The organism is Paraburkholderia bryophila (genome assembly GCF_003269035.1).
GTDB lineage: Bacteria > Pseudomonadota > Gammaproteobacteria > Burkholderiales > Burkholderiaceae > Paraburkholderia > Paraburkholderia bryophila.
The window spans coordinates 225930-283600 of the sequence record NZ_QLTK01000003.1 but is presented as its reverse complement, the minus strand read 5'-3'; the positions used below and the strand labels follow the sequence as shown (position 1 = coordinate 283600).

Genomic DNA, 57671 nt, shown 5'->3' with positions numbered 1-57671 from the left:
GTGAATATCAGAAGGTGGCCGGCAGCTCGACCAGCTCGATTCTCGACGACGCATTCATTCCGGGCGTGCAGGCGCCGTCGTCGACGGGCACCCAGGTGGCCGTGCGGGTCGCGTTACGGCATAAGTTCTAACGCGATGTGAGCCGGCGGGGCGCTGCAATGCCCCGCCGTGTTCAGGTTTTTTCGATGTTCACGTTCCGTATACATCGACTTTTTTTGAACACGACGGCAACGCGGCACGCACGTTCAACTTTTGCAAGCTGTTCACGTTACGTATACACTCGCAAAAATTGAACAGAGGTGGACCATGCCACGCCCATCCGCGCAGCCGTTCGTGCCCGACCCGACAGTCCAGGCCGCCGCCGAGGCCTTCACCGCCGCGAGCGGCGTGACCGCCAGAATCCTGCGGCCGCCGGCTCGCACGCATTACTCGGCGAAAATCGAATTCCGCATCACGCCGGGCAAGAGCTGGTCCCGGCCGGTGCTGCTGGCCGAGAACGTCGACCGTTTCGCCACGCTGGCCGCCATCAGGGCCACCGCGCACCTTCGCGCGGACCAGCCCTTCGTGGTGGTGGCGCCGCATCTGTCGTCGGCCATGCTTCGGCATTGCCGCGAATTGGGACTGGACGCGCTGGACACATCCGGCAACGCCGTCCTGCACGCCGACGGCAACCTGATCATGATTTCCGGCGAAAAACGCACCGGACTCGCGAGCCGCACCAAAGACCGCGCGTGGACCGCCAAGGGCATGAAGGTCGTGCTCGCCCTGCTGTGCGAGCGCGAACTCGTCAATGCGGGCCAACGCGTCATCGCGCAACGGGCGGGGGTCAGCCTCGGCACCGCGCAGTCCACCTTTCGCGACCTGTTCGAGCGGGGCGATATCGTCCAGCGCAAAGACAGTCACGTGCTGGCCGATAGCGGCCGCCTGCTCGACGAATGGGCCGCCCTGTACCCCTCCCGGCTGCGCAATCAACTGCTGGTGAACCGTTACCGGGCCGAAGACCCGGCATGGTGGCGCGGCATCGATCCGCGCAGCGAGCAGTGCCGGTTCGGCGGCGAAGTGGCCGCCGCACTGCTCACCGGCTACCTCAAACCGGCCACCGTGACGCTGTATTGTCAGCACGACATGCCGCGCAAATGGCTGATCGACGCCCGCCTGCGACTCGATCCGAACGGCGACGTGGAACTGCTGAGCGCCCCGCTCCCGCTGTCCGGCGCGATCGATGCATGGCAAGCGGCCAGCCTGCCGAAGGTGGCGCCGTCGGTCGTGCATCCCGCGCTGATTTACGCCGATCTGGTCGCCACCGGCGACTCCCGCAACCTCGACACCGCCCGGATGCTCCGTGAGCAATACCTTGCCGCTTGATCCGCGCGGCGACCGGCCGCTACCCGCGATCGCGGTCGACCTGTTGCGGCATGTCGCGGCCACGGCACACGCAACACAGATCGATTGGTTCGTGGGCGGCGCGAGTGCCCGCGACATCGTGCTGACCCACGTGCACGGCATCGCCGCGACGCGCGCCACCGCCGACATCGATATCGGCGTCGACGTGGAAAGTTGGACCGGTCATGCCGAGCTCAAGGCCGCCTTGATCGCAAGCGGCGCGTTCGAGCAGCGCAACGAGGCGCATCGGCTCTATTACCGGGCGCCCGGCAGCGGCGAGTTGATGTGGCTGGATATCGTGCCGTTCGGCGGCATAGCGAGTCAGGCGGCTCATGCGGGCCCGGCAGCGAAAGCGACAGCGGCGGCGGCGGCGAGCGAAATCGCGTGGCCGCCCGATCACGCGGTACGAATGAACGTGGCCGGTTTCGCGGAGGCGCTGGGCGACGCCGTCGCCGTGCGGCTCGCCGCGGACCTCGTGGTTCCCGTAGCCTCGCTGCCGGGTCAGGCCATGCTGAAAATCGTCGCGTGGCACGACCGTCACGCCACCGACAGAAAAGATGCGGCGGACCTGCTGTTCCTGCTCGGCAACTACGCCGCGGCAGGCAATCAGGCACGGCTGTACGACGAGCAGTACGAACTCGTCGAGCGTTATGGACATCAACTGGAACTGGCGGGCGCGGCGCTGCTCGGGCGCGACACCGCGGCGCTCGCCTCGGCGCAGACCCACGAGTTAATCGCGCGGGTGCTGGCGTTCGGCACCGACTATCCGCGCATCCTCGACCATATGATGGCGCTCAGCGCCAGGCTTTTCGAACCCACGCCTGAGCTGAGCGAGTCTTTATTCAACGCGTTTCGGGACGGTTTTCGCGGCGCTGGCTAAACAGCCGGAACAGCCGGCACCGCGAGCATCCGCGCGCGACGACGCGGCGCGAACGCTTTCAACCGCGCACCCACCACCCCGGCCTCAATCGCCGACTTTCACCACTACTTTCCCGAACGCGCCCCGCTCGAGATGCGCGAGCGCCGCCGGCAACTGGTCGAACGCGTAGACCGTATCGACCACCGGCTTGAGTTCGAGCGTATCGACCGCGCGCACCAGATCTTCAAGCGCGCGCCGATGACCGACGCCGATGCCCTGGATCGTCGGCCGTCCGAGGAAACTCGGAATGCTCGGCAGCGACATGCTGTAGCCGTCCAGCGTGCCGATCAGCGAAATACGGCCGCCTTGCCGCAACGCGCGCAACGACGCGCCGAGGTTGTCGCCGCCCGCCAGTTCGAACACATGATCGACGCCGCGCCCGCCGGTCAGCTCACGCGCGACGTGCGCCCAGTCGGGCGTCGCGTTACGGTCGATGCCATGCGTCACGCCCAGCGCCAGCACGCGCTGCAGCTTGGCGGCGCTACTCGTGGTGGCGATCACCTGCGCGCCGTGCGCACGCGCCAGTTGCACGCCGAACAACGCGACCCCGCCGGTGCCTTGCATCACCACCGTCTGCCCCGCGTGGAGCGCGCCCTTCTCCACCAGCGCGAACCACGCAGTCAGGCCGGCGCACGGCAGCGTGCTGGCTTCGAGCGCGCTCAACGTGCGCGGCGCACGCACGGCCCAGGATTCGTGCAACACCACGTAGTGCGCCAGCACGCCCGGCAACGAGCCACCGAGCACACCCGCATCGGGCGGACATTCACCGTCGATCCACCCGGCCCAGAACGTGCCTAGCACGTCGTCGCCCTCGCTGAAGCGCGTCACGCCCGCCCCGGTCGCGACCACCGTGCCGGCCATGTCGGAACCGGGCGTGGCCGGCAGCGTAGTCGACGTGTCCGTCTGCTCGTCGGCGATAAACCACAAGTCGCGATAGTTCAGCGACACCGCCGCGACCCGCACCACGATTTCGCCGGCGCCGGGCGTCGGCATCGGCTTGTCTTCCAGACGCAGATTGTGCGCACCGGCTTCCCGTAAAACCCATTGACCCATCGTTTGCATTTCGGCTCCTGCCTTGGCTGTTTTCGATGAGAAGAGTCTAAATCGCCGGGAAACGCTACAGTGACGGCATCTGATCGCCAGTTTGTAGCGTTTTTGGCACCAGTTAGTCCGCTATTGTCGGGCATCGAGCCAAGGGAGCGTGTTCCATGAGAGACCGTCTGAGCGGCATCGCCGCGTTCGTCAACGCCGCCGAAGCCGGCAGCTTCGCGCTCGCCGCCGAGCGCATGCATCTGTCGCGTTCGGCGGTGGGCAAGACCATCGCGCGTCTCGAAGAGCAACTCGGCACGCGGCTGTTTCACCGCACCACGCGCAGTCAAAGCCTCACCGAAGACGGTCACGCGTTTTACGAACGCTGCGTGCGCGCGCTCGCCGAACTCGACGCCGGCGAAGCGACTTTGACCGCGGGCCGCCAGGACCCGCAAGGACGGTTGCATGTCAGCATGCCGGTGCTGTTCGGGCGACGTTGCGTCGCGCCGATTCTGCTCGAACTGGCGCAGCGATATCCGAAGCTCGAGTTGCAGATCAGTTTCACCGACCGCGTGATGGATCTGGTCGAGGAAGGTATCGACCTGGTGGTGCGCGGCGGTCCGTTGAACCGTGCGCCGGCGGGACTGGTGGCGCGCCGGCTCGGCGAACAGATCATGGCGCTCTGCGCGGCGCCCGCCTATCTGGCGCAACACGGCACGCCGCATACGGTCGCGGACCTGCAGCGCCATCAAGGCATTTTCTATGCGCGTGGGCGGCGTGAAGCGGCATGGCAGTTGCCGGATAACGACGCGGTCTTGCAGAACATCGTGATTCCGCACCGGCTACGTTTCGACGATCTCGAAACGATTCTTGCCGCGACCGTGGCGGGCGCGGGCATCGCCTGTCTGCCGTGCTGGCTGATCGCCGGCGCCATGGCGAGCGGCGCGCTGGTGAAAGTGCTGCCGGCGTTGCCCGGACAGCGTATCGATCTGCATCTGGCGTGGCAGCAGACGCGCCATTTGCCGTCGCGAATGCGCGTCGTGATCGACGAACTTGCGGCGCGCGTGCCCGCCGTGCTCGCGGAAGGCATTGCCGATAAGAATTGAAGAGTCGCGCGGGACGTCATGCGCCAAGCTGGCGAAGCGGCCCACACGGGGTGGATTTCACGCGCTACGGCAAGACCTCAACCGCCCGAGGTCTTCTTCACGAACGCGCTAACCACCGCTTCCAGTTCCTTCGTAATCGACGTCATCACACCGGCCACGACCGCGAATTCGCGTCCCGTCACATCCGTGCGGCTCGCGACGATCTGACCATTGAAAGAGACGATATGCGCCTCTTTCGCGATCGCCTTGATCCGCTCGATCAGATTCTGCTGTTCCTTCTTCTGCGCTCGCGCAATCCGCCGGCTCTCTTCTTCGTACACCGCCGTGACGCCATGCAGTTGCGCGAGCAACGGATCGACCGAGCCGATCAGGGCGGCGAGCGCGTCCGCCGAGTGCGGCGCGGCGCGTCCGATCGCGTCGAGCGCCGCCGTGGCCAGCGCAATAAAGTCGGCGATCTTCCGCGCCACCTGGCCGTTGCCGTGAAACGCGTCGCGCAGTGCCGGCGAGAATAATCCGGGCAGGCCGTCGCGACCTTGCACCAGCGCCGCGTGACTGTCCGCGAACGTGCGCAAGGTGTCGCGCGCAATCGCGAGCGCGCCGTCGAATTGCTGGCACGCCAGCATCGCCTTCAACACAATGCGCTGCGACAGCATCCGCTGACGTCCGGCCATGTTGATCAGCGAACTCATCACCTCGCTGGAGACGTCCGTGTCGGCGGGTGCTGCGATTGCGTGAAGCCTGTGTGCGGTAATGCTCATGTTCGCTTCTTAACGATGTCGAGAGTCCCCGCCGCCTGCGCGTTCGTTGCGTATCACCGCCGCGACGAACGCGCAGATATGGCCGGGTCGATGCGTCACTCGGTGGCGTGCGCGTGCAAGACGCCGGTTCCCATCGACCACGCCAGCCACGGACGGCGCAGCGCGACGATCGCGACGAACGCGCAGGCCGCCAGCGCGCCGAAGGTCGCGAAGCCCATCTGATAGCTGCCGGTGCTTTCTTTCGCGATGCCCATCACGACCGGCAGATAGAAGCCGCCGATCCCGCCCGCCGCGCCGACAATGCCCGACATCAAACCCGTGCGTCCCGCCCAGCGATGCGGCACCAGTTGAAAGGTCGCGCCGTTGCCGAGACCGAAGGCCACGTACAGACACAACAGCAAGGCGATGCCGCCCACCATTGCAGGCATCGCGGCGGCGAACACGAAGTCGCACAGCGAGATGATCGCCAGCAGGAAAGTCAGCGCGCGCACGCCGGACACCTTGTCGGCGATCAGGCCGCCGAGCGGGCGCACCATCGCGCCGGTCGCGGCGAGCAGCGCCATGAACAGGCCGGCGTCGATTTTCGACAGTTGATAGAGGTTGGTCAGCAGCAGCGACACATACGAGGACATACCGACGAAACCGCCGAACGTGATGCTGTACACCAGCATGATCGCCCACGTATCCCGTTCGGCGAGCACCGCGCGATAACGCTTCGGCAGCACCGCGATGGCCAGCAATGCGCCGATCACCGGCAACAGCAGCACGCCGGTCTTGCCCGCGCCGAACAATCCGGCTTCGACGAGCAGCACCAGCACGATCAGCCCCACCAGCGTGACCGCGAAACTCGTGAAGGCGCGCAGCACGCTGCCGGTCTTGATGCCCGCGTCGTTAGCCCAGAAGTACAACGTGATCGCGGCAATCGCCAGCAAGGGCAGCGCGCCGCCGGCAGCCATCTGCCAGCCGTAGTGCGTGGCCAGTTGCGGGAACAGGAAGCCGTCGAGCACCGCGCCGATATTGCCGGCGGCGGCCAGACCCAACACCAGCCCCTGCACTTTCGGCGGATAGTTGCTGCCCGCCATCGGCAGCGCCACCGCGAAACTCGCACCGCCGACCCCGAGGAACACGCCGAGCACCAGCAGCAGCGTGTACGACGGCACCGACGCCATGAGCGGCAGCACGATCGTCGGCACCGCCGACAACAACACCCCCATCAGGGCGATGCGTTTGCCGTGCGCGGACTGATACAGATTGCCGAGCGTCACGCGCAGAATCGCCGCCGACAACACCGGCACGGCCACCAGGAACCCTTGCTGCGCAGGCGTCATCGCAATGCTTTTGCTGATGAACGGCGCGAGCGGCCCATACAGCACCCAGACCGTGAAGCCGGTGTCGAAATAGAGGAAGCACGCCACCAGCGCGCGCCAGTCCCCGCTCTTGAGGGAGCTCATCACGTTTTTCATCAGACATCCTCATAAAACTGATTGTTCGTCTATCCGGCCGTAGCGTGCGACGCAAAGTTTTTCGTCATGCACCGGAATGATCGACAAGGTTGAAAACCGGCCTGAACATGCAACCTCCATGCCATCCGGGTGCGTCGTTCGAAGCTCGCTTGCGTACTCCTTGAAACCTGAAACCGCGACCTCGTCGGGTCGCTATCTACGCGCCTGGCACACCGTCTCGATCTTTAGTAAACGTCGCGTGCATAGCGTTTTTCGCGTGCGAGACGGCTCACGTAGTCGAGCGCCTGTTCGTCGCTCATGGCGCCGTGTCGTGCGACGATGTCCTTCAACGCCGCGTCCACATCTTTCGCCATGCGATTGGCGTCACCACAGACGTAGAAATGCGCACCTTCCTCGAGCCACGACCACAGTTGCGCACCCTGCTCGCGCATGCGGTCCTGCACATAGATCTTGTCCGCCTGGTCGCGCGAGAACGCGAGGTCCAGCCGGTTGAGCAGACCGTCGTCGCGCATGGCTTCGAGCTCGTCGCGATAGTAAAAATCGGAGGCCGCGTGTTGCTCGCCGAAGAACAGCCAGTTGCGCCCGGTGTCGCCCCGTGCCCGCCGCTCGTGCAGAAAGCCGCGAAACGGTGCGACGCCGGTGCCGGGACCGACCATGATCATGGGGGTGTCAGCGCCGTGCGGCGGCCGGAAGTGCGCGGACTTCTGCACGAACACCGGCACCTCGACGTCGCCGGCGCGATCGGCGAGAAACGTCGACGACACGCCTTTGCGATGACGCCGGCCATTGCTGTAACGCACGGCCGACACCGTCAGATGCACTTCACCGGCATGCGCTTTCGGACTCGACGCGATCGAATACAGGCGCGGTTGCAGGCGTTTGAGCATGCCGGTCAATTCGGCGGCGCCAAGCTTCACCGGAAACTCGTGCAGCACGTCGGCCAGTTGTTGCCCCCACAACCACTGCTTGAGGTCGGCCTTGCGCTCGGGCGCCAGCAGATCGCGCAATGCGCCCCTGCCGTTGCCGCTGCGCGCGGCGATCAGCGCGAGCGCATCCAGATTCGGCCGCGCAATCTCGTAGTGCCGGCCGAGTGCGTCGGCCAGTCGCATCTCGCCCGCGCCCGCCACCTGCACCAACGCATCGGCGTGCGCGCCGCTGAGGCCGATCAATTCGTCGACCAGTTCCGGGCAATTGCTCGGCCAGACGCCCAGGGCGTCGCCCGCTTCGTATTCGAGGCCGGACTCGTTCGTGCTGAGCGAGAAGTAGCGCGTGTCTTTCGCCGCACCCTGCCTGTTCAGACGCAGATTCGTCACGAGCCGCGAAGCGGCCGGCCGGGTTTTACTCGGCACCGCGCCCGGGATCACCGCGTTGATCATGCCGCCCGGCGGCACCGCGTGCAGGGCGGCATCTTCTTCCTTGATGCGCACGATGATGCGTTCGAGCCACGCGTCGGCGCCCGGCTGATAGTCGCTATCGCAATCGACCCGGTCCATCAATCGCCGTGCGCCTTTGTCCGCGAGTTGCTCGTCGAGACGGCGACCGTGGCCGCAGAACTGATCGTAGTTGCGGTCGCCGAGCGCGAGCACCGCGAAGCGCACGCCGTCCAGACGAGGCGCGGCGGGCGCACTCAATTGCGCCCACAGACCTTGCGCGTTGTCGGGTGGATCGCCGTCGCCGAACGTGCTGGTCATCAGCAGCACGTATTGCGCTTTGGCCAGCGCCGACACGTCGTAATCCGCCATGCACGAGGTACGGATTTCGAACCCCGACTCCATCAGACGCGTGGCGTAGCGCTCGGTGAGCGATTCGGTATTGCCGGTTTGCGAGGCCCACAGCAGCGTGACCTTGGGCCGTGCGCGCGCGATCCGCACGCCGGACGATTGCGCCGCTTCTTGCGGCAGATGAACGGGCGAGGTGGGCGCGGCCGCCGGCGAGGTCGGCACCGCGCTGCGGCTAAATAGCCCCGCGAGCAAACCGTCCACGTACAGACGCTTCGTTGCATCGAACGGCGCGCTAAACGGCAAGACCGGCACAGCGCCGCTGTCACCACTCATGCCCTGCTCGCGCGCCGAGTGCAGGCCGCTCACGAAACCCGCCAGATAAGTCCGCTCGGCATCGGTGAACGACGGCGCAGGCGTTGGCGGCAATTGCAACGCACGGGTGAGTGCTTCGATAGACGGCATGGAGAGATCCTCGGCACTGGCCGTTGCAACATCCATTGACGTGGCGGTCGAGCCAATCGCCAGCGCGGACGCAGACGCAGGCGCTGACGTAGACGCGTCGACTAACTCGAGCGCGTCGTCATTCACCAGCGACTCGACAGGCGCCACGCGCACCGGACTCAGCGCGACTGCACAAAACTTGAGTTCGGGTTGCTGCGAAACCGGATCGATGGCGTCGCTCGTTACGGCGTTGATGCACAGGTCATCGCCGAACACGTCGTTCCAGTGCATCGGCGCGAAACAGTGGCCCGCGCTGACGCGCTCGGTCACGACCGCCGGCAACACCGTACGGCCGCGCCGCGAACGAATCTCCACCGGGTCTTTCGCCTTGATGCCGAGCGTGGCGGCATCTTCGGGATGAATCTCGACGAACGGCCCCGGGTTCAGCTTGTTGAGCATCGCGACCTTGCCGGTCTTGGTCATGGTGTGCCATTGATGCTGCAAACGGCCGGTGTTCAGCACGATCGGAAATTCACGGTCAGGCAATTCCGCCGGCGCCGCATAGCCGCGCGCGAAAAACATCGCGCGTCCACTCGCGGTCGGGAACACCAACCGGGGATGGCTGCCGTCCGGCCACGCCTTCAACGGCTGGCTGACGCCGTCGTTGAGGTAACGCACGGGATTGCGCCCGCTCGACTCGTGCGCCGCCAGCGGCCATTGCAACGGCGTGTCCTTCAGGCGCCGATGGCTCGCGCCGCGCAGGTCGTAACCGGTTTTCGGATTCGACGCCCGCGTGATCTCCGCGAAGACCTGTTCGGCGCTCTCGTAGCTGAACGCCTCGGCAAAACCCATTTCACACGCCACCCGCGCGATGATCTGCCAGTCCGGCAACGCCGCGCCCGGCGGCTCGATGCCCTTCTGCATCAGCGTGAGATTGCGCTCCGAGTTGATCATCACGCCTTCCGCTTCGGCCCATAACGCGCCGGGCAGCAGCACGTCGGCGTAGCGATTCGTCTCGGTGTCGAGAAACGCGTCCTGCGAAATCACCAGTTCCGCGGCGCGCAAACCGGCAATCGCGTTCTGCCGGTTCGCGACGCTCGCCACCGGATTGGTGCAGATGATCCAGCAGGCCTTGATCTCGCCCGTGGCCATGCGCGCGAACATGTCGATCGTGCCGTTGCCGACTTCGGTCTTCAAGGTGCCCGGCGGAATTGCCCAAAGCGCTTCGATGAACGCGCGGTCCTGGTCCACCAGCACCGACCGCTGTCCCGGCAAACCCGGGCCCATGTAGCCCATTTCGCGGCCGCCCATCGCATTCGGCTGGCCGGTCAGCGAAAACGGCCCGCTGCCGCGGCGGCAGATCTTGCCGGTCGCCAGATGCAGGTTGCAGATCGCGTTGGTATGCCACGTGCCGTGCGTGCTCTGATTGAGGCCCATGGTCCAGCAACTGATCCACTCTTTTGCCGTGCCGATCATCTGCGCCGCGCGGCGAATGTCTTCGGCAGGCAAGCCGGTGATTCGCGCGACGTTGTCAGGCGTGTAATCCGCCAGAAACGCGGGCATTGCGTCCCAGCCCTCGGTGGCCTCGGCGATAAAGGCGGCATCCGTCTGGCCGTTTTCGTGCAGCAGATGCAGCAGACCGTTGAGCAGCGCGAGGTCGGTGCCCGGCTTGATCTGCATGAACAGATCGGCTTTGTCGGCGGTCGTGTTGCGGCGCGGATCGACCACGATCAGTCTGGCGCCGGCCTTCACTCGGTCCATCATCCGCAGGAACAGAATCGGGTGACAGTCGGCCATATTCGCGCCGATCACGAAGAATACGTCGGCGTGATCGAAGTCGTCGTACGAGCCCGGCGGGCCGTCCGCGCCGAGCGACAATTTGTAGCCGCTGCCCGCGCTCGCCATGCACAGGCGCGAGTTCGATTCGATATTGTTGGTGCCGACGAAACCCTTGGCGAGTTTATTGACGAGGTACTGCGCTTCGATCGACATCTGCCCGGACACGTAGAACGACAGCGCGTCCGGTCCATGCTGGTCGAGCAGGCCGCGCAGGCGCGCCGCCGTGCTGCTGATTGCCTGTGCCATCGGCAGCGGCACGGGGTCCTGGTCGCGTGCGTGACGCACGAATGCGCCTTCCAGACGCCCCGATTTGCGCAGCGCGACGTGCGCCGATTGCCCCTTCGTGCAGAGCCGGCCGAAGTTGGCCGGATGTTCCTTGTCGCCGGAAATCTTCACGACCTGCCCGTCCTCGACGTGCAGCACCATGCCGCAGCCGACGCCGCAGTAGGGGCACACCGTTTTGACGTTAGCGGAGGACATGGCGGGCTACGTAGTTGGAAAGAGTTGGCGGACGCTTAAACGGCAACCCACACCTGACCGTTTTCCACCCGCGCATCGAACGCGCTGACGGAATACGCCGGCGTCTCCAGGCACTCGCCGGTACGCAGATCGAAGTGATGCTTGTAAATCGGCGAAGCGACCACCACGCGTTCGCCGAGACTGCCGATCAGCCCGCGCGACAGCACCGCCGCCTGCGAGCCCGGATCGAAGTTCCCGATCGCGTAGACGGCGGCGTGCTCGCGGCCGTCGTGCACGTGAAATACGGCCACCTGCTCGCCGTTGACGAGCGCGCAGACGCCCGTGTTGGGGACGATTTCATCGAGCGGGCAAACGGGCTGCCAGGCACGCGGCACACGGTCTTGATTCATGGCGAAGTCCTCGGTAAATAGCGCAACCCGGGTGGGGGAAATCAGACGGTTTCGACGACGACCGGAATCGCCGCCAGCCGGATGTGCCGTTCGGCGGGTGTGGCCGGCCGGATCTGGCCGCGCTCTTCGACGAACGTCACATTGCGGTCCGGCTCGCTGCTGTTGACGAAATGACGGAAGCGCTTACGCGTTTCGGGATCGGTCACGGCCTTCTTCCACTCGCATTCGTACGTGTCGACCACGTGCTGCAGGTCCGCTTCGAGCTCGGCGGCCACGCCGAGGCGATCGTTGACGACCACGTCGATCAGATACGCCAGTCCGCCTTCGAGGTTCTCGCGCCACACGCTGGTGCGTTGCAGACGGTCCGCCGTGCGCACGTAGAACATCAGAAAGCGGTCGATGTAGCGCACCAGCGTGTCTTTATCCAGATCGGACGCCAGCAGCTCGGCATGGCGCGGCTTCATGCCGCCGTTGCCGCACACGTAGAGATTCCAGCCTTTCTCGGTGGCGATGATGCCGACGTCCTTGCCCTGCGCTTCGGCGCATTCGCGCGTACAGCCCGACACGCCGAACTTGATCTTGTGCGGTGTACGCAAGCCCTTGTAGCGGTTCTCGATCTCGACCGCGAGCCCGACCGAATCGCCGACGCCGTAGCGGCACCACGTCGAGCCGACGCACGACTTCACCGTGCGCAGCGACTTGCCGTACGCATGACCGGATTCGAAACCGGCGGCGATCAGCTCTTCCCAGATGAACGGCAGTTGCTCGACGCGCGCGCCGAACAGATCGACCCGCTGACCACCGGTGATCTTCGTGTACAGCCCGTATTTTTTCGCGACCTGGCCGACGGCGATCAGACCGTCCGGCGTCACTTCGCCGCCCGCCATGCGCGGCACGACCGAGTAAGTGCCGTCGCGCTGGATATTGGCGAGGTAGTAATCGTTGGTGTCCTGCAGCGACGCGTGCTCTTTCTTCAGCACGAATTCGTTCCAGCACGACGCGAGAATGCTCGCCACCGCCGGCTTGCAGATATCGCAGCCCAAGCCATGACCGTGCCGTGCGAGCAATTCGCCGAAGCTGCGCACTTCGCCCACGCGCACGAGGTGATACAACTCCTGGCGGGAAAACGGGAAGTGTTCGCACAGATGGTTGTTGACCGCGAGCCCCTGCTTTTTCATCTCGGCTTTCATCACCTGCGTGACGAGCGGCACGCAACCGCCGCACGAGGTGCCTGCGCCGGTCGCACACTTGAGTGCGCCGATGTCGGTTGCGCCGGCAACCACCGCCGCGCACAAGGCGCCCTTCGACACGTTGTTGCACGAGCAGATCTGCGCGGCGTCGGGCAACGCGTCGACGCCGAGCGCCGGTTTCGCGTCGCCGTCGGCCTGCGGCAGGATCAGGAATTCGGGCGCTTCCGGCAGTTCGACGCGGTTCAGCATCATCTGCAGCAGCGTGCCGTAATCGCTCGCGTCGCCGACCATCACGCCGCCCAGCAGATACTTGCCGCACCCGGAGACCACCAGCTTCTTGTAGACCTGCTTGCGTTCGTCGCTGAACTGATAGGCGCGGCTGCCCGGCGTGTTGCCGTGCGCATCGCCGATACTCGCCACGTCGACGCCCATCAGCTTCAGTTTGGTGCTCATGTCGGCGCCGGCGAATTCGGCCCCGGTCGCGTCGCCGAGCAACTGCTTCGCCACCGCGCGCGCCATCTCGTAGCCCGGCGCGACGAGCCCGAACAACTGGCCGTTCCACAGCGCGCACTCGCCGATCGCGTAGATGTGCGGGTCGCTGGTGCGGCACGCGTTGTCGATCACGATGCCGCCGCGCGCGCCGAGCGTCAGGCCGCTTGCGCGCGCCAGGTCGTCGCGCGGACGGATGCCCGCGGAGAACACGATCATGTCGGTGTCGAGATGGCTGCCGTCCGCGAACTGCATGCGGTGCGTGCCGGTTTCGCCATCCACGATCGCCGTGGTGTTCTTCTGCGTGTGCACGGTCACGCCGAGTTCTTCGATCCGGGTGCGCAGCACGCGGCCGCCGCCGTCGTCGACCTGCACCGCCATCAGACGCGGCGCGAATTCGACCACATGCGTTTGCAGGCCCATATCGCGCAGCGCCTTCGCGCACTCGAGACCGAGCAGCCCGCCGCCCACCACCGTCCCCGTGGTCGAGCGCGCGCCGCATTCCTGCATTGCCTCGAGATCGTCGATGGTGCGATACACGAAGCAGTCGGCGCGCTCCCGACCCGGCACCGGCGGCACGAACGGATAGGAGCCGGTGGCGAACACGAGCTTGTCGTAGGGCAAGGTCTCGCCCGTCGAAACCGTCACGCTGCGCGCGTCGCGATCGATCGCGACCGCCTTCGCGTTCAGTTTGAGCAGCACGTTCTGCCGTTCGAAGAAACCCGGTTCGACCAGCGACAGATCGTCCGCGCTCCGGCCCGAGAAGAACGCCGACAGATGCACGCGGTCGTAGGCCGGCCGCGACTCTTCGCAAAGCACGGTGATGTCGAGCCCGTGCGCGGCATCTTGCGCGAGGCATTCCACCAGTTTGTGGCCGACCATGCCGTGACCGATAACGATGATTTTCATGACCGCGGTGTCCTCAATGTGCTGGGCTTGCTGGGTTTCGTGCGCCGCCGCGCGAGAGCCGCGAAAACGCTTCGGCAAACAAAAACGGCGTCCCGCGAATCCAGTCGATGACTGAATCCGGGGGACGCCGTTGTCCTGATCGGTACTGCGGCGGGCGCTTTGTGTTGCGCTCGCGACGGACCCACGTTGGTCCGATGGCAAGGCTCTACGCAAAGGCCGTGCCAATGGCGGCAAATAAGCGTGGTGAGGCGGTGGCGCGGGGCTTGAGGGGGAATCGCACGCGCGTGCGGCACGTCACCGGCGCGACGCGTTTTGATGCAGCAAGGCACAGGGATGGTGCGACGCAGCACTGTACGCGTGCGGCGCCTGCTTACGGGAATGGACCGTCAGCGCGGCCCGATAGATGCAGTTAGACGTCGGTTAAACACCGGTCGGCAGGCGCGCCACGAAACACGTCCCCTCTTGCGCGGACGACCTAACCTCCAGCGTGCCGCCATGCGCCGCGACGATCTGCTTGCAGATATACAAACCCAGCCCCAAGCCGCCGCCGGGCTTACTGGTAGCCGGCCGCCAATAAGGCTCGAACACCTTGCTCAGGACGTCGGGCGCGATTTCGTTGCCGCCGTTGATCACCGTCAGCACCAGTTCGGCGTGCTCGATGCGCGCCTGCACCCGCACCGGAAACGCCGCGTCGCCGTGCGTCACGGCATTGCCGAGCAGATTCGACAGCAACTGCTGCACGCGCGTGCGGTCGCAGCGCACCGGCGTGGCGATCGCGATGTCGTCGGCGAGCAGACGCTGCGGATTGGCCTCGCGCACTTCCGCGACCACCGCCCGCAGCGCGGCGGTCAGATCGCCGACCTCGTCGATCGAGACGCCGATGCCCGAGCCGAGCCGGCCACGCGCGAAGTCCATCACGTCGTCGATCAAACGCGCCATGCGCAGGGTGGAGGATTTCAGGCGCTGACCGATTCTCACGAGATCGGGTTCGTTCTTGCGCAGCGACAGCAGCTCGGCAGTCGCGCTGACCGCCGACAGCGGATTGCGCAGATCGTGACCGAGCACGGCGATGAACTGCTCACGCAGGCTGGCGGTTTCCCGCTCGCGAAGCAGGGCCGTTTGAGCGGCCTCGTGACGCCCTTCGGTCACGAGTTGCATCGCGATCAGGTCCGCGAATCCTTCGAACATGCTCAGCGTGCGCGGATTCGAGACCTCGGCCGGACTCGGGTCGATCGCGCAGAGATTACCGAAATAGCCGCCGTCGGGAAGAATGATCGGCACGGAAATATAACTGCCGAGCTTGTAGATTCGCGCCGTGTGATGGCCCTGATAGACCTGGTCCGTGCCGAAATTGTCGATCACGATGGCGGCCCGCGCCGCGCGCGACTCGAAACACAGCGTGGTGTGCAGTTCGAGCTGGCCGCCCGCCAACAGGCCGAAGTTCACTTCGTCCTGCACCGCGCAGGCGGTCCAGCTACGCTCGGAGACCCGGGCTACGGCGGCAAAGCCCATCCCCGTGTTTTTGCAGATCAGGCGCAGGATCGCCGGCACAGCGCCGATCCGCTGGACCGCCTCGATATCGCGCGCGATCTGGGCGTCTTCGCTGGGGTCGAGCCGTAAATTCGTCATAAACAAGCCGCGCGGGCGGGTGTGCGTGGAGGGCCTGAAAGCTGGGCGGGAAGCGAAACGTCGCGCAACGATTCTAGCGGGACTTCAAATTGCTCAATACCAGGCATACACATACCAGGAATACTCATAGGGGAAGCCGATGTTCACTCAGCACATGGCCCGCCTGCTGATCGCCGACGACGACCCCGATCTGCTGGCTGCCTACACGCTTTATTTCAGCGCCCAGGGTTTCGACATCCGCACCGCCCGCAACGGGCTCGACGCGCTGGCGCAGTATTGCGCCTGGCATCCGGGCGCCGCGCTGCTCGACGTCGAAATGCCGCGCCTCGACGGGCGCGCGGTGGCGCGCCGCATCCGCTCCGTAGGCGATGTGCCGGCGCCCACGCTGGTCGCGGTCAGCGGACTCGAACGCGCGGAAGAACGCAGCGAGTCGCTGCGTTCGGGCTTCAATCACCACTTCGTCAAACCCGTGCCGATGCCGCTGATCCTCGCCGCGTTGACCGGATCGGCCCGGCATTGAACGGGATTTGAGCGAGGCTTCAATCGCCGAAGCCCAGCTCCGCCTCGACCGTTTGCCCCACCCGCAACCATGCCCCGGCGCCGCTCGCCACGAGCGCGTTATTGCCGAACGTCAGCGCGCCGTCGCGCTGCGGATTCGCCCGGTACGTGCTCATCGTGTCGGTCGGCTCGTGCGGCCAGTCCGGATCGGGTGCGCCGGTCGCCTGGTCGACAGTGGGCATCGGACAGCGCGCGCAGGTCTTGACCAACTGCAACTGCACCGGGGATATCCCGTGAGCCGCTTCCCCGGCGGCCACGCTCAACGTCTCCACGAAGTCTTCCTCGTACGCGTCGAGCCCCGTCAGCACGACATTCGGGCGGAACCGGTCGATCGCGATGGACGGCGCGCCCTTGCGTTGCAGACGCGTGTTCAGATCGTCGAGCGACGCCTGGCCCACCACCAGCAGCGGAAAACCGTCGGCGAAAAAGGTGGTGGCGCCGCCGGTGCTCGCGGTGTAATCCGGATCGACCGTGCGCTCCTGCTCGGGATCGAAACGCAGGAGCCGCACCGGCACGCCGAGAAACGTGGAGAACCAGGCCGCGCTGGCGTCGCCGGCGTCGAGACCGTACGCGGTGTCGCGCCAGACCTGGGTCTGCACCTTGCGCGGCGCGTCGAGCCGCGCGGCGTCGAGCGGCGTGCGCAATTCGTTCATGCCGGGCGCGCGAATCACCAGCTCCGTCTCGCCGAGTTCGACCTTGATCAGCGCCATGCGCGGATACGTACGCTGCGTGAGCATCGCGCCGGCCGGGTCGGTGACGATCCAGCAGCGATCGTATTCGAGCCCGGTGGCAAGCAGGCGCGCTTCGCTCAACGCGATGCCCGCGCAGGATTTGATCGGATAGACGAACAGCTCGCTAATGGTCGGCATGATGTGGGTCGGCGCGTGGGGCCGCGCTCGAATGGCTGGTTTTGAAGTTCGATTGTAAGGCCCGGCGGCCTTGCGTGCCGGATCGCGCGGCCACGGGCCGACGCTCGACCCGCGCATGCGCCGCGAGAATAATCGCGGCGCGCCCGTCCGCTGCGGACCGCAGTCCGCCAGATTACCGATAACCGGCATGCGTCGTGCAGCGGTTTGTTCGAACCGCGCTTGGACGTAAAATCACCGGGCTGCGCGACGGCCCTCGCTTAGCGTCAAAGCGTCACTGGATTGAATTTATAGAAGCATCCTTACCATAACCCGAGACAGGAAATTCATTATGCTGAGCAAACCCGTGTTGACCGTCGCCGAAACGACCCGCATCCTCGAGGCCGCGCGCGCCGAGGCCGAGAAGCACCAATGGGCCGTCGCGATCGTGGTGGTGGACGATGGCGGCCACCAGTTGGGCATGCTGCGGCTGGACGGCAGCGCGCCGGCCAGTTCGTACATCGCGACGGAAAAGGCCCGCACTTCGGCGATCGGCCGTCGTGAAACCAAGGTATACGAAGACATGATCAACAACGGCCGCACCGCGTTCCTGAGCGCGCCGTTGCTGGGCACGCTGGAAGGCGGCGTACCGGTGATCGTCGACGGCCACGTGATCGGCGCGGTCGGCGTGTCGGGCGTCAAGTCGGATCAGGATGCACAGATCGCCAAAGCCGGCATTCAGGCGCTGGCCGTTTAAACCGCAGTTGTAGCTCAACGCGGGCCGATGCCCCCTCATCGGCCCCATTCAGACAGATGGAGCAGTCGATGACTCAGATGAACCCGCGCGGCGGACTGCAGGTCGCCGCCAACCTCGACCAGTTCGTCGAAACCGAAGCCCTGCCCGGCACCGGAATCGACAGCGCAGCTTTCTGGTCGGGTTTCGACGCCCTCGTGCACGAGCTGGCGCCCAAAAACCGTGCGCTGCTGGCCGAGCGCGACCGCCTGCAAACCGAACTCGACGGCTGGCATCGCGCGCATCCGGGCCCGGTGCGCGACCTGCGTGCGTACCGCGCGTTTCTCGAAAGCATCGGCTATATCGTGCCGGTGCCCGCCAGCGTCAAAGCCACGACCGACCACGTGGATACCGAAATCGCCGAACAGGCCGGCCCGCAACTGGTGGTGCCGCTGTCGAATCAGCGCTATGCGCTGAACGCGGCGAACGCGCGCTGGGGCAGCCTGTACGACGCGCTGTACGGCACCGACGCGATTCCCGAAACCGACGGCGCGGAAAAACAGCAGGCCTTCAACCCGGTGCGCGGCGCCGCAGTGATCGCCTATGCACGCCGGTTCCTCGACCAGGCCGCGCCGCTCGCGAACGGCTCGCATGCCGACGCGACCCGCTATAGCGTCGAAGGCGGCAAGCTGGTCGTCGCGCTGAAGAACGGCACCGGCGAGCTGAAAACGCCGGCGCAGTTTATCGGCTATCAGGGCGAAGAGAGCGCGCCGTCGGCGGTGCTGCTCAAGCACAACGGCCTGCACTTCGAGATCCAGATCGACGCCAACGACCCGATCGGCAAGACCGATTCCGCGCATGTGAAGGACGTGGTGGTCGAAGCGGCGGTGAGCACGATCATCGACTGCGAAGACTCGGTCGCGGCCGTGGATGCAGACGACAAGGTCCTGCTCTATCGCAACTGGCTCGGCCTGATGAACGGCGAGTTGACCGAAGAGGTTACGAAGAACGGCAAGACCTTCATCCGCCGTCTGAACGCGGATCGCGTGTACGTTGCCGCGAACGGCACCGCGCCGGTGGTGCTGCATGGCCGCTCGCTGCTGTTCATCCGCAACGTCGGTCATTTGATGACCAATCCGGCGGTGCTGACGAAAGACGGCGCGGAGATTCCCGAAGGCATTCTCGACGCCGTCATCACCACGCTGTGCGCGTTGCACGACCGCAAGCATCAACTGAATTCGCGCACCGGCTCGATCTACATCGTCAAGCCGAAAATGCACGGCCCGGCCGAAGTCGCTTTCGCGAGCGAACTGTTCGCGCGCGTGGAAGACCTGCTGAAGCTGCCGCGCAATACGATCAAGATGGGCATCATGGACGAGGAGCGCCGCACCAGCGTGAACCTGCTCGCCTGTATCGCCGAAGCGTCGGAGCGGGTCGCGTTCATCAACACGGGCTTCCTCGACCGGACCGGCGACGAGATGCATAGCGCCATGGAAGCGGGCCCGATGATGCGCAAGGGCGACATGAAGTCGAGCGCATGGATCGCCGCGTACGAGCGCAGCAACGTGCTGGTCGGTCTGAGCGCGGGCCTGCGTGGCCGCTCGCAGATCGGCAAGGGCATGTGGGCCATGCCCGATCTGATGCACGCCATGCTCGAACAGAAAATCGCCCATCCGAAAGCCGGCGCCAACACCGCGTGGGTGCCCTCGCCGACCGCCGCCACGCTGCATGCGCTGCACTATCACCAGGTCGACGTGCAGGCGGTCCAGCAGCAACTGGAGCGCACGGCGTACGCACAGGTGCGCGACGAACTGCTCGACGGTCTGCTGACGATTCCGGTGGTCGAAACGGCGCAGTGGAGCGACGACGAAATCCGCAGCGAGATCGACAACAACGCGCAAGGCATTCTCGGTTACGTGGTGCGCTGGATCGATCAGGGCGTGGGCTGCTCGAAGGTGCCGGACATTCACGACGTCGGCCTGATGGAAGACCGCGCGACGCTGCGCATTTCGAGCCAGCATATCGCCAACTGGCTGTATCACGGCGTGGTGAAGCGTGAGCTGGTCGAAGAGACGTTCAGGCGCATGGCGAAGGTGGTCGACGAGCAGAATGCCGGCGACCCGCATTACCAGCCGATGGCGCCGGGTTTCGACACGATCGCGTTCAAGGCCGCGCAGGCGCTGGTGTTCGAAGGACGTCAGCAACCGAGCGGCTATACGGAACCGTTGCTGCATAAGTTCCGGCTGGAAGTAAAGGAACAGGGCTGAGCGGGTTTCGGCCTTCGGCGCGGCTTGAACGGGTTTAGAGGTTGACGTTCGCGTTTGACGTCGCCTTTGACCTTCAAGCCGCGCAAAAAAGACGGGCGCCACGCAAAAAGTGCGGCGCCCGTTTCAACATGCGCGGTGCTGCTGCGCGTTGCTTCTGCGTGATACGTTTGTAGCGGGCGCCGTGGCGCGATTGACACGAGTCGCTGGCGGTTCGACGTTCAACTCGCGCAAATCGCCGGCGCCGCCTTCGGGCTCATCCGGGCCCTCAGCCGTTCAAATCCTCAAGCCGCCTCGGCGGTGTACTGCGTCGCCACGCCGGCCGCGCCATTGACCTGCCCCTTCCCCTGCATATAAGCCTGCAGATACGCCTCGAATTCCGCTTTCACTTCCGGATGGCGCAGCGCGAACTCTACCGTCGCCTTCAGATAACCGAGCTTGCTGCCGCAATCGAAACGCGTGCCGAAGTAGCGATACGCGAGCACCTGCTCTTCGGTCAGCAGCGACTGCACCGCATCGGTCAATTGCAGTTCGCCGCCCGCGCCCGGCTTCAGCGCGCGGATATGCTTGAAGATGGTCGGCATCAGCACATAGCGCCCCACCACGCCGAGGTTCGACGGCGCCTTGTCCGGCGCCGGCTTTTCGACGATGCCCGACATCTTGATCACGTTGTCTTCCCACTCGCGACCGTCCACCACCCCGTACGAGCGGCTGTCTTCGCGCGCGATGGTTTCGACGCCGATCACCGAGCTGTGATAGTGATTGAAGGTGTCGACCAGTTGGCTCATGACCGGCTTCGAGCTGTGCAGCAGATCGTCGGCCAGAATCACGGCGAACGGACTCTCGCCGACGAGTTTCTCGGCGCACAGCACCGCGTGGCCCAGACCGAGCGCTTCGGCCTGACGCACATAGAAACAGTCCACATTGGCCGGTTTGATGCTGCGCACGAGATCCAGCAGTTTCTGCTTGTTGCGCGCTTCGAGTTCGGCTTCGATCTCGTACGACTTGTCGAAATGGTCTTCGATCGCGCGCTTGCTGCGACCGGTCACGAAGATCATCTCGGTGATACCGGCGGCAACCGCCTCTTCCACCGCGTACTGAATCAGCGGCTTGTCGACGACCGGCAGCATTTCCTTCGGACTTGCCTTGGTAGCCGGCAGGAATCGTGTCCCGAGGCCCGCTACGGGAAACACGGCTTTGGTGACTTTCAGCATGGTGGGCATTCCATCGGTTAGAAATTAGAGTGTTCGCGGGCCAGGCGGCCAATCGATGTCGCCGGCAAGACTAGCAAAAAACGCGCAAAAAAATCAAACGGGCTCATAGGCGAAAATTTTGTCGCCCTGAATAAATAATTGGATTGCATTTCGATATGTCGCATGGTGATAAATAGCCAGCAACAATTACGGATATCAATCGAATTATTTTTCAGAAACGCTGAAAATCTTACTTGACCGGAGCAGTTGCGCGGCACGGCGGCGTGCGCGGGATCACAACACGCCGAGCACCAGCGGATGCCTGCCGGATCGGTCGGCTCATTCGTTTTCGTCGAGTTGGGGCAGCTTGGCCGGGTTCATCCGGTTACGGCGGATCGGCTCGTTGCGCAACGCTTCCCGGTAGGCGGAGGCGGCGACAAGGAGCAACAGCACGGCAATGCCGGCGAGTAAATGCAGGTTCATGACTTCACCTCGGGTCAAGAGAATCCGTCACTTAAATTAGCATGACAAAAGCAGTAAATAATTCAACTCTGCTTCGGCTTATACGCAATTACAATTCGTCACAAAATCGCCGTCCAATTCAATTCATCCCGCAATTTTTTAACGATTTTTTTGCCGCCGCGCTGCACTACGATGTAACGCACCGCGGGCGTGCACGGCATGCGCTCATCCGTCCGCTTCTGGCCGCCGTTGCCCTCTATCACTTATCTCCTTCAGACCAAGGACCGCGCATGAGCGACCCAGCACTGGATGCCGCCGGCTCATCCCTGCCCCATCTTCCGGCTTCCTCGCCGCGCGCCGCGCGCGTGGCGCAGGTGCGCAACGAAGCGCGCGCCGCAAGCGCCGGCAAGGAGCATGTCATCGACGCAATGCGCGGCTTCGCCGCGTTGCTGGTCGCGTATTTTCATTGCCGGCAGATCGAATGGGTCGGCATGCAGGCGTTTCACCAGAACGTGGGCCATGCGTTCAGCCTGAACAAGCTCGCCGCGTATCTGACCTTTCCGATTGCGTGGGGCTCGGCGGGGGTCCCGATTTTCTTCGTGATCAGCGGTTACTGCATTCATCGCGGCGGTGCGTTGCGGCTCGCCGCCAATCCGGCTTACCAGCTCGACACGGGCAATTTCTGGGTGCGCCGGTTCGCGCGTATTTATCCGGTGCTGCTCGCGGCGCTGCTGCTGACCTTCGCGCTCGACTGGTTCAGCCTGCAGTTGCCGCCCGTCAGCCACAAGATCCGCGAGATCGGCGTGCAGGCGTTTCTCGTCAATCTGTTCTCGCTGCAAGGCGTGGCCGGCAAGACGTATGGCTCGAACGGCGCACTCTGGACGCTGTCGCTCGAGGTGCAGTTCTATGCGATCTATCCGCTGCTGTTCGCGCTGCGCCGGCGGATCGGCATGACCCGCGTGCTGGCGCTGGTCGCGCTCGTCAATGTGGTGTCGGCCTATGTGCTCGAACGTCACGACATCCAGTTCTTCACGTCGTACTGGTTTTCGTGGACGCTCGGCGCGTGGATCGCCGACGCCAAAGCCACCGGCATGCAGCAGCAGAAGCGCTCGCCGGTATGGCTCTACGCGCTGGCCGGCGGGTTTATCGCGTTGGGCTGCGCCGCGTTCCATTTCGGTCAGTACGGCGCGTTCCAGTTCTGGGCGATCGGCTTCGCGTTCTATCTGTACCAGGCGCTGGAGCGCGGCAAGACGGCTCGAACTCAGGCGTGGGGCTCGCGCATGCTGTCGCGCCTCGGCGATTTCAGCTTCTCGCTGTATCTGATTCATCTGCCGATCTTCGTGCTGCTGTCGTCGCTGCTGTTCCGCTCGTCGCTGCAAATGACGATCTGGCCGTCGTTCGGCTACATGCTGGTGGCCATTCCGGTCGCGTACGTGTTCTATCGGCTGGTCGAACTGCCGGCCATGAAATGGTCGGCGAGTTTCAAACCGAAAAAGGCCGCCGCCGGGTCGACCTGAATGCCGACCTGAATGCCGACCTGAATCGCACGCGCATCCACGCGATTCCACGCGAAAAAAACGGAGCGAAAGTCCCGAGACTTTCGCTCCGCTGCGCCAACGACAGGAACCGGCCAAGCTCCTGCCTACACCCCCGCGTCGAAACCGCTTTAAAGCCCGCTTTAAAAACTTGCTCCCGGAATCGTCACTGCCGCCGGCGGCATCAAAGTCCCAAGCCCCAGGGAACCCTGAGACCAGAACTTCAAGCCGCCGCCAGACCGTTTACCGCCCCGCCACGCCCTTCAGAATCCGCGCGACACCTTCCACATACGTCGTCGTGCCGAAGCGGCTCAGCGCCGTCTGATAGCCGTTCCTGACCAGCCGGTTGCGCAGTTCGTCGTTCGAGCGCAGTTCGGCGAGCGTATCGGCGAGACCGTGCGCGTCGCCGGGCGTGCACAGCACGCCGTTCTCGTAGTCGTCGACGATCTCCAGCACGCCGCCCGCCCGCGCCGCCACCACCGGCCGCTGCGCGAGCATGCCTTCGACGATCACGCGGCCGAACGGCTCCGGCGTGATCGACGTATGAACGACCGCGTCCACCGCGCACATGCAGGCCGCGATATCGTGCTGGAAGCCGAGGAAATGCACCCGCTCGCCCAGCTTGTGGGCCGCCACGAACGCATGCAATTCGATCTCGTACTGGTCTTCGCCGAACAGCGGCGCGCCGACCAGCACGGCGTGCATCTGCGGATTCAGGACCATGGCCTCGAGCAGCACATGCTGCCCTTTCCAGCGCGCGAGGCGGCTGAACGAACCGACCAGAAACGCGTCCTGCGGCAGATTCAGCCGCTCGCGCAGCGTGGCCTGCGGCACCGTGCGCAGAGCGTCGAAGGGCGCGGCAGAAATGCCGTTGAACACCACGTCGACGCGTTTTTCGTCGAATTGCGTGAGTTCGGTGAACGCGCGCGCCGACGCGGCCGAATTGGCGATCACGTGCGCGAGACCGAAGCGGGCGCACCACTTGATGATGGCCAACTGCTTGCCGCCGAAATGCTCGGGGCTGACGATATCGCGCAGATGCCACACCACCGGGCGCCGCGCGAGCTTGCCGGCGAGCGCGCCGATCACCATCGCGCGCTGGGTGTTCGCGTAGATCAAGTCGGCCTTGCGCGCACGTTTCGCGGTGGCGCGCACGAGCGAGACCAGACCCTTCAGCGCCTGGCCCTTCGGCAGCGAACCGCCCTGTTTGCGCACATTGCGCAACGCGCCCGCCTCCAGCACCTCGACGCTCGCGCCGGTTTTGGCAAGCGCCGTGCGAAACGGGCCGTCGTCGAACAGCACGACCTCGATCCGCGAGCGCAGCGCCTTGACGATTTCCAGCAACGACAACTCGGCGCCACCGAGCACGCCGCTTTGATCCACCGCCAGAATGCGCGGCGCGCCGGCCGCGGCTTCCGCCTTGTACGGCACGTAAGGCGGCAGCGTCGCGGTGCGCAACGCCGGCACTGCGGCGCGCACGTGCAAAAAGAAGCGCTCGCGGAAGTGCGCCGCGGAAAACTGCTCGGCGTTATGGCGGCAGTCCTCGGGCGAAAAACGCTTCGCCTGCTGGTCGAAACGCTCGAGCGCCGCGATGATCGACTCGACGTTCTGCTCGTCGAAGAACATGCCGGTCGGCCGGGACTCGGACACGTCGCGTACGGTTTCGAGCGCACCGCCCTTGCCGTAGGCAATCACCGGCGTGCCGCACGCCTGCGCTTCGACCACGGAGATACCGAAGTCCTCCTCGGCGGCGAACACGAACGCCTTGGCGCGGCTCATCCGGTCCTTCAGCACCTTGAAGGGCTGGTAGCCCATGATCTCCACGTTCGGCCCTGCTTTCGCGCGGATTTTCTGCATGTCGGGGCCGTCGCCGATCACGACCAGCTTGCGCTCCGGCATCCGCGCGAACGCCTCGACGATCAGGTCGATCTTCTTGTACGGCACCATCCGCGAGGCGGTCAGATAAAAATCTTCCTTGTCGGCGCAGAGCGAAAAAGCGTCCACGTCCACCGGCGGAAAGATCACCTGCGCGTCGCGCTGATACACCTTCCTGATGCGCCGGGCGATGAAATCCGAGTTGGCGACGAAGCCGTCCACCGAGTTCGACGTGCGGATATCCCAGTTGCGGATGTAATGCAGAATCAGCCGCGCCATGGCCGACTTCGGCCCGTTGGTCAGCTTCGACTGCTGCAGATACTGGTGCTGCAAATCCCACGCGTAGCGGATCGGCGAATGCACGTAGCTGATATGCACCTGATCGGGCCCGGTCAGAATGCCCTTGGCCACCGCGTGGCTGCTCGAAATCACCACGTCGTACGCGGACACGTCGAGCTGTTCGATCGCGAGCGGCATCAGCGGCAGATAGGTGCGGTATCGGGTGCGCGCGAGCGGCAGTTTCTGGATGAACGAGGTCGTGACCCGCTTGCCGCGCAGAAAGCTGCGGTCGTCGAGAAAATCGACCAGACTGAAGAGATCCGCATCCGGAAAGCACGCGACGATCTGTTCCAGCACCTTCTCGGCGCCCGCATAGGTGACGAGCCAGTCGTGCACGATCGCCACGCGCACGGATTTATCGGCGCGCAACGCGGCGCGGCGCGGCGGCGCCTGCACGCTGGGCACGCTGGTGAGTTCGGCCAGTGCGCTACGCGTCGCGGGTCGCAACACGGCTTCTTCTTCAAGGACTTCGTGGTTCATGCGCTTTTCCTCGGATTCAGTCGCAACAGCAGTGAACGCGCAAGATCGCGCAAAGCGGGGGTCATCGTGATCGACCAGGCGAGATTCGCGCCGACCATCAGCAGGCCGGCCACGATCGCCAGCGCGAGACCCGGCAGAAAGCTGGCGAGCCACAGGCTGGCCAGCAGAAACGCGAGGTGGGCGAGCATGTCGAGCGCGATCTGGCGCGCGCGAATCGCGGCGAAATGCAGCAGCACCGCGTAGTCGAACAACGCGCGCCCGGCGACGGCCACCGCCGCGCCGGTCAGACCGAAGTGCGAGATGCCGAACCACAACGCCCCCGCAAACAGGGGCAATTCGAACAAACCGACCCGCGCGGCGGTCGCCGGATGGACCTGCGACTGGATCAGAATCCGCGTCACGTTCGCCTGCCCGACGAGCCACACGGCGATGATCATGATCCGGCCCACCGGCGCGGCCACCGTGGCGATTTCATTGCCGACCCACAGATGCAGGAACGGTTCGAGCACCAGCATCGCGACCAGCGCGACCGGCGTGAACACCCCATTGAGAAATTCGAGCGACTGCTGCGTGATGGTGTCGGCGTCGGCGCGACCCACGGCGGACAAACGCGGAAACAGCGTGCGCACCAGCGCGGTCGGCACGATGTTCAGGCGCGTCACGAGGTTCTGCGGCACCGTGTAATACGTGACGAAGCGCGCACCGAGACTCGTGCCGAGCATCACGCGGTCGAGCGAGTCGGCGATCATCGTGGTAACGCTCGCAATCAACATCCAGCCGCCGAAGTTGAACAGCCCCTTCGCGACGCCGAATTGCGGCGCCCGGATGCGGCGAATCTCCAGCACCTTCAGCGCGGAACGGCCCAGCATCAGTGCCGCCAGAATCCGCGCGAAGACGGCGGCGGCCAGCACGTTCTGCAGGGTTGCGCCGAGCCACAGCGCGGCGCCCAGCGGCAGCAACTGGAACAGGAAGGTGCCGATGGTCTGATTGGTGTTGTACACACCGAAGCGCTCCGCGCCGTTGATCGCGCCGGCGAACACCCACGAGACATTGGCGATCGGAATCGCCACCGCGAGCCACGGCAGCGCCATATACACCTCATGCTGCAACTCGGGCGATACCTTGGTGAAATACGCGGTGTACAGAAACGCGCCGAAATAAATGATCAGCCCGCCGATCACGCCGGTCGCGAAATTGAGCCACGTCGCGCTCCAGAACACCCGTTCGCTCTCGCTCCTGTCACCGGAGGCCAGCGCCTTCGAGATGTGATTCTGCGCGGCCATGCTCATGCCGAGATCGAGAATGCTGAAATAGCCGATCAGCGTCCACACGAGACTGATCACGCCGTAGCGCTCGACGCCGAGCAGCTTGATATACGACGGCACGGTCACGAGCGAGACGAAAGTCGGCAGGACCAGCCCGAAGAAATTGATCGCTACGTTCTTGAGAATGCCTTTGTCCATCGGATGCCCTGGGTTTGACTGCGGTTGCTGAAGCGCGCCTGAAGCGCAGTGGGCTTCAAGGTTTCCAGCGGTACATCATCACTTTGCCGCGCGCGTCTTCCTCGACGAACACGAGGTATTCGCCATCGGCGCGCTTCGCCGCGCTGATGCCGTTGGGCACGTCGACCCAACCCGACGCGCGCCCCACTTCGGGCCCCGGCCGGATCACGCCGAGTTCCTTGCCGCTGTCCTTGTCCCACACGTGCACCGCGCCGACCGGCTCGACGCCGAACAGGTATTGCCCCTCGACGGTCAGGCCGATGATCGTGGCGATCGGTTTGCTCTGCGTCTGCCACGGCAGCGTGATCGAATAGCGCTGCACCGGATTGCCGCTCGACCATTTGTCGTAGCGCACCAGCACGCGGCCCACTTCCTTCCAGAAGCCGCGATCGACCGGTGTATCCGGCGTGTAGCCGGTCACGTACATCGTGTCGGTGGCCGGTTCGTAGAGCGCGCGATGCAGCTCGGTGAACGGTTGCGGCACCGGGTACTGCGTCAGGTTCGAATACGAATAGACCGGGTTGCCCTTCGCATCGAGACCGCCGAACCGGAAGCGGTAAATGCCCTTGTTGTCGCGCGTGCGCCAGATATCGCCGGCGCTATCCACCCACCAGCCCCAGCCGCCCGCGAGCTTCGTGCCGCTCGTGTTGAGCGAGAATTCGTCGGGGTTGAATTTGCCGTCGCCGTTCGCATCGCGCCAGATCCAGTCGCCGCCCGGCGGTGCATTCGGCACCTTGGCGACCGCGCGCTCACGCCCGGCGATGAAACCCGACGGAATCGCCGTCTCGCCGTCGCGCTGCGGATCGAAGCGATAGATCTTCAGATGGTCCGCGTACATGTCCGTCAGATACAGGAACGTGCGGCCCTTCAACTGACGGGCGATCGGCAGGCCCGGATACTGGTCGGTGTGAAACACCGGATCGTCCGGATACTTGAAGCGGTTCGACAAAAAGCCCGCGTATGTCCAGTCCTGCCCGGCAGGCTTCGACAGATCGAGTTCGAAACGCTTGTTGCCGGTATAGACGCTGTCGGGACGCGCCGGATCGATCCACGCACCGTCCACGAACAGCAGCCCTTGCACCTGCCAGTCGCGCTTGCCGTCCGGCGCGTAGCTTTCGAGGGTCGCGCCCAGACCCGCACCGATCGGGTCGTAGCGCGGCCCGATGCCGTTGGTCGAGACGTAGACATTGCCGCGCGCATCCACGCCCACGCCGGTCAGTCCGTTGAAACGCTGCGGCCCCGGTTTGCCCGCAACGCCGCCAAAGATCCCGCCGCGCTCGCCGAGCGAGCCCGATTCCGCATAGCGGCCGTTGTTTTTGCTGAAGAACAGCACCTGCTGACGTGGGCCGTTATCGGCGATCACCAGGCGGCCTCGTGCGTCCACGGCAAGGTCGACGGCCACTGTGTCGGCCGGCAACGTCAGCGTCTCGTCGATGCGCTTGCCCGCTGACGTGTAGTGCTCGACATGCGGCGCGCGATCGTTACGCGTGCCGCTCAGAACCCACAACGTGCCGTCGGGCGCGAGCGCAAGGCGGCCCGGTTCGTGCACGCTCCACGTAGTTTTCTGCTGCATCGATTCGGCGTCATAGACCTCGATGCGATCGCGCGCGGTGTTGGCCGCATAGAGCGTGCTGTCGTTCGCCGCGAGGCCGCCAATCTCCGCGCTCGTGCCGGTCGGCACTTCGTTCATCATCAGGAAGCCGGCCGCCAGTTGCGCATGCGGGTCGGCGGCTTTCGCGGCAGGCTGGAACGGCGCGGCGAGTTTCGGGTCGGCAATCTGCCGGCGCGAGATGCCGAACCACTGCTTGCCCTTTTCCGGCCACACGCCCTGCTCCACCAGGCGTCCTTTTTCATTGCCGACGCCGATCGCGACGAACGCATACTTGCGGTTCACCGCGATCGCGCTGCCGCCGCTATTGCCCCAGCCATGCGTGCCGCCCGCGAAGCCGAGCATCTTGCCGTTCTGGTAGACGCTCGCTTCGGCGCCGCTTTCGTCCCACGGTGCGTTCGTATAAACCTTGCCGTCGGGCGCGACCGCGATCGCGGTGATGTTGATCTGCGCCCAGCTGCCGTCGCCGAAACCAAAGGTATTGCCGATCCATGAAGTCTTCGCGTTCAACGCGGTTTCCGCGCCGGCCGTGACGCCAAACGATGCCGCGGCGAATCCGGTGGCACAGGCAAGCACAGCGAACCTGCTTTTGAACGTGAAACGGGGCAAGGTATTTCCTCCAGTCAACGCGGCGCCGCGCGCGGACCTACGCCCGCGCGGGAATCAAAAGAAGCAGAACAAGAACATGAGAACCGGTCGTGCGATCCAGCACGCCAGCCGACACACAAGCCGGCAAACGAGCAAAGAGCAGGACGACGCGACGGTTCGCCGTGAACGGGTTGCGCGTGCGGCGCACGCGCCTTCCCTGGCCAGCCGGTCCGCACGGCTCACATTACGCGGAAAAAACCGCGCGACGAAAATCGAAAATAATTCAAAAATATTCGACGCTTCAAGCATCCTGAAAGAAATCGATTTAAAAATCGATTAACCGAAAATTAATTGCGCCACACCTCTTCATCCGCACATTGCGATTCATCTTTACCGATGCCATAGCGCTCTGATCCGCACTTATTACGTGTTGCGTCATCGGCGCGATCCATGCGCGACCTATGCGCAACACCAGCATAAAAATCCATTGCGAATGGATAACGAAACACCCTGTTGCAAACTGATTCATTTATCCAATTCATTCCCGTTTTTTCGCGATTTTCTTTTCCCTAGAATCGATTGCACTTTCGTTGCGACGCGAAGCGGGCGTGGCTGTGCTGTTTCTCGCGCTGTGCCGACTCGTGCGCGGCTCCCCGGCTTCACACCATGGACGGTTCATGACTGCTAGCGCACTGCCTTCATCACCCTCTCACTCCCGCCGCATCGTGCAGCTCGACGGCCTGCGCGCCATCGCGGTGCTCGCAGTGTTCGCGCAGCACGCCTTGAAGGCGCCGCTGTGGATGGGCGTCGATCTGTTTTTCGTTTTGAGCGGGTTTCTGATCACCGGCATCCTGCTCGAACGCAAGGCGCGCCAGCAGTCGTATTTCGGCTATTTCTACGCACGCCGGGCGCGCCGCATCCTGCCGCCGTACGTGTTGCTGATGGTGGTGTCGTCGATCCTGTTCGGCTTCGGCTGGGCACAGCACTGGCAGTGGTATGCATTCTTCGCGACCAATATCGGCGACGCGCTCAATCAGAGCGGTCACGACAGCCTGAATGTGTTGTGGTCCCTCGCGGTCGAAGAGCAGTTCTATATTTTCTGGCCGTTCGTGATTCTGCTACTGCCCGAGCGTGTGCTCGGCTACGTGGCAGCCGCGCTGATCGTGCTGGTGCCGCTGCTGCGCGCGTTCGCCACGCCGTGGTTCGATTCGTTCTGGCCGATCTATTACCTGACGCCGTTCCGCATGGATCTGCTCGCGGCCGGCGCGCTGCTGGCGATCGCCGTGCGGCGCGATCGCGATGCGCTCGAACCGTACAAGGGTCTGGCCGTGCTGGGATGTTTCGCGGCGCTTGCCGTGCTGGCCTGGCTGCATTTGCACTATCCGCGCTTTCGCGCGGCGAATACGCCGCTGTCGAACGCCGGGCTGTATAGCGTTTCGCTGGTGCTGTGCACGTCGGTCGTGGTGATCGCGTTGCAGAGCAAGGGCATCGTCAAACGGCTGCTGTGCCATCCCGTGCTGGTCTATATCGGCACGATCAGTTACACGATCTATCTGATTCATCTGAGCGTGCTGTACATGCTGTGGCCGCTGCAACTCAACCGTTTTGTGACGGCGGCGTTGGCGCTCGCGATCACGCTCGTCTACGCCAGCATCACGTGGTTCGCGTTCGAGAAGCGGCTGATTTTCGGCGCGGGGAACGGTCATGCGCCGGCGGCGGCAGGTGTCGGTTCCGCGGTCGGTTCCGGCGTGACCGCGGCCGCACCGCGCGCGCCGCAAAGCCGTGCATGAGGCGCCACGCAGGCTTCGCCGCGAGCGCCTGGACCTCGATGCGGACCAGGATGTGGATACCGATGCGGCCGTGGTCCACCGCGGCGACGCTGGCCTGCTTCGTGACCTTGAGCGCGCACGCCGGCCGCGCCGACGCGGCGCAAGCCTCATCCACGACGCTGCCCGCCAACACCGCGCAGACGCAGGTGCTGATCGAAGCCTACGGCGATTCGACCACGCTCGGCATTACCTGTCGCGACGGCCACTGCGGCCCGCAAGCGCGCAATGCCGTTGCGTATCTGCAGGACGATTTGCAGGCGCGCGTCGGCGAACGCGTTCTCGTCACGAACTACGGCGTGGGCGGCACGATGGCCACCCAGCTGCGCGACGGCACCGGCAATCGCCGCGCCGGTCCGACCGCCGGTCTGCCGTGGCAGGCGCGTTTGGCCGCATCGCCCGCGCAGATCGTGCTGATCAATTACGGCATCAACGAAGTCATGCACAACCAGACGCCCGAGCAGTTCTACGCGGCCGAAACGGCGCTGGTGACGAGCGCCCGCGCGCTCGGCAAGCAGCCGGTGCTGCAGACCTCGAACCCGATGCCCGACGACCGTCTCAATGCGCGGCTCGACGCGATGGTTGCGATGACGCGCCGCGTGGCCGCCGAGCAGCAGGTGCCGCTGGTCGATCAGTACGCGTACGTCAGCCGCTTGCCGGACTGGAAGACGCTGATGTCCGACGGCGCGCATCCGAAGCCGGACCTGTATCGACTGAAGGCGGAACAGGATTGCCGGGTCGTCGAACCGATGGTGCGGCGACTGCTGGACGGCACACGTTGAGGTGTTTTTTTCAGAGCGATGCGCCTGACCGGGCGCGAGTGCCGATTGTTTTTTACTTTTACCAATATTGAAGGCGAGCTATGAGCCAACCACGCAAAGCGATCATTACCGGCGTTTCCGGACAGGACGGCGCCTATCTGACCAAGCTGCTGCTCGACAAGGGCTACCACGTGACCGGCACTTACCGGCGCACCAGCTCGGTCAACTTCTGGCGCATTCGCGAGCTGGGCGTGCTCGATCATCCGAATCTGCGTCTGGTCGAGCACGATCTGACCGATCTGGGTTCGACGCTGCGCCTGCTCGAAGGTGCGCAGGCCGACGAGCTGTATAACCTCGCGGCGCAAAGCTTCGTGGGCGTGTCGTTCGATCAGCCGGTGACGACTGCCGAAGTGACCGGCATTGGCGCGCTGAATCTGCTGGAAGGCATCCGCATTCTGAATCCGAAGACCCGTTTCTATCAGGCGTCGACGTCGGAAATGTTCGGCCTCGTGCAAGCCGTGCCGCAACGCGAGGACACGCCGTTTTATCCGCGTAGCCCGTATGGCGTCGCCAAGCTGTTCGCGCACTGGTCGACCATCAATTATCGCGAGTCGTACGGTCTGTTCGCGAGCAGCGGGATCCTGTTCAATCACGAATCGCCGTTGCGGGGCCGCGAATTCGTCACGCGCAAGATCACCGACACCGTCGCCAAGATCAAGCTCGGCAAGCAGGACACGCTGGAGCTCGGCAACCTGAGCGCGAAGCGCGACTGGGGCTTCGCGCTCGAATACGTGGAAGGCATGTGGCGCATGCTGCAGGCCGAGCAGCCGGATACCTTCGTGCTCGCCACCGGCCGTACCGAGACGGTTCGCGACTTCGTGCGGATGGCCTTCGCCGCGGCGGGTTATCAGTTGGAATGGTCGGGCAAGGAAGAGCGCGAAACCGGTATCGACGTCGCCACCGGCAAGACGCTCGTGCGCGTGAATCCTAAGTTCTATCGTCCGGCCGAAGTGGACCTGCTGATCGGCTGCGCCGACAAGGCCCGCGACACGCTCGGCTGGCAGCCGGAAACGACGCTGGAACAGTTGTGCCACATGATGGTGCATGCGGACCTGACGCGTAACGAACAGCACGAAACGTTCTGATCGTTAAGGATCGGGAAACGGCGCGGGCTCACGGCGAAAGCGGTGAGCCCGGTGATTCGCGGCGGCGTTCGCTTTGAACGCCCCGCCGCCCCTCACTCCCTCAATGTATCCCGCCCGCCGCGATCGCCTCGGCATACACCGCGGCGACCCGTTTCGCGATCACCGAGTTATCGAAGTTCTCCCGCGCATAACGTCGGCAGGCATCGGCATCCGGCAGCTTCAACGTACCGTTCAGCGCGCCGGCCAGGCCTGCAGCGATCGCCTTCGCGCCCGTCTCCGGCAGCACCAGATCCGGCGACAACCCCGCCACCGCCTCCGGTAAGCCGCCCACCGGCGTCACCAGCACGGGCGTACCCGAGGCCAGCGACTCGACCGTGATCAGCCCGAAGCCCTCCAGCGCCACGGTCGGCACCACGCTGATATTCGCCGCGCGGTACAACGCCGCCAGATGCTGATCGGGCACGAAGCCCAACAGCTTGACGTTATCTTCCAACCCGGCCGCGCCGATCCGCGCCTGCAGTTCGCTTTCGAGCCGCCCCTTGCCCGCTATCAGCAGCAGCACGTCAGGCGCGCTCTGCCTGAGCAGCTGGATCGCGTCGATCAGGTCTTCGAGACCCATGCGCCGCACCAGCCGCCGCACCGCCAGCACGATCGGCCGGTCTTGCGGCAATTGCAGTTTCAGACGCGCTTCGGCGGGCGTGATCGGCAGGTTGAACTGTTCGACGTCGACGCAACCCGGCACCACGCGCACGCGCTCCGGCGCGATGCCGTAGCGCGACGTGAGGATCTTGCCGAACGCCTCGGACAACACGATCAAGCGCGACGAACGCGCATACACCGACTGTTCCAGATAGCGTTTGGCGCGCTGGCCGAGCGAGTCGGCGCCTTCGACGTGACTCTCGTCGGCCCACGGTCCCTGAAAATGCGAGACCTGCGGAATCCCGCGCGTCACGTCGAGCCCCGGAAAGGTGTACAGCGCGAAGTGCGACGAAATCACGTCGGGCCGCGACCGGCGGATTTCCTCGCGCAACGCGCGGCGCGCCGCCATCAGCCGCAACGGCAGCGACTGCGCGGCGGAGCCGAAACCGTTGATCGCGCCGCCCGTGTCCGCGGCGACTTTCGACGAGCCGGCGACCACGCCGCGCACCGCCACGCCCGCGCCTGGCAGCGCGCCGACCAGCGAGTAATACATGCGGTCGAGGCCGCCCGCGCGCTCGGGAAACCAGTGCATCCCGATCTGCAGCGATTTGATTGAACTCGTCGTCATGGTTGATGCCCCTGTGCGTTCCGTGAGTTGTGATGGTCGAACGACGCTGTCTGTCCCGCCAGCGTGTTCAGCGTCAGCGCGTCGGTCTTGGCGATCGCCGCCGCTTCCGCCTCGCTGCGCCGGCGATTCTGCTGCTGCCCCGCGAGTTGCCGGTACAGCGCGATGTACTGCTCGGCCATGCGCGCCCAGCCGAAGCCGGTGGCGAGTTCGTTGGCGGCGACGCCCATCGCGCGGCGCGCGTCGTGATGCTCGGCGAGGCGCGCGACCGCGCGCGCCAACGCCGTGGAGTCGTCCGGATCGTCGAGCACGATCCCGCATTCCGGCGTGATGATTTCGGCGCCGCCCGCAGTGCGTGCCGTGACCACCGGCAGACCCGCCGCCATCGCCTCGAGCAGCGACAGGCTCATTGCTTCATAGCGCGACGGAAACACGAACGCGTCGACCGAATGCATCAGCATCGGCATCTCTTTCACCAGCCCGAGAAAATGCACGCGATGCGCAATGCCCAGCGCTTTCGCCTCGTCGGGATACGGGCTGCCCGGCAGGAAACCGGCCACCGCGATCTGCACGTAGTCGGGCAGATGCCTGAGCGCGGCGAGCACGGTGCCGAGGTTCTTGCGCGGCGTGCGCAGATCGCCGACGAACAGCAGCAGGAACGCATCTTTCGGCAAACCGAACTTGTCGCGGTCGCCGGTCGCGGCCGCGAAGCCCCGGGTGTCCACGCCGTTATAGATCACCTCGACCCGGTTGTCGGGCGTCAGGCCGATCGCGCGGATTTCGTCGGCGACTTTCCGCGACACCGCGGTGATCACTTTCGAGCGCCGGTACGCCCAGCGTTCGAGCAGCGCGTTGCAGCGCGTGTAGACCGACTGATACGCGGACCACACGCCCTTGGTCAGCCCGAACGGGTAGTACTTGCTGCCGAACCAGCCGCTATGCACGAAGTGCGAGGTATTGACGTCGGCGGGCATCCACGTGATGAAGCCGTTCACGTGCAGCACGTCGTATTCGCGGCGATGCGCGCGCAGCCACAGCGTGCTCTTGAGCGCGAACACCTGCTGGCGCAGCAGGTTGGTGGGCCACCAGCGGCCCACCTTGATCTGCGCCCAGCGAACGTTCGGATGCGCGAGCAGATCCGGCGCGACGTGCGAGGCCACCAGCGTGACGCCGATGTTCTCGTCGAGCGCGGCGCGCGCGATCTCGTGGTTGACGCGCCCCTGGCCGTCGTTATGGCGCACGACGTGGGTGACAATGGCGACTCTCAATGGGTGCCTCCGTGAAAAAGTAGCGTGCGTCTGCGGTTGATCTTGTCGTAGTGCACCGCGGAAAGAATCGAGAAAACACTCATGAACAGCAGCAATCCGCCCGTGCCGACCAGCGAATTGGTGAACACCAGCATCGCGAAGGTCGCGAGACTCAGGCTCAGACAGGCCGAGACGAACTTGTCGTTGCGCAGCTTGAACGACGCCAGCACCGCGCGCACCAGCAGCCAGACGATGCCGGACATGTAAAGCAGCGTGCCGGGCCAGCCGAGCACGAACGGAATATTCATCACGCCGCTGTCGAAGTTGCCGTACTGACCGAGCTGGCCGCCGTCGTTCGAGAGCTTGGTCGAGGTGCCGGTCGCGCCCATCCCTTCGCCGGAGACGTCGGTGAACGCGGTTTTCGCAAAGGTCGCGTAGAACTCGTTACGCGCGGCGTAGCTCTGGTCGTCGTTCAGATTGACGATGGTGGTGAGGCGCGCCTGCATCCGCTCGGCGACCGGGCCGACCGCCAGCAGCGGCACGCACAGACCCGCCAGCAACACCGCGCTCGCGACGATGCGCACCCGCACCTTGTTGTTCGACTTGACCAGTTGCACCAGCAGCGCGATCACCCAGCCGCCCCACGTGGAGCGCACGAGGCTCAGCGCGAAGGCGAAGAAGCCGAGCGCCGCGGCGATCCAGCGCACGCGATGCGAGGCCGCCATCACGTACACCATCGCACCCATCATCGCGAAGGCGAACGGGCCCGACGAATTCATCGTGCTGAACACGCGCACGCCCATCGGCACCGGGTCGCCCTGCGAGTTCATCTGCGAGCCGAGCATCCACAGTGCGTCCCACGGCGGCATGATGAAAAACTGCACGAGGCCGTAGCCGCCCATCGCCAGCATGCCCCAGATGAACGTGTTGACGATGGTGTCGCGGTACTGCGGATACTGACGCGTATGCGCCATGATGTGAAAGCCGATCAGGATCGGATAGAGCCAGTTCGCGAGGTCGTAGATGGCCGCCAGCGGCCCGCTCGACATCACGCCGACCATGAACGCGTAGCTCAGGCCGAGCAGGATCAGCAGCACCGGCAGGCCGCGCCGTTGCGCGAGCAGCCGGTAGTAACGCAGCAGGGAGAGCGCGCTGATCATGGTCACCGCGAGCGGCGCGACCTGGATCAGGCTGGTGGGCGTGAACGCGCCTTTGGACCAGTCGGCGAGACGCCGCACTTCCGGGCTCAGAAACCACAGCCACCACATGAAGCCGATGTAGCGCGCCGGACTCTTGAAGTAGAGCCACAGGCCGGTGAGGATCGCCAGCACCGGGAACGCGAGCGTCAGCACCGTGCCCTGATGCGCGACGATCAGTACCGCCGTGATCAGCCACAGCAAGGCGGGCGGTCCCCATTCCTGCGCCCCGCCGGACCTGCTACGCCCCGCGCGGTTCGCGCCGGACGGGGCGGTTTGCGTGATGGTCGACATCGCTCAGAGACCTCCGCGTGATTCGCGCGCGGCGGGACGCGAGCTCGGCGCCCTCGCCTGCGGCTGCGTGCGAGCGGCGCGGGCGCGCAGCATCTCCTGCGTGATCCGCACGTGCTGCATGGCGTAGTGCTGGGTGGTCAGATCGCGCGCCAGCAAACCGGCCGCCGCCGCTTGCGCCTGACGCAACGCCTCCAGCGGCGTCGCGGCGAGCTGGTCGACCGCCTCGCGCAGCGCTTGCGGATTGAACGGCGGAATATAGAACGCCTCGCCGGCCGGGAAATAATCCTGCAACGCGCCGACGTTGGTGACCACCATCGGCTTGCCGACGGCCGCCGCTTCGAGCATCACCGTGATGCCCGAGGCGTGCGAGTTCGGCCGCAACGGCACCACGATCAGATCGGCCCAGTCGTACAGTTCATGCTGTTTTTTGATGCCCGAGAACAATGCGATCTCGACATTCGGCGCGCGCAGCGAGGCAGGAATCCGCCGCCGCGTCGCGAGCTTGACGGTGTAGCGCGGATCGTTGCCGAACGCCTTGATCAGCGTTTCCCAATCGCGGTCGCGATCGTTGCCGATGGCGGCAATGCGGATCGGCGCATGCGGCAGCCATTCGGTCGGCGCCTTGACGGGAAAGTCCTGCGTGTTCAGCCCGTACAGCAGCGGCGTGGCGTCGCGATCGAAATAGCGCTGGCACAGCGCGGCGTTTTCAGTGGCGAGCGTGGTCAGTTGATCGGCGCGGCTCAGCAGCTTGCGATACAGCCAGCTACGCAAAATTCCGTACGAAGGCCATTTATCGAGCAGCCAGACGCTTTGCGCGAGCAGCAAGGGGGATGCCCCGGCGCCGGCCTTGCGGCCGCTCAGCAGCAGCATCAGCGCGGCGGAGAGCCATTCCTGCTCGGTATGCGTCCAGATCACGTCGGCACGCAGCATCTCGGCGCGGTTGCGCCACGTATGGATGAAATCGAACCCCAGCGCCGCCTTCAGCGCGCGCCGCAAGAGCCGCACCGGTTTGCTCTCGGGCGCGTCCTGCGAATAGCTCAGCGCGAAGCCGTCGGACTGCGCGTGGTGATAACCGTACAGGCAGCCGATGTTGTCGCCCGGCCGGTAAAAGCGCGGGTCGGCGCCGTAAAACAGATGAACGTGAACATTGGTGCTCATGCGGCGACTCCGCTTTGCGCCCGGCGCGCCTCGTGCGCGCCGCCGCGCACCGCGCGCCAGCGTGCCAGCTTCAGCCCCGCCTGTTTCGACAACAGCGCGAGCGCCGCATGCGTGAGTCCCGGATAGGCTCGCGTGCCGACCAGCGTCCACCACCACCACGCGGTTTCGCGGCGCAGCGGCGGCAACTGGTCGCGCAGAATCAGATGAAAGTTGAACGCGGCATTGCGCAACGCCGCCATGGTTTGCGCGTTGCGTCCGTCTTCGTCGAAACGTTCGGCGGGGAAATGGTCGACCGCGACGCGCGGGTCGTACACCAGCTTCCAGCCGGCGCGCTTCACCGCGAGGCTGAAGCCCATGTCGTTGTGCGCTTGCGCACCCGCGCCGCGCAGGCGCGCGTCGAAGCGGATGGTGCGTACCGCGTCGCGGCGGTAGCTCATGTTGGCGCCCTTCAGAATATCCACTTCGCGCGCGCCGCCGGCGCCAAGGTGATGATTGCCGATGATCTTGCCGGACGCCGTGACCTTGCCCACGAGCTGCCGCTCGCCATCCAGCACGCGGCCTCGTTCGTGCACCCAGTCGCGCCCGCCGAGCGCGCCGAGGCGCGCATCGCTTTCGAACGCGGCGGCGATCCGCGCGACCCAGTCGACGTGCGGCGCGGCATCGTCGTCGGTGATCGCGATCACGTCGCCGCTGGCCGCGTCGAGCCCGCGGTTCAGCGCCGCGACCTGGCCGGGCGCCTCGACCAGCGCCACCGACAGCGGCAGCGCGCCCGGCACCGCCGGGTCGCGCAGACAGGTGTGGGTCGCGGCGTCGTCGGCGCGTGCCACCACGACCACCTGGTCGGGCGCGCGCGATTGCCGTTGCAGTGCCGCGAGGCAGCGCGCCAGATCGGCCGGGCGGCGATAAGTCGGAACCAGTACCGTCACTTTCATCGTGATGTCCTTTTGTATCGTCAAACGCGTCGCCGCGTTCAGGCGCTCAGGTATTCCTGCACCGCCGCGTAGCCACGGTCGTAGCCGCCGCGCGAGCGCGGCATGCCGTTGAAAATGCCGCCCTGCACGTGCACGCCGGCCGCGCGCAGACGCTTGAGCGCGTCCTGGATCTCGCCTTCGCTGTGCACGCCCGAGCGCATCACGAAGAAGGTCGAGCCCGCATACGCGCCGATGATCGACGCATCGGTCACCGCCAGCACCGGCGGCGTGTCGATCAGGATCACGTCGTAGCGTTTGGCGAGCCCGTCGAGGTATTGCGGCAGCCGCGGCGACATCAGCAGTTCCGACGGATTCGGCGGACGGCGCCCGCACGAGATGAAGCTCAGGTTTTCGACGTTCGAACTGCGGATCGCTTCTTCCAGCGAGATCTGGCCGCTCAGCAGTTCAGACAAACCGTTGTCCTGCACGCCGCCCAGATAACGTTCGAGCGCGCCGCGCCGCATGTCGCCGTCGATCATCAGCACGCGCTTGCCCGAGTGCGCGAGCAGCACCGCGAGATTCACCGTCAGGAAGCTCTTGCCGACGCCCGCCATCGGGCCGGTCAGCATGACGATGCGATTGCGCGCGTCCATCATGGTGAACTGCATGGAGGTGCGCAGGCTGCGCAGACTTTCGACCGTGACGTCCTTGGGCCGCGCATTCGCCAGCACCGAACGCAGCCGTTCGCCACCGCGCTCGAACGCGCTTTCGAGCACCGCCTGCTCGGCGCTCAGCGGCACGAGGCCGAACACCGGCAGATGGAACGCACGCTCGATGTGATCCGGATCGTCGATCCCCTTGAACATATTGCGGCGCAGGAACACGAAGCCGGTGCCCGCAATCAGGCCGAGAATCACGGCCGCCGACAGGATCAGCACCTTCTTCGGCTTGACCGGCGCGCCGGGGCGCAGCGCGGCGTCGACGATATGCACGTTGCCGCCCGTGCCCGCTTTCTGCACCGACAACTCCTGCACGCGGTTCAGCAGCAGCACGTAGATGTCTTCCGCCACTTTCGCGTCGCGCTGCAACTGCACGGCCTTCACTTCGGTGGCCGGCAGATCGCGGAAACGGTCCGCGTATTTGGCGCGCTGCGCTTCGAGTTCGGCCATCTGTTGACGCGCGGCCACCAGCATCGGATGGTCGTCGCCGTAACGCTCGGTGAGCTGCGCCATCTGCAGACGCAAACCGGCGATCTGCTGCTCGTACTGCACGCTGCCCTCGAGGTACACCTTGGCCTCGTCGCTCGCGTTGATCGAGCCGGACTGGCGCTGATACGCGGTCAAGGCGGCTTCCGCGCGTTCCAGATCGGCCTTGAGCCGCGGCTCCTCGCTTTGCAGGAAGTCGAGCATCTTGATCGCGTCGGCCTGCTTGTTCGACACGTGCTGACGCACATACGACTGCGCCAGCGCGTTGGCGACCAGCGCCGCGTGTTCCGGGCTCTTGTCTTCCAGCGAGATCTGGATCACGCCGGTCTGCTTGCCCTGCTCCTGCACGGTGATCGCCGACTGGAACGCAGTGATCGCGTCGAGGTCGTTGGCGCGCACCACGGTGAACTGCTCGCCCGGACGCGCGACCAGCCTGTTGACCCGCATCGTCACGCCGCCGCCCTGGGCCTCTTGACCGACCTGGCCGCGCAGCAGCAAGGCGCCGTTCTCGGCGAACAGCTCATAGTGCTGATCGTCGACCACCTTCAGCGCGAGCTTCTGGCCTTCGAGCGCGGGCACCACGTCGATCGAATCGACGTCGGCGATATCGCCGCCCCATCCGTACGACGACAGGCCGAGCCATGGTCTCGCCAGTTGACCCGGCGCGGCCAGCTTGGCCGAAATGCTGCCGAGCAGCGGAATCGTCTTCGGCGTGACGCTGAAGTTCAGTTTCAGGTCCTGCACGACCGGGCCGACCACGCCGCGGCTCTTGATGATTTCGATTTCGGCGTCGGTCGGCAGCGAGGTGGAACCGGTGGTGATCGCCGCGCCCGTTTGCGTCTGGGTGAGCGCCTGCGACGTGTTGTCGGATTGCTCGACGCGCACGTGCGCGTCGGCCGAATAGATCGGCTTGGCGAGCAGGCAGTAGGCGCCGGCAATCGCGACGATCACCGCGGCGATCGCGATCAGCCACCAGATGTCGTCGAGGATCACCTGGATCAGTTGCCCGAGGACGACGTCCTCTTCTTCGGTCCTGACCGGACCGCCCATGTGTGGAGAGAGTTGATTGCTCACGATTCGCTTCCCGTATCGGTTACATCCGCGTTTGCTTCGGTCCCGCGTCACCCCGCTGCACGGCGGCGCGACGCGGGCCTGGCGACGGCGTTTAGCGCGTCAGTTGTTTCAGGTAGAACAAGGTCTGCACGCTCGGCAGGACCTGCTGCAACACACGGTTGAAGGTGGTCGAAGCGGCGGTACCCACATACACGACGTCCAGCGGCTGCAACTGGAATTGCGAGGACAGCATGATCGAGTCCGGCTGCGTCATATCGAGGCGGTAGACCTCCGGTGTGGTCGGATGGTCTTTCATGCCGCGCATCACGTAGATCTGACGCGGATTGGCGTCCGTGTCGAGAATCCCGCCGCCTTGCGTGAGCGCGTCGGCGATCGTCATGCGGCCGCGAATGATCGGCAGCTGGATCGGCGTCTTCACTTCGCCCATCACGAAGATGCGGCTGTCGGTACGGTCCGGCACGTTGATCACGTCGCCGTTCTGCAGCATCACGTTCTGCGTGGTGTCGCCTTGATCGAGCATGCGATCGGCGTCGAGCACATAGAGTTTGTGGTTGCGCGTGAGGCGCACGCGCTGGATATCGGCGTCCGGATTCGTGCCGCCCGAGCGCGTGATGGCGTCGACCAGCGTGAGCGGCACGTCGCTGACCGCGAGCGGGCCTGGCGTCTTCACTTCGCCGGTCACCTGCACCTTCTGGCCGCGATACGACAGCACGCGCACGTCGACCTGCGGATTACGGATATAGCGCACGAGGCCGCTGCTCAACTGGTCGCGCAACTCGCCGACGGTCTTGCCCGCGGCGCGAATCCGGCCGACGAAGGGGAAAAAGATCGTGCCGTCGGCGGCGATGGTCTGGCCGTACGGATCGGCCTGGCCGGGCAGCGCGGCCGTGTACGGCTGCTGCAACGCGCCGCCGACCGACTGCGTGGTGTTGCCGCCCGCCGATAGCGTGCTGCCCTGCGGCGTGGTCAACTCCGGGTGATCCCACACGGTAATGCCGAGAATGTCTTGCGGCGAGAGCCGGTACACGTACTGCGACGGATCGCTGATGGTCGAGGTGGGCAGCACCTGGGTCTTCGCGGCGGCTTGTTGCGCCTGCTCGGCCACGAGTTGCGAATCGATCAGATGCACCGGATAGGTTTCGGCGGGCTGCGACTGATGCTGGCCGTCGTCTTTCAGACGCGACGTGTCGAGATAATTGCCCGGTGCGGTGGCGCAGGCCGACAGAAAGGACGTCAGCAAAAGCGAGGCGGCGAGTTTCGATCTGAAGTTCGCCGCTGAATGCGGTGTGAATTTTTTCATCAGCATATTTTTTTCAGCCATCCCATGACCAGATGTTCGATGAGCACGAGACTCTCCCTATAAGCGGTTTCCGCGCAGCCGTGCGGGTCGGCGACGTCGGAGTCGGCTTCCCACTTGCCGAGCGGATAGACCTTGCCGCGCGCGGCCGGATCGAGCGCTTCGACCGCGCCGACCTGGGCGCGCTCGGTGACCAGCACGAGGTCCGCCGAGCGCACCAGGGTGCGGTTCAGACGCCGCGAGTAATGGATCCCGGAGGCCACCCCCTGCTCGGCGAGCAGGCGGCGCACGACCGGGTCCATGCCGTGGCCGTCCATCGCGCGCAGGCCCGCCGAATGAAACGCGATCGGCGCCGAGGACGGCCGCGACGCCGCGCGCTGCCGGGACTTGAACAGCATCTCGGCGGCCGGCGAACGGCACACGTTGGCGTGGCAGACGATCAGTACATTGGCGAACATGGCTGGCTCCTTGAGGCGCGAGGTGATTCGGTGGGGCTGCTTGGCGGGCGGTTGCGTGGCGCAGGCGGACCGCTTGGGACCTGACTGCAACCTGACTGCGACCCGACTGCGGCCCGTTTGCGCGGCTAAGCGACGGCGCGGCGGCCGGACCCGGTCACGTCTGCCGGCGTGAGCGGCAAGCCGTTCACGCCAACCTTGGCCGGCGCATTGCGCAGCGCGTGCTGACGGCCGATCGCGTGATACTCGATCCCGAGTTCGAGCAGCGCGTCCGGTTCGTACAGATTGCGGCCGTCGAAAATCAGCGGCGTCTTGAGGATCTGTTTCAGCGAATCGAAGTCCGGGCTCTTGAAAACCTTCCATTCGGTGAGGATCACCAGCGCGTCGGCGCCGTGGGCCGCGTCCATCTCTTCCTTCACGAATTCAAGGCGCGCGTGCTGCTGCGGCACGTCCTTCAGGTCGAGCGCGAACACGCGCTTCGATTCGTCGATCGCGACCGGGTCATAGGCTTTCACGCGCGCGCCGCGACGCAGCAGTTCGGCGATCAGCGGCCGGCTCGGCGCTTCGCGCATGTCGTCGGTATTCGGCTTGAACGCGAGGCCCCAGACGCCGAATGTGCGGTCCGACAGGTCTTCGCCCAGACGCGCGACGATCTTGTGCGCCAGCACCTGCTTCTGCGTGTCGTTGACGGCTTCCACCGCTTCGAGAATGCGCAGATTGGCCTTGTGGTCGGCGGCGATGCGGATCAGCGCCTGCACGTCTTTCGGGAAGCAGGAACCGCCGTAGCCGCAACCGGCGTACAGGAAGTCGTAACCGATGCGCGGATCGGAGCCGATGCCACGGCGCACCGCTTCGATATCCGCGCCGACGCGGTCGGCCAGATTGGCCAGTTCGTTCATATACGAAATACGCGTGGCGAGCATCGCGTTGGCCGCGTACTTGGTGAATTCGGCCGAGCGCACGTCCATGTACAGCGTGCGTTCGCGATTGCGGTTGAACGGCGCGTAGAGGCGCTTCATCAGCTCGCGGGCCTTTTCGCCCGGCACGTCCTCGTCGCAGCCGAGCACGATGCGGTCGGGCCGCGTGAAGTCGTCCACGGCCGCGCCTTCCTTCAGGAACTCCGGGTTCGAGACCACCGAGTACATGTGATTGAGGCTGCGCGCGGCCAGTTCGGCGCCGATCACGTCGCGCACGCGCGAAGCCGTGCCGACCGGCACCGTCGATTTGTCGACAATCACCTTGAAGCCCGTCATATGGCGGCCGATGTTGCGCGCGGCGGCCAGCACGTATTGCAGGTCGGCGGAGCCGTCTTCGTCCGACGGCGTGCCCACCGCGATGAACTGGATGTCGCCGTGCGCGACCGCCGCTTCGACGTTGGTCGAGAACGTCAGGCGGCCGGCCTTGCGATTGCGCGCGATGATCTCCTGCAGACCCGGTTCATGGATCGGCACGCCGCCGCTGTTGAGCACGTCGATCTTGCGCTGATCGACGTCGAGACAGAACACGTCGTGGCCGATGTCGGCCAGACATGCGCCCGTCACGAGGCCTACGTAGCCGCTACCGATGATCGTCAGGTTCATGTATTACACCTCGCGAAATAAGGTTGATTCAGGAGTGCGGTGAAGGACTCAGTAAGCGTTGCTGCCTGCAAATCCTTTCCACAGCGTCAGCACGACGATCTTGATGTCGAGCCAGAAGGTCCAGTGCTGCATGTAGTACAGATCGAGCTTGACGCGGCCCATCATCTTTTCGATGCGGTCGGTTTCGCCGCGATAGCCGTTGATCTGCGCCCAGCCGGTAATGCCCGGCTTGATCCGGTAACGGTGCATATAGCCCTTCACCAGATCCTTGTAGATGTCGTCGTGTTCGAGCGCGTGCGGACGCGGACCCACCACCGACATCTCGCCGCGCAGCACGTTGATGAACTGCGGCAACTCGTCGAGACTGGTGCGCCGCAGGAACGCGCCGACCGCCGTGATGCGCGGATCGCGCCGCGTGGCCTGGGTGATCTTGCCGGCCTCTTCCTTATGCAGCTTCATCGAGCGGAACTTGTAGATCTCGAACTGATTGCCGTCGATACCCTTGCGCTTCTGGCGGAAGAACACTGGGCCGGGCGAGCTCAGCTTCACCATCACGGCGATCACGAGCATGACCGGCGCGAGCGCGGTCAGCGCAGCCAGCGCGAAGAGACGATCGAACACGCGCTTGGGCAGCACCCGCAGATCGGTGATCGGCGACGCGGCCAGGTTGATCGCGGGCACGCCGAGCAGGTCGACCATCGGCTGGTTGAACAGCGTCAGGCTGCGCACGTCGGGAATGAAGCGGATATTCACGAAGTCGTTTTTTAGATCCATCACGAAGCGGTGAATCGCTTTTTCCTTCGAGATCGGCAGCGCCAGCCACAGTTCGCGGATGCCGCGATGGCGCACCAACTGCAACATGCGCTGGTAGTCGCGCTCGACCGGCACGCTGTCGATCATGTCGCCCGCGTCGGGGTCTTCGTAGTGGTTGATCGTGCCGTCCTCGTCGAACACCACGATCGGCGTGAAGCCCGCTTCCGGACGACTGCGCATCTGTTCGATCAGAAAGCGCCCGTAGCGCGCATCGCCGACGATCGCCACCGCGCGCTGATTGAAACCTTCACGGCGCAGGCCGCGCAGAATCGAATAGACGATCACCTTGGTGACGACCAGCAGCACGATCGTGGCCACCGCCCAGTAGACGAGCCACAATCGCGACAGACTGTCCGAACGGTGCAGGCTGAAGCTGATCAGCACGCCGGTGACTTCCACCATCACCCAGCCGCCGCCAACCCGGCACAACAGGTCGTAGAGCGGCTTGCCGCGCCACGACTGATAGATGCCCAGCGCCGGAAAGAACACCACCACCAGCAGGCAGTCGAACGCCAGCGAGACGCGCTGAATGTCGTCCAGCCACGCGAATTTCCCGCTATGCACGGCCGTCGCCAGCGTCGCGCCGAGCACGACCATGGCGATGTCGATGATTCTCGATAGAACGCTCAGCATGCGCTGCCCCTCAGTTCGTCAGTCAAGTGCCATCCGTTGGTTGATTGAAAATCCGTCGCGCGCTTTTTTGTCCAGCGTGCTCCGGCGCCTGAACACGACGCCGGCCTCCGCGTGCGGCGAATCGATGCGCGACGCAGTAAAAATCCGAAGCTTTGCGAATTGCCCCGCCATTCCCTATTCCGAAAAAAGGCTGAACAGCCGAAGCGGGAAAGGCGAGTCGAAATGAGTGAATACCCTCGTACAGGTATAGATAAAGCTTTATTAAAATTCGCGCTGCAAGACCGCAAAATATCTCAAATTGTATCGGTCAAAGTTTCAGCATTTTTTCCGACTTTTTGCCGGCAATTGTTACCGGATTGCCTGTTTGATAGGCAGCCAAAAGGCCTTTATTTGGGCCTTTTTGATGCTCTCTGCTTGTTCGACCCACAAACCTTACGGGACGCCTGTCACGTCACGTTTGCGCATGCATTGCGCTAAAAAATTCTCCCGTGATTTTTTTCGGGTAATTTTTCTTTTTAAAAAATCTCTCGGACATTTTTCCTTCACGGAATTAATTAATTTTATCAGCGTTTTTATATAGTTTTCTATTTAACGCGCTTTTATTGATTCCGCTCTTCATGATAAAACTCGACGCATTCACCCAGCCTCGAGGAGTCCATCATGACAGCTCCGGTTACGGCCACGCCCGCCGACACCCGGTCCACGCAAGCTACGCCCCTGAACGTCAAGCTCAAGGTTCATCCCGTGATTCTGGCGGGCGGATCCGGCACGCGTCTGTGGCCGATGTCGCGCGAACAGCATCCCAAACAGTTGATCGGTCTGCTCGGCGACGATTCGCTGCTGCAATCCACCACGCGGCGCCTCGAAGGACTCGAGGCCGGCTATCCGCTCACCGATCAACTGGTCGTGGTCGCGAACGAAGAGCAGCGCTTCACCACCGCCGAGCAATTGCGCACGAGCGGCAAGCCGACCCGCCTGATTCTCGAACCCGCCGGCCGCGATACCGCACCGGCGCTGACCGTGGCGGCGCTGTCGATCGCCGCGCAGGACGACGACGGCATCATGGTCGTGATGCCCGCCGATCACGCGGTCACCGACCTGAGCGGTTTCCACGCGGCCGTGACGGCCGGCGTGGAGCAGGCGGCGGCCGGCCATATCGTGACGATGGGCATCGTGCCGACGCGGCCGGAAACCGGCTTCGGTTATATCCGGATCGGCGCGGCGCTGGATGCGTCGGCGGCATCGGGCGCATCGCCTGGCATGCCTGATCATGTCGAAAACGCCGGCAGCGAAGGCGTAATCCGTGCGCGCAAGCTCGATCGCTTCGTCGAGAAGCCGCATCTCGAACTGGCGCAGCGCTATATCGAGTCGCGGGAATACTGGTGGAACAGCGGCATTTTCATCGTGCGCGCGTCGACCTGGTTGAAGGCGATTCGCCACTTCCAGCCGGCCATCCACGAAGCGTGTCACGCGGCCTACGCGGGCGGCAAGGCGGACGGCGACTTCTTCCGCCTGCAGCGCGATGCGTTCAGCGCGTCGCCGTCGAACTCGATCGACTACGCGGTGATGGAACAGCTCGGCAGCGATCAAAGCGCCGCCTCGGGTGTGGTCGTGCCGTTGCAGGCGGGCTGGTCGGACGTGGGTTCGTGGGACGCGATCTGGGACATCTCGGAGAAAGACGCCGATCAGAACGTGGGGCGCGGCCGGGTGATGTTCGAAGGCGCGGCGTCGACCTTCGCGCATTCCGAAGGACGGCTGATTGCGTGCGTGGGCACGCAGGATCTGGTGGTGGTCGAAACGGCCGACGCGATTCTGGTGGCCGACAAATCGCGCGTGCAGGACGTCAAGAAGATCGTGGGGCGGATTCGCAGCGACGGCGGGCTCGAAGCGGCCAGCCATCGCAAGGTGCATCGCCCGTGGGGCAACTACGATTCCGTCGACACCGGCGAACGTTTCCAGGTTAAACGCATTGTCGTGAAACCGGGTGCGCGGCTCTCGCTGCAAATGCATCATCACCGCGCCGAACACTGGATCGTGGTGCGCGGCACGGCGCTCGTCACGCGCGGCGAGGAACGCTTTATCGTCTCCGAAAACGAGTCGGCTTATATTCCGCTCGGCGTCACGCATCGACTCGAGAATCCGGGCAAGATGCCGCTCGAAATGATCGAAGTGCAATCGGGCTCGTATCTCGGCGAAGACGATATCGTGCGGTTCGACGATACGTACGGCCGGCAATAACGCCTCTGCTGCCTGCCATCAGGCAGCGCGCCAACCTGAGCTGGGCCGTCGTCGAACGGCGGTCCGCCTCGGGGCGATCTGGGGTCCGCCCAGGGTCTTCCAGGGTCTATCAGGGACTGCGAATGCAAGGCTTGAATCACACCGAATGAAGCGGGAACCTGCGGCGGTTGCTCCTACCGGCCGCGGGGTACTGCCAGATTTTCTTCTGTCGCCGCGCCTGATCAATGCGCCGGTCGCCCAACTTGCCAATCTCAATCTGTTACCGCGCTTGCTGCCGGGGTTCCGGTTCCAATCGCGTTCGTTCTAGCCGCGCTTTAACTGCCGGCCACCGCGCTTACCCGGCGTGAGAGATGAACTCTGGATAGGACGGATACCGTTCCGCCGACGCGCTTTCAGTCGTCGCGCCGACGACCGTGGTCGCGGCCGGCTCACCGGGATAACGGCGCAGCGGTCCACGAAACGCGTGCAGCGGACCGTGCAACGGCGCGCCGTGATTGATCGCGACCGGCTCCGGCACATGACGCTTGACGGGCAGTGGACGCGCCGGCGCGACCGTGTGCGCAGACGTATGCGAATGCACCTGCGCCTGCGCGGAGGCACGCTCTTGCGGCACCACGACGTTTTGAGCCGAAGGCGCGGTTTGCGCAGCCGCCTGCGTCAGGCATTCACGGTCGATCCATTGCAGCGCCCAGTCCAGCGCGTATTGCTGCGCTTCGTCCGCGCCAGCGAAACGCGGGCCGACCAGACCGGAACGCTCGACGCGTCTGCCGTCTTTCATGATCTCCGCCCACGCGCGATACATCGCGTTGGGCACCTGCTCCGCCGCGACGAAAATCGTGTAGCCGCGCGGATCGTCGAGTTGCGTGCCGTGCGGCGCGAGGCTCACCGACAGCGGACTGCGCAGGTCGTCCGGCGCACTCGCGCGACGCGCCGACGAGATCGCGGCATCGAGCAGGCCCATGGCCTGGCTCACCTCGACCGCCTCGTCGACTTGCGGCGACACGGCGCGCATTGGCGGGCGCATGGCCGGCGCGAACGCGGAAGCCCCGGTCGATGCCCCCGCGGACACGCCATCAGGCACACTCGCGGCTGCAAACGATCGGCCCGGCGCCACCGGCGCACGCGCAGCCGGTTGATGCCCCTGCGGTTGCGTCTGCGCGAGGCCCGACAACTGACGCGTGATATCGGCGATCGGGTCGGCCGACCGCCAGTTGCTCAGGCTGCTCGACACGCCGGGCGCCTGCCACGACTCGGGACTCTTCCAGGACACGCCACGCAGACTTTCGTCGCGCACGCTCGCCGCGACCACCACCGGCGCGGCCGGTTTGGCGGTGGCGGGAGGCGCCGGTTGCGGTACGTACGCGAAGGTACGACCGGTTTGCGATAACAGCCGAACCATCTCGAGCAGCGTGCCGTTCAACTGCCACTCTTCGAAACGGCGCCGGCAGGTCGGACCCGACGGATAACGGCCCGGCAGTTTCGACCAGGGCTCACCGGTTGTCAGAATCCAGAGGACCGCATTCGCGACAATGCGTGGTTCGGCGCGGGGCCGGCCGCGTCGGTTCAGACGGACGGCCGGCTCATCGGAGACAAGCGCTGCCAGCAGCGCCCATTCGTCATTGCTTAGCTCATCGAAAAACATTGGGTTTTCTCCACGCAGCCTGGCCGGGCCGCGGCTTTGGACTTGCCACGGATTCAACTTTCACGATCCGTGTGCAGCCCGCGGTTGCACAAAAATGTTCTGTACGTTCTGTTGGCTGGTCAATACCGCCCTGACATGGTGCGGTTTGTCCCTATTCCGAAGCACAAAACGTGGTCTCACTCGTGCATGGGAGAATTTGTGCACGAAGCATACCATTCCCAGGGTTTGCGTGAATATCGTTGAGACAAGTGTTACGGATAGAAACAATCTTGTCCTTTTCACTGCGTCATTTCACGTATTGCCGTCACAGAGATGCGGGTCGCCTCGGCCCCATACCTCACTATTGCACAGCACAACCCAAGGGTAAATGTGGCGAATGGCCTTTACGAATTCCGCTTTTATGCGGTATCGCTTTTCCATGCATTCTGGCACTCGCGAAGGTGCGTGGGTGCGTCGCGACGAGTGTCGCGTGGAGAGTGCGTATGCGTCATTATGCGCAACGCCGTCATGACAGACCGGTCCGCTTGAACGCATGCACGTTGCATCGCATGTGACGCGTTTCGAGTGATGAGGATCTGTGGTTTCTAGCGCACAGGGTGTGTCGCACCTTCGCCCACCACGGTCGTCCACACGCGCACGCGCCATTGAGTCACGAGGCCGGCTATCACATACGGATCGGCTCTGGCAAAGGCTTCGGCGGCAGCCGGTGAATCGCTTTGAAACAGCAACACCGCGCCGTCGGTGGGCTCGGCCTGGGCGCCGGCGAGCAGCAGTTCACCGCGAGCCACCGCCGCCCATGCGTAGTGCAGATGCGCGTCGCGATATGCGCCACGTCGTTCGAGGTAGTCGGGCACCAGGTCATACATCAACAGGTAGTGCATGGTGAGTCTCCTGGGATCAAGTGGACGCGGCGCATACGCGAACGCTTGCGTGGCGGCCCACTGGTCAAGATTACCAATACGACTAACGGCGGAATTTCATGCCGATTTACTATTCAGTTGCATTCGCAGCAATTTTCATCTTTCGCGCGAAGTTTCTTTGATCGATATGCAATGGCGTGGCGTTAATTCATTTGAAATCGCCGGTGCAATTGATCTGGAATGCATAGCATAATTTCTCAATGCCGCCATTCGCCGAATCCCCTCACTGGCGTCGCCTGAGCGCCGTCGTGTACGGGAAAACCAGCGCCCGGTTCTGTCAACCGGAATGCCCTTTTGTCCGTTCTGGCAGACAGCATTTGCCATAATGGTTATGCCGAGGGGCCCTGGATGCCGTTGACGCCCGCGCGCATGAACGACCAAAAACGTTTTCACCACCGATGGAGTGTCACATGAAAATCCAATCCGCTATCGCTACGCTGGTACTGGGTGCCGTTCTCGTTTCACCGGCGTTCGCGCAGAACAGCCAGCAAAGCAAAATGGCCGACTGCAACAAGCAGGCCGCCGACAAGAAAGGCGACGACCGCAAGGCATTCATGAAGACCTGCCTGTCCGCGAAACCGGCCGCCGCCGCGCCGATGAGCCAGCAGGACAAGATGAAGGCGTGCAACACGCAAGCCACCGGCAAGAAAGGCGACGACCGCAAGGCGTTCATGAAGACCTGCCTGTCCAACGCGCCGGCTAACTGAGCGGGCCCGATGGCTCGGCGCGGCACCGCGGCGCCGAGTCGTCTTTCGCAATGCTCGTGCCCGGCATTGCCGTCGCACGTTTTTTCCGCCGGCTGCGAATCGCCTCGCGACGCGAGTCGGCTCTCACCTCTTCCCATCCCGGTCGCGCGAACGCCCCGTTTTTCTTCTATGATGGCGGCGGAGACGGCCCACCCTCACACACAACATTAGACGGGCCGCCATCTTGTCGTTGATGCTGCAGAGCATCGATCGGAGGCAAGGATGGTAACGAAGCATAAAAACCGCTGGTTGAGGCGGTGGCTGATCGTCATCATATTCTGGGCGGTGCCCGTGGCGATCGTGGCGGTCAGCGAGATCCGCGAGGAAATGGCGTACAACGCCGTCGACCTCGACCGTGCGCTGACCAGCTGGACGTTCACCGACGCACAACGCGCCGCCGGCGCCCCCGCGCACTGCCACGGCAAACCCGACGAGGCGCAAGCCGCCGGCTGCCCGGCCGACGTGCTGGCCGCCAATGCGCCGCGCCAGCAGGACGCGCGCAACGAATACAGCGTGCGCCGCACGACCTTGATGGCTTACCTGTGGCATGCGTTCGTCGGCTACTGGATCGTGCCGGCCGTGACGCTGTTTCTGATCGGCGTGCTGATCGGCATGGTGCGGCGTGCGTTGCGCCGGCCACCGCCGCCGGTCAAGAGTCCGGCAAACCACGGTTGACGGTGAGCTTGCGCAACGCCGATACGAGGCGTTGCGGCAACACTTTCAGTTCAATTGCAGCGTTTTTTCCGTCGCAGCAGGATCGGTAAAAAAAGCCGTTTCGAGCCGCGGCGGGCCGCTTCCGCCAAAGCGGAACCGCCCTTGGGACGATCAGCGAGGCACCCGTTCGAACGCCTCGCCGGGTGCAATCCGAAGGCGTTTTGCACCAGGTCAAATTTACTGCACGACGCTTTACGATTAGCCTCAAACGCCCGCCACACAAGGCTTTACGCCTGGCAGCGAGATGCGCCTTTTCCGTTTGCGTGTGATATAACTGATTAGCAACCCGCCACATCATCCGGCGTTGCGACCCGGAACCATCACGGAGAAAAACGATGCAAAGACGAAACTTCATGTTGAAGACGACCGCTGCGCTCGCTTTCGGAGGCCTTGCACTCGCTGGTTGTACGACCACGTCGAACAGCGACAATAAAAACACTTCGTCCACCGACTCGTCCAAACGTCAGTCGATCGACGCCAGCGTCGACGGCACCATGTCGCGCCTGTACACCACCGTGCAAGGTTCGCGCGAACTCGTCTCCAAGGCGCGCGGCGTGCTGGTGTTCCCGTCGGTGCTGCAAGCCGGCTTCATCGTGGGCGGTCAGTACGGCGAAGGGTCGCTGCGCGTCGGCGGCGGCACGGTCGGCTACTACAGCACGATCTCCGGCTCGTTCGGCCTGCAGGCGGGCGCTCAGTCGAAGGCCATCATCTTCCTGTTCATGACGCAAGACGCGCTGGACAAATTCCGCAATGCGGACGGCTGGTCGGTGGGCGGCGACGCCTCCGTCGCGCTGGTGAAAATGGGCGCGAACGGTGCCATCGACACCACCACGGCCACCGCGCCGGTCGAGGTATTCGTGCTGACGAATGCCGGTCTGATGGGCGACCTGTCGCTGCAGGGCACCAAGGTTTCACGCCTGAAGATCTAAGGCGCGCAATCGGCGTGCTGGTCTGGCGGGCCTGCCTCTGATCCGCCCGGTTCCGTGCGCGGCGGGCGAGGCGGCGCGCAGCGGTGCGAGGCTGTGTTACTGGCGTCAAGCGGCCACAAAAAAACGGCGATGCGTCATGGACGCATCGCCGTTTTTTTTGCCTTGCCTTGCCGTGTCACGCGCTACCCGTGGCGCATCGCTCAACGCCACACGTACGCAAGCGCGAGCGCGTTGCCTCAGCTTCCCGAGGTGTCGATCACCTTGAAGCGCGAGCGCTTCTGCGCCCGAATCACCGACTGATACGCGTCCACGTACTGCTGCGCCATGCGGTGCGACGTGAAGCGTTCCTCGAAGCGTTGGCGCACGCCCGCGCGCGGCATCTTGTGCAGACGATTCACCGCCGCCACCGCGCCGATCTCGTCCTCGACGATAAAGCCGGTCACGCCCTCTTCGAGCACCTCCGGCACCGAGCCGCGATTGAACGCGATCACCGGCGTGCCGCACGCCATCGCCTCGATCATCACGAGGCCGAACGGCTCCGGCCAGTCGATCGGAAACAGCAACGCATGCGCGCCGGACAAAAATTCGGCCTTCTGATGATCCGCGATCTCGCCGATAAACTCGACGTGCGGCAGATCCAGCAACGGCCGGATGTCGCGCTCGAAGTATTCGCGGTCGGCGGCATCGACCTTCGCGGCGATGCGGATCGGCATACCGCAACGGCCGGCGATCCGGATCGCGGTGTCGACCCGCTTTTCCGGGGAAATCCGGCCGAGAAACGCGAGGTATTTCTGCTCGACCGGCTGCGGCGTGTAGAGCTGCTCCGGCAGCCCGTGATAGACCGTGGTCAGCCATCTGGCCTGCGGCAACGGATGACGCTGCGCGTTCGAAATCGAGATCACCGGCGCGGTGTTGAACGTGTCGAATACCGGCTGCTGTTCGGGCAGGTCGAGACGGCCGTGCATGGTCGTGACGAACGGCGTGTCCTGGCGTTTGAAGACCGAGAACGAGTAATAGTCGAGGTGAAAATGCAGGACGTCGAACTGGTCGGCCTGGCGGCGCACCAGTTCCATCAGCAGCATGTGCGGCGCCACGCGGTCGCGAATGCCCGGATCGAGACGCAGCGCGCGCGGCCACACCGGCTCGAGCTTGGCGCTCGTCACCGAGTCGCCGCTCGCGAACAGCGTCACGTCGTGACCAAGCTCGACCAGCGCCTCGGTGATGTACGACACGACGCGTTCCGTACCGCCGTACAGCTTGGGCGGCACCGATTCGGTCAAGGGGGCGATCTGGGCAATCTTCATAGCAGGGTTGTCTCCGTAAGCTGACGGCTTGCGCGGTTGCGGCGGAACGCGTCAGGGACGCGCTCCGCGCAGCGCGGTGCCGATTGCGCCGGTCGATGCGAAGCGCATCTGCATGACCGGCATCGAATCATTATTCACCACAGGACAACAAAAAGCGTCACGTCTTGCATTTTCCAGGCGCTGTTACATTCAGCTTACATTGCGCCGGGTGTTGAGCACAGTCGGGCAAACACCGCATGGACCTCACTGTTCAACGTCGGCCCTGCCTTGGCCTGGTTCGCGCTCGCCCCGAGCCGCCCGATAAAAAAGCGCAATTATCGCGCCGGCCATTTCCACGCGGGCAGATCGCGATCGTCCGCATCGGCGATACGGGTGGCGCCGAAGTGCTTCTCCAGCACGATGGATTGACTCTCCTCCTCGCGTTCGAGCGCCGCGATCAAACGCGCCGCATGCGACACCACCAGCACCTGCGAATGCAGCGCCGCCCGCGCGATCAGACGGGCCAGCGCCGGCAGCAGGTCGGGATGCAGGCTGGTCTCCGGTTCGTTGAGCACCAGCAGCGCGGGCGGACGCGGCGTCAGCAACGCGGCCACCAGCAGCAGATAGCGCAAGGTGCCGTCGGACAACTCCGCGCCCTTCAGCGGGCGCAGCAAACCGTGCTGTCGCATCGTCACTTCGAAGCGGCCGTCCTGCGTCGAGATGTCGAGTTGCGAGCCGGGAAAAGCATCGTCGATGGCGGCGGCGAGCGCCGTGGGGTCACCGATCTCGCGGATGGTCTGCAAGGCCGCGGCGAGGTCCGCGCCGTCGTTGGACAGCACCGGCGTATGCGTGCCGATCTGCGGCAGACGCGCGGCCGCGTCGGCGTCGGTGCGGAAGTGATCGTAGAAGCGCCACGAGCGGATCTGCTCGCGCACCGTGATCATTTCGGGCGCGGTGCGCGGATCGGAGAACTCCGTCATCATGCTGTCGAAACTGGCGACCGGTTGCGGGATGGTCTGCCAGTCGCCCTGCTCGTCGCGTGTGCGCAGCGCCGGGCCCTGCCGGTCGACCAGCAGCGCCGACGGCCGCAGCACCGGCCCGCTCCAGATGCATTCGCGCTTGATGGTGGGGTCCAGCGGAAACAGCGTGGCTGTGTTGAGCGGCGGCAGACCGAGATCGATCGCGTAGCCGAACTGGTCGCCGGCAAAGCCGAGCCGCAGGCTCACCGGATCCTTGCGGCGCAGCGGCTCGACCGGCAATTCGCCCGCCAGCATGCCGCGCGAAAAGCGCTCGGGGCCGGCCCATAGCGTGGACGGCAAACCGCCTTCGCGGGCCAGCGACGTGATCACGCCACCACGCGCCGTTTCCGCCAGCAGACGCAGCGAGCGATACACGCTCGACTTGCCGCTGCCGTTCGCGCCGGTGATCACGTTGAGCCGGCCGAGCGGCACGACCAGCTCGCGCAGCGACCGGTAACCGGCAATGGCTAACGTCGTCAGCATGCGGACGACTCCCGGGTGGCCGGCATGCGCAACACGAGCCACGCCCCACGCGATAACACGTCGCTCCATTCAACACGTCTCATCACCGGTGACCGCCGCCTTTACCCGGCTTCTGCACCGGTACGCTGCGCAAATCCTCCAGGAAGGTATCGCGCCACACACCGAGATCATTCTTGCGCAACGCCGCCATGTTGATCTCGTGACGCCGCTGGCGGGCATCGAGCGGCATCTGCAACGCGCGCTGCAACGCTTCGCACATGCCAATCGCGTCATGCGGATTGACCAGCAACGCGCCGCTCAACTCGGCCGCCGCGCCCGCAAAAATCGACAGCACCAACACGCCGGGGTCGTCCGGATTCTGCGCGGCGACATATTCCTTCGCGACCAGATTCATGCCGTCGTGCAACGGCGTCACGAAACCGATCTGCGACTCGCGAAACAGCGACATCAGCTTCCACCGGTCGTATTGCTGGTTCAGATAACGGATCGGCGTGTAGTCGAGCCCCGAGTACCGACCGTTGATGCGCCCTGCTTCGTACTCCAGATCCTGACGGATCTTCTGATACGTCGCGACGTCCGAACGGGTGGGCGGCGCGATCTGCACGAGCGTGACGTTGCCGCGCCATTCGGGCGAGCGTTCCAGCAATTGCTCGAAGGCCCGGAAGCGTTCCACCAGCCCTTTCGAATAATCGAGCCGGTCGACGCTCATGATCAGCTTGCGCCCTTCGAGGCTTTGCTTGAGGTCGAGCACGTGTTGACGGCTTTCGTAGCGCTGCGCCTGCTCCGCGATTTCGTCCGGGAATACGCCGATCCGGTAGACGCCGGTGCGCAGCTTACGGCCGAACGCTTCGACGCGACCGTCCGCGCTCACCGAGCCGCGCGCGTGGCGCACCGCGTAATCGTGGAAAGCGAGTTCGTCGGTCGCGGTCTGAAAGCCCAGCAGGTCGTAGCACGACAGCGACTTCACCAGCTCTTCGTGCGGCGGAATGTTGAGCAGGATTTGCGGCGCGGGAAACGGAATGTGCAGGAAAAAACCAATGCGATTCGTGATGCCCTCGTTGCGCAACGCTTCGGCGAACGGGATCAGATGGTAGTCGTGCACCCAGATCA

At 64.5% G+C, this 57671-nt stretch carries 46 protein-coding genes (2 of these 46 cut by a window edge); 17 read left to right on the top strand and 29 right to left on the bottom strand.

Features of this window, described 5'->3' with window-relative positions:
- From BX591_RS08095 to BX591_RS08085, 3 genes are all read left to right on the top strand, one after another.
- Nucleotides 1-131: the final stretch of a porin gene (locus BX591_RS08095; RefSeq protein WP_111930137.1), read on the top strand. It extends 1045 nt beyond the left edge of the window; the window shows 131 of its 1176 coding nt (coding positions 1046-1176); the start codon falls outside the window, past its left edge; the stop codon is at nt 129-131.
- A gap of 175 nt (nt 132-306) precedes the next feature.
- Nucleotides 307-1365, top strand: coding sequence for a type IV toxin-antitoxin system AbiEi family antitoxin (locus BX591_RS08090; protein ID WP_111930136.1), 1059 nt, complete (start codon nt 307-309; stop codon nt 1363-1365).
- Nucleotides 1343-2263 carry a nucleotidyl transferase AbiEii/AbiGii toxin family protein gene (locus tag BX591_RS08085; RefSeq protein ID WP_111930135.1) on the top strand — a complete coding sequence of 307 codons (921 nt, stop codon included), beginning with the start codon at nt 1343-1345 and terminating at the stop codon, nt 2261-2263. The genes BX591_RS08090 and BX591_RS08085 overlap by 23 nt, the downstream gene beginning before the upstream one ends.
- Nucleotides 2264-2347: 84 nt before the next feature.
- Here BX591_RS08085 and BX591_RS08080 read toward each other — a convergent pair whose 3' ends face one another.
- Complete coding sequence (locus BX591_RS08080; RefSeq protein WP_420849355.1) at nt 2348-3355, bottom strand: zinc-dependent alcohol dehydrogenase family protein; 1008 nt, start codon at nt 3353-3355, stop codon at nt 2348-2350.
- Nucleotides 3356-3510: 155 nt separating this feature from the next.
- Here BX591_RS08080 and BX591_RS08075 point away from each other — a divergent pair, with 155 nt between their 5' ends.
- Nucleotides 3511-4437 (top strand): LysR family transcriptional regulator, encoded by a 927-nt coding sequence (locus tag BX591_RS08075; RefSeq protein WP_111930133.1) that lies wholly within the window; start codon nt 3511-3513, stop codon nt 4435-4437.
- Between the two features lie 77 nt (nt 4438-4514).
- On the opposite strand, the gene BX591_RS08070 is transcribed toward BX591_RS08075, so the two are convergent.
- The 6 genes from BX591_RS08070 to BX591_RS08045 form a co-directional block, all read right to left on the bottom strand.
- On the bottom strand, nt 4515-5195 hold the full coding sequence (locus BX591_RS08070; RefSeq protein ID WP_111930132.1) for a type IV pili methyl-accepting chemotaxis transducer N-terminal domain-containing protein: 681 nt from the start codon (nt 5193-5195) through the stop codon (nt 4515-4517).
- Between the two features lie 95 nt (nt 5196-5290).
- Nucleotides 5291-6658, bottom strand: a complete 1368-nt coding sequence (locus BX591_RS08065; RefSeq protein WP_111930131.1) for an MFS transporter — start codon at nt 6656-6658, stop codon at nt 5291-5293.
- 224 nt (nt 6659-6882) lie between these two features.
- Complete coding sequence (locus tag BX591_RS08060; RefSeq protein WP_111930130.1) at nt 6883-11139, bottom strand: bifunctional nitrate reductase/sulfite reductase flavoprotein subunit alpha; 4257 nt, start codon at nt 11137-11139, stop codon at nt 6883-6885.
- A gap of 35 nt (nt 11140-11174) precedes the next feature.
- Nucleotides 11175-11528: a nitrite reductase small subunit NirD gene (nirD, locus tag BX591_RS08055; protein ID WP_111930129.1), complete on the bottom strand. Its 354-nt coding sequence runs from the start codon at nt 11526-11528 to the stop codon at nt 11175-11177.
- A gap of 41 nt (nt 11529-11569) precedes the next feature.
- Nucleotides 11570-14116: a nitrite reductase large subunit NirB gene (gene nirB, locus BX591_RS08050; protein ID WP_111930280.1), complete on the bottom strand. Its 2547-nt coding sequence runs from the start codon at nt 14114-14116 to the stop codon at nt 11570-11572.
- A gap of 420 nt (nt 14117-14536) precedes the next feature.
- Nucleotides 14537-15745: a GAF domain-containing sensor histidine kinase gene (locus BX591_RS08045; RefSeq protein WP_244146869.1), complete on the bottom strand. Its 1209-nt coding sequence runs from the start codon at nt 15743-15745 to the stop codon at nt 14537-14539.
- Between the two features lie 139 nt (nt 15746-15884).
- Between BX591_RS08045 and BX591_RS08040 the strand changes: the two genes are divergently transcribed.
- The gene (locus BX591_RS08040) at nt 15885-16265 is read left to right on the top strand and encodes a response regulator (protein ID WP_111930128.1); all 381 of its coding nucleotides are present in this window, start codon (nt 15885-15887) and stop codon (nt 16263-16265) included.
- 19 nt (nt 16266-16284) lie between these two features.
- On the opposite strand, the gene BX591_RS08035 is transcribed toward BX591_RS08040, so the two are convergent.
- Complete coding sequence (locus BX591_RS08035; RefSeq protein ID WP_111930127.1) at nt 16285-17172, bottom strand: MOSC domain-containing protein; 888 nt, start codon at nt 17170-17172, stop codon at nt 16285-16287.
- Nucleotides 17173-17500: 328 nt separating this feature from the next.
- Here BX591_RS08035 and BX591_RS08030 point away from each other — a divergent pair, with 328 nt between their 5' ends.
- Together BX591_RS08030 and BX591_RS08025 are read left to right on the top strand one after the other, a co-directional pair.
- Nucleotides 17501-17905: a GlcG/HbpS family heme-binding protein gene (locus BX591_RS08030; RefSeq protein WP_111930126.1), complete on the top strand. Its 405-nt coding sequence runs from the start codon at nt 17501-17503 to the stop codon at nt 17903-17905.
- A 68-nt stretch (nt 17906-17973) separates the two neighbouring features.
- Complete coding sequence (locus BX591_RS08025; RefSeq protein WP_111930125.1) at nt 17974-20148, top strand: malate synthase G; 2175 nt, start codon at nt 17974-17976, stop codon at nt 20146-20148.
- A gap of 281 nt (nt 20149-20429) precedes the next feature.
- Here BX591_RS08025 and galU read toward each other — a convergent pair whose 3' ends face one another.
- From galU to BX591_RS36385, 3 genes are all read right to left on the bottom strand, one after another.
- On the bottom strand, nt 20430-21359 hold the full coding sequence (gene galU, locus BX591_RS08020; protein WP_111930124.1) for a UTP--glucose-1-phosphate uridylyltransferase GalU: 930 nt from the start codon (nt 21357-21359) through the stop codon (nt 20430-20432).
- Between the two features lie 318 nt (nt 21360-21677).
- Nucleotides 21678-21821: a hypothetical protein gene (locus BX591_RS36390; RefSeq protein WP_167444512.1), complete on the bottom strand. Its 144-nt coding sequence runs from the start codon at nt 21819-21821 to the stop codon at nt 21678-21680.
- A 98-nt stretch (nt 21822-21919) separates the two neighbouring features.
- The gene (locus tag BX591_RS36385) at nt 21920-22063 is read right to left on the bottom strand and encodes a hypothetical protein (protein WP_167444511.1); all 144 of its coding nucleotides are present in this window, start codon (nt 22061-22063) and stop codon (nt 21920-21922) included.
- A 27-nt stretch (nt 22064-22090) separates the two neighbouring features.
- On the opposite strand from BX591_RS36385, the gene BX591_RS08015 reads away from it, so the two are divergent.
- Entirely contained in the window at nt 22091-23317 is a 1227-nt protein-coding gene (locus tag BX591_RS08015; RefSeq protein WP_111930123.1) for an acyltransferase family protein, read from the top strand.
- 261 nt (nt 23318-23578) lie between these two features.
- Here the strand turns inward: BX591_RS08015 and BX591_RS08010 are convergent, their stop codons facing one another.
- The 3 genes from BX591_RS08010 to BX591_RS08000 are packed head-to-tail and all read right to left on the bottom strand — an operon-like array spanning nt 23579 to nt 29716.
- On the bottom strand, nt 23579-26029 hold the full coding sequence (locus BX591_RS08010; protein ID WP_111930122.1) for a glycosyltransferase family 4 protein: 2451 nt from the start codon (nt 26027-26029) through the stop codon (nt 23579-23581).
- Nucleotides 26026-27492 carry a flippase gene (locus tag BX591_RS08005; RefSeq protein ID WP_111930121.1) on the bottom strand — a complete coding sequence of 489 codons (1467 nt, stop codon included), beginning with the start codon at nt 27490-27492 and terminating at the stop codon, nt 26026-26028. Before BX591_RS08005 ends, BX591_RS08010 begins: the two co-directional genes overlap by 4 nt.
- A 55-nt stretch (nt 27493-27547) precedes the next feature.
- Nucleotides 27548-29716 carry an NHL repeat-containing protein gene (locus BX591_RS08000; protein ID WP_244146868.1) on the bottom strand — a complete coding sequence of 723 codons (2169 nt, stop codon included), beginning with the start codon at nt 29714-29716 and terminating at the stop codon, nt 27548-27550.
- Between BX591_RS08000 and BX591_RS36865 the strand changes: the two genes are divergently transcribed.
- The 4 genes from BX591_RS36865 (at nt 29622) to gmd (ending at nt 33460) form a co-directional block, all read left to right on the top strand.
- Nucleotides 29622-30068: a hypothetical protein gene (locus BX591_RS36865; protein ID WP_244146887.1), complete on the top strand. Its 447-nt coding sequence runs from the start codon at nt 29622-29624 to the stop codon at nt 30066-30068. The genes BX591_RS08000 and BX591_RS36865 overlap by 95 nt on opposite strands.
- 337 nt (nt 30069-30405) lie before the next feature.
- Nucleotides 30406-31518: an acyltransferase family protein gene (locus BX591_RS07990; protein ID WP_111930118.1), complete on the top strand. Its 1113-nt coding sequence runs from the start codon at nt 30406-30408 to the stop codon at nt 31516-31518.
- 62 nt (nt 31519-31580) lie between these two features.
- On the top strand, nt 31581-32336 hold the full coding sequence (locus BX591_RS07985) for an SGNH/GDSL hydrolase family protein (protein WP_111930117.1): 756 nt from the start codon (nt 31581-31583) through the stop codon (nt 32334-32336).
- Nucleotides 32337-32416: 80 nt separating this feature from the next.
- A complete protein-coding gene (gene gmd, locus BX591_RS07980; RefSeq protein WP_111930116.1) occupies nt 32417-33460 on the top strand; it encodes a GDP-mannose 4,6-dehydratase in 1044 nt (347 codons plus the stop codon).
- Nucleotides 33461-33560: 100 nt separating this feature from the next.
- On the opposite strand, the gene BX591_RS07975 is transcribed toward gmd, so the two are convergent.
- The 10 genes from BX591_RS07975 to BX591_RS07930 form a co-directional block, all read right to left on the bottom strand.
- Nucleotides 33561-34727, bottom strand: a complete 1167-nt coding sequence (locus BX591_RS07975) for a glycosyltransferase family 4 protein (RefSeq protein WP_111930115.1) — start codon at nt 34725-34727, stop codon at nt 33561-33563.
- On the bottom strand, nt 34724-35992 hold the full coding sequence (locus BX591_RS07970) for a glycosyltransferase family 4 protein (protein ID WP_111930114.1): 1269 nt from the start codon (nt 35990-35992) through the stop codon (nt 34724-34726). The genes BX591_RS07975 and BX591_RS07970 overlap by 4 nt, the downstream gene beginning before the upstream one ends.
- Nucleotides 35989-37461 carry a glucose-6-phosphate isomerase gene (locus BX591_RS07965; RefSeq protein WP_111930113.1) on the bottom strand — a complete coding sequence of 491 codons (1473 nt, stop codon included), beginning with the start codon at nt 37459-37461 and terminating at the stop codon, nt 35989-35991. Before BX591_RS07965 ends, BX591_RS07970 begins: the two co-directional genes overlap by 4 nt.
- 3 nt (nt 37462-37464) lie before the next feature.
- Nucleotides 37465-38619, bottom strand: coding sequence for a glycosyltransferase (locus BX591_RS07960; RefSeq protein WP_111930112.1), 1155 nt, complete (start codon nt 38617-38619; stop codon nt 37465-37467).
- On the bottom strand, nt 38616-39551 hold the full coding sequence (locus BX591_RS07955; RefSeq protein WP_111930111.1) for a glycosyltransferase family 2 protein: 936 nt from the start codon (nt 39549-39551) through the stop codon (nt 38616-38618). Before BX591_RS07955 ends, BX591_RS07960 begins: the two co-directional genes overlap by 4 nt.
- 38 nt (nt 39552-39589) lie before the next feature.
- On the bottom strand, nt 39590-41785 hold the full coding sequence (locus BX591_RS07950) for a polysaccharide biosynthesis tyrosine autokinase (RefSeq protein ID WP_111930110.1): 2196 nt from the start codon (nt 41783-41785) through the stop codon (nt 39590-39592).
- A 115-nt stretch (nt 41786-41900) separates the two neighbouring features.
- On the bottom strand, nt 41901-43115 hold the full coding sequence (locus BX591_RS07945) for a polysaccharide biosynthesis/export family protein (RefSeq protein ID WP_111930109.1): 1215 nt from the start codon (nt 43113-43115) through the stop codon (nt 41901-41903).
- On the bottom strand, nt 43109-43564 hold the full coding sequence (locus BX591_RS07940) for an arsenate reductase/protein-tyrosine-phosphatase family protein (RefSeq protein ID WP_111930108.1): 456 nt from the start codon (nt 43562-43564) through the stop codon (nt 43109-43111). The genes BX591_RS07945 and BX591_RS07940 overlap by 7 nt, the downstream gene beginning before the upstream one ends.
- Nucleotides 43565-43689: 125 nt before the next feature.
- On the bottom strand, nt 43690-45141 hold the full coding sequence (locus BX591_RS07935; RefSeq protein WP_111930107.1) for a UDP-glucose dehydrogenase family protein: 1452 nt from the start codon (nt 45139-45141) through the stop codon (nt 43690-43692).
- A gap of 48 nt (nt 45142-45189) precedes the next feature.
- Nucleotides 45190-46587 (bottom strand): undecaprenyl-phosphate glucose phosphotransferase, encoded by a 1398-nt coding sequence (locus tag BX591_RS07930; protein ID WP_111930106.1) that lies wholly within the window; start codon nt 46585-46587, stop codon nt 45190-45192.
- Between the two features lie 222 nt (nt 46588-46809).
- Between BX591_RS07930 and BX591_RS36030 the strand changes: the two genes are divergently transcribed.
- Nucleotides 46810-47064: a hypothetical protein gene (locus tag BX591_RS36030; protein ID WP_146749739.1), complete on the top strand. Its 255-nt coding sequence runs from the start codon at nt 46810-46812 to the stop codon at nt 47062-47064.
- A gap of 183 nt (nt 47065-47247) precedes the next feature.
- Nucleotides 47248-48825, top strand: coding sequence for a mannose-1-phosphate guanylyltransferase/mannose-6-phosphate isomerase (locus BX591_RS07925; protein WP_111930105.1), 1578 nt, complete (start codon nt 47248-47250; stop codon nt 48823-48825).
- Nucleotides 48826-49159: 334 nt separating this feature from the next.
- Here BX591_RS07925 and BX591_RS07920 read toward each other — a convergent pair whose 3' ends face one another.
- A complete protein-coding gene (locus BX591_RS07920) occupies nt 49160-50467 on the bottom strand; it encodes a transposase (RefSeq protein ID WP_111930104.1) in 1308 nt (435 codons plus the stop codon).
- A 584-nt stretch (nt 50468-51051) separates the two neighbouring features.
- A complete protein-coding gene (locus BX591_RS07915) occupies nt 51052-51348 on the bottom strand; it encodes a YciI-like protein (RefSeq protein ID WP_111930103.1) in 297 nt (98 codons plus the stop codon).
- A gap of 449 nt (nt 51349-51797) precedes the next feature.
- Here BX591_RS07915 and BX591_RS07910 point away from each other — a divergent pair, with 449 nt between their 5' ends.
- From BX591_RS07910 to BX591_RS07900, 3 genes are all read left to right on the top strand, one after another.
- Nucleotides 51798-52094, top strand: coding sequence for a PsiF family protein (locus tag BX591_RS07910; protein WP_111930102.1), 297 nt, complete (start codon nt 51798-51800; stop codon nt 52092-52094).
- A gap of 261 nt (nt 52095-52355) precedes the next feature.
- On the top strand, nt 52356-52808 hold the full coding sequence (locus BX591_RS07905; protein WP_111930101.1) for a hypothetical protein: 453 nt from the start codon (nt 52356-52358) through the stop codon (nt 52806-52808).
- Nucleotides 52809-53182: 374 nt separating this feature from the next.
- Nucleotides 53183-53776, top strand: a complete 594-nt coding sequence (locus tag BX591_RS07900) for a BPSL1445 family SYLF domain-containing lipoprotein (RefSeq protein WP_111930100.1) — start codon at nt 53183-53185, stop codon at nt 53774-53776.
- Nucleotides 53777-54012: 236 nt separating this feature from the next.
- On the opposite strand, the gene BX591_RS07895 is transcribed toward BX591_RS07900, so the two are convergent.
- From BX591_RS07895 to otsA, 3 genes are all read right to left on the bottom strand, one after another.
- A complete protein-coding gene (locus BX591_RS07895) occupies nt 54013-55080 on the bottom strand; it encodes a glycosyltransferase family 4 protein (protein WP_105508253.1) in 1068 nt (355 codons plus the stop codon).
- Nucleotides 55081-55394: 314 nt separating this feature from the next.
- Entirely contained in the window at nt 55395-56561 is a 1167-nt protein-coding gene (locus BX591_RS07890; RefSeq protein ID WP_111930099.1) for an AAA family ATPase, read from the bottom strand.
- An 82-nt stretch (nt 56562-56643) separates the two neighbouring features.
- Nucleotides 56644-57671 carry the 3' portion of an alpha,alpha-trehalose-phosphate synthase (UDP-forming) gene (gene otsA, locus BX591_RS07885; RefSeq protein ID WP_111930098.1) on the bottom strand. It continues 385 nt past the right edge of the window, so only the last 1028 of its 1413 coding nucleotides appear in the window; its start codon lies beyond the right edge, outside the window — the gene reads right to left on this strand; the stop codon is at nt 56644-56646.

Coding starts and splice junctions, on each gene's coding strand:
- BX591_RS08090 (WP_111930136.1), top strand. CDS start 307: ATGCCACGCCCATCCGCGCAGCCGTTCGTGCCCGACCCGACAGTCCAG.
- BX591_RS08080 (WP_420849355.1), bottom strand. CDS start 3,355: ATGGGTCAATGGGTTTTACGGGAAGCCGGTGCGCACAATCTGCGTCTG.
- BX591_RS08075 (WP_111930133.1), top strand. CDS start 3,511: ATGAGAGACCGTCTGAGCGGCATCGCCGCGTTCGTCAACGCCGCCGAA.
- BX591_RS08070 (WP_111930132.1), bottom strand. CDS start 5,195: ATGAGCATTACCGCACACAGGCTTCACGCAATCGCAGCACCCGCCGAC.
- BX591_RS08065 (WP_111930131.1), bottom strand. CDS start 6,658: ATGAAAAACGTGATGAGCTCCCTCAAGAGCGGGGACTGGCGCGCGCTG.
- BX591_RS08060 (WP_111930130.1), bottom strand. CDS start 11,139: ATGTCCTCCGCTAACGTCAAAACGGTGTGCCCCTACTGCGGCGTCGGC.
- nirD (WP_111930129.1), bottom strand. CDS start 11,528: ATGAATCAAGACCGTGTGCCGCGTGCCTGGCAGCCCGTTTGCCCGCTC.
- nirB (WP_111930280.1), bottom strand. CDS start 14,116: ATGAAAATCATCGTTATCGGTCACGGCATGGTCGGCCACAAACTGGTG.
- BX591_RS08045 (WP_244146869.1), bottom strand. CDS start 15,745: ATGACGAATTTACGGCTCGACCCCAGCGAAGACGCCCAGATCGCGCGC.
- BX591_RS08040 (WP_111930128.1), top strand. CDS start 15,885: ATGTTCACTCAGCACATGGCCCGCCTGCTGATCGCCGACGACGACCCC.
- BX591_RS08035 (WP_111930127.1), bottom strand. CDS start 17,172: ATGCCGACCATTAGCGAGCTGTTCGTCTATCCGATCAAATCCTGCGCG.
- BX591_RS08030 (WP_111930126.1), top strand. CDS start 17,501: ATGCTGAGCAAACCCGTGTTGACCGTCGCCGAAACGACCCGCATCCTC.
- BX591_RS08025 (WP_111930125.1), top strand. CDS start 17,974: ATGACTCAGATGAACCCGCGCGGCGGACTGCAGGTCGCCGCCAACCTC.
- galU (WP_111930124.1), bottom strand. CDS start 21,359: ATGCTGAAAGTCACCAAAGCCGTGTTTCCCGTAGCGGGCCTCGGGACA.
- BX591_RS36390 (WP_167444512.1), bottom strand. CDS start 21,821: ATGAACCTGCATTTACTCGCCGGCATTGCCGTGCTGTTGCTCCTTGTC.
- BX591_RS08015 (WP_111930123.1), top strand. CDS start 22,091: ATGAGCGACCCAGCACTGGATGCCGCCGGCTCATCCCTGCCCCATCTT.
- BX591_RS08010 (WP_111930122.1), bottom strand. CDS start 26,029: ATGAACCACGAAGTCCTTGAAGAAGAAGCCGTGTTGCGACCCGCGACG.
- BX591_RS08005 (WP_111930121.1), bottom strand. CDS start 27,492: ATGGACAAAGGCATTCTCAAGAACGTAGCGATCAATTTCTTCGGGCTG.
- BX591_RS07990 (WP_111930118.1), top strand. CDS start 30,406: ATGACTGCTAGCGCACTGCCTTCATCACCCTCTCACTCCCGCCGCATC.
- BX591_RS07985 (WP_111930117.1), top strand. CDS start 31,581: ATGCGGCCGTGGTCCACCGCGGCGACGCTGGCCTGCTTCGTGACCTTG.
- gmd (WP_111930116.1), top strand. CDS start 32,417: ATGAGCCAACCACGCAAAGCGATCATTACCGGCGTTTCCGGACAGGAC.
- BX591_RS07975 (WP_111930115.1), bottom strand. CDS start 34,727: ATGACGACGAGTTCAATCAAATCGCTGCAGATCGGGATGCACTGGTTT.
- BX591_RS07965 (WP_111930113.1), bottom strand. CDS start 37,461: ATGTCGACCATCACGCAAACCGCCCCGTCCGGCGCGAACCGCGCGGGG.
- BX591_RS07960 (WP_111930112.1), bottom strand. CDS start 38,619: ATGAGCACCAATGTTCACGTTCATCTGTTTTACGGCGCCGACCCGCGC.
- BX591_RS07955 (WP_111930111.1), bottom strand. CDS start 39,551: ATGAAAGTGACGGTACTGGTTCCGACTTATCGCCGCCCGGCCGATCTG.
- BX591_RS07950 (WP_111930110.1), bottom strand. CDS start 41,785: ATGGGCGGTCCGGTCAGGACCGAAGAAGAGGACGTCGTCCTCGGGCAA.
- BX591_RS07945 (WP_111930109.1), bottom strand. CDS start 43,115: ATGCTGATGAAAAAATTCACACCGCATTCAGCGGCGAACTTCAGATCG.
- BX591_RS07940 (WP_111930108.1), bottom strand. CDS start 43,564: ATGTTCGCCAATGTACTGATCGTCTGCCACGCCAACGTGTGCCGTTCG.
- BX591_RS07935 (WP_111930107.1), bottom strand. CDS start 45,141: ATGAACCTGACGATCATCGGTAGCGGCTACGTAGGCCTCGTGACGGGC.
- BX591_RS07930 (WP_111930106.1), bottom strand. CDS start 46,587: ATGCTGAGCGTTCTATCGAGAATCATCGACATCGCCATGGTCGTGCTC.
- BX591_RS36030 (WP_146749739.1), top strand. CDS start 46,810: ATGAGTGAATACCCTCGTACAGGTATAGATAAAGCTTTATTAAAATTC.
- BX591_RS07925 (WP_111930105.1), top strand. CDS start 47,248: ATGACAGCTCCGGTTACGGCCACGCCCGCCGACACCCGGTCCACGCAA.
- BX591_RS07920 (WP_111930104.1), bottom strand. CDS start 50,467: ATGTTTTTCGATGAGCTAAGCAATGACGAATGGGCGCTGCTGGCAGCG.
- BX591_RS07915 (WP_111930103.1), bottom strand. CDS start 51,348: ATGCACTACCTGTTGATGTATGACCTGGTGCCCGACTACCTCGAACGA.
- BX591_RS07910 (WP_111930102.1), top strand. CDS start 51,798: ATGAAAATCCAATCCGCTATCGCTACGCTGGTACTGGGTGCCGTTCTC.
- BX591_RS07905 (WP_111930101.1), top strand. CDS start 52,356: ATGGTAACGAAGCATAAAAACCGCTGGTTGAGGCGGTGGCTGATCGTC.
- BX591_RS07900 (WP_111930100.1), top strand. CDS start 53,183: ATGCAAAGACGAAACTTCATGTTGAAGACGACCGCTGCGCTCGCTTTC.
- BX591_RS07895 (WP_105508253.1), bottom strand. CDS start 55,080: ATGAAGATTGCCCAGATCGCCCCCTTGACCGAATCGGTGCCGCCCAAG.
- BX591_RS07890 (WP_111930099.1), bottom strand. CDS start 56,561: ATGCTGACGACGTTAGCCATTGCCGGTTACCGGTCGCTGCGCGAGCTG.